General features: G+C 66.5%; 55 protein-coding genes and 7 tRNA genes (1 of these 62 running past the window's edge). 21 read left to right on the top strand and 41 right to left on the bottom strand.

Features of this window, described 5'->3' with window-relative positions:
- The 10 genes from yegQ to cyoA all read right to left on the bottom strand — a co-directional run.
- Window positions 1-594 carry the 5' portion of a tRNA 5-hydroxyuridine modification protein YegQ gene (gene yegQ, locus BV908_RS13690; protein ID WP_047350439.1) on the bottom strand. It extends 783 nt beyond the left edge of the window, so 594 of the gene's 1,377 nt are visible here — the first part of the coding sequence; its start codon is at window positions 592-594; its stop codon lies off the left edge, out of view.
- 326 nt (window positions 595-920) lie between these two features.
- Window positions 921-1,139, bottom strand: coding sequence for a hypothetical protein (locus BV908_RS22780; protein ID WP_246867513.1), 219 nt, complete (start codon window positions 1,137-1,139; stop codon window positions 921-923).
- Window positions 1,136-1,549, bottom strand: a complete 414-nt coding sequence (locus tag BV908_RS13685; RefSeq protein ID WP_246867511.1) for a glutathione S-transferase family protein — start codon at window positions 1,547-1,549, stop codon at window positions 1,136-1,138. The genes BV908_RS22780 and BV908_RS13685 overlap by 4 nt, the downstream gene beginning before the upstream one ends.
- Before the next feature lie 126 nt (window positions 1,550-1,675).
- On the bottom strand, window positions 1,676-2,209 hold the full coding sequence (locus BV908_RS13680) for a response regulator transcription factor (RefSeq protein WP_011805937.1): 534 nt from the start codon (window positions 2,207-2,209) through the stop codon (window positions 1,676-1,678).
- A complete protein-coding gene (locus BV908_RS13675; protein WP_103738441.1) occupies window positions 2,199-3,539 on the bottom strand; it encodes an ATP-binding protein in 1,341 nt (446 codons plus the stop codon). Before BV908_RS13675 ends, BV908_RS13680 begins: the two co-directional genes overlap by 11 nt.
- Complete coding sequence (locus tag BV908_RS13670; protein ID WP_011805935.1) at window positions 3,536-4,345, bottom strand: SURF1 family protein; 810 nt, start codon at window positions 4,343-4,345, stop codon at window positions 3,536-3,538. Before BV908_RS13670 ends, BV908_RS13675 begins: the two co-directional genes overlap by 4 nt.
- 11 nt (window positions 4,346-4,356) lie before the next feature.
- A complete protein-coding gene (gene cyoD, locus BV908_RS13665; protein ID WP_103738440.1) occupies window positions 4,357-4,776 on the bottom strand; it encodes a cytochrome o ubiquinol oxidase subunit IV in 420 nt (139 codons plus the stop codon).
- Window positions 4,777-5,412: a cytochrome o ubiquinol oxidase subunit III gene (cyoC, locus tag BV908_RS13660; protein WP_015913688.1), complete on the bottom strand. Its 636-nt coding sequence runs from the start codon at window positions 5,410-5,412 to the stop codon at window positions 4,777-4,779.
- Window positions 5,405-7,411, bottom strand: a complete 2,007-nt coding sequence (gene cyoB, locus BV908_RS13655) for a cytochrome o ubiquinol oxidase subunit I (RefSeq protein WP_103738439.1) — start codon at window positions 7,409-7,411, stop codon at window positions 5,405-5,407. The genes cyoC and cyoB overlap by 8 nt, the downstream gene beginning before the upstream one ends.
- Before the next feature lie 61 nt (window positions 7,412-7,472).
- On the bottom strand, window positions 7,473-8,522 hold the full coding sequence (cyoA, locus tag BV908_RS13650) for a ubiquinol oxidase subunit II (protein ID WP_103738438.1): 1,050 nt from the start codon (window positions 8,520-8,522) through the stop codon (window positions 7,473-7,475).
- Between the two features lie 311 nt (window positions 8,523-8,833).
- Here cyoA and BV908_RS13645 point away from each other — a divergent pair, with 311 nt between their 5' ends.
- Complete coding sequence (locus BV908_RS13645) at window positions 8,834-10,165, top strand: MFS transporter (protein ID WP_103738437.1); 1,332 nt, start codon at window positions 8,834-8,836, stop codon at window positions 10,163-10,165.
- 122 nt (window positions 10,166-10,287) lie between these two features.
- Here BV908_RS13645 and tolA read toward each other — a convergent pair whose 3' ends face one another.
- The 11 genes from tolA to BV908_RS13590 form a co-directional block, all read right to left on the bottom strand.
- On the bottom strand, window positions 10,288-11,262 hold the full coding sequence (tolA, locus tag BV908_RS13640; protein WP_103738436.1) for a cell envelope integrity protein TolA: 975 nt from the start codon (window positions 11,260-11,262) through the stop codon (window positions 10,288-10,290).
- A 21-nt stretch (window positions 11,263-11,283) separates the two neighbouring features.
- Window positions 11,284-11,709: an ExbD/TolR family protein gene (locus BV908_RS13635; RefSeq protein ID WP_011805928.1), complete on the bottom strand. Its 426-nt coding sequence runs from the start codon at window positions 11,707-11,709 to the stop codon at window positions 11,284-11,286.
- 179 nt (window positions 11,710-11,888) lie between these two features.
- Complete coding sequence (gene tolQ, locus BV908_RS13630) at window positions 11,889-12,590, bottom strand: protein TolQ (RefSeq protein WP_011805927.1); 702 nt, start codon at window positions 12,588-12,590, stop codon at window positions 11,889-11,891.
- On the bottom strand, window positions 12,587-13,012 hold the full coding sequence (locus BV908_RS13625) for a YbgC/FadM family acyl-CoA thioesterase (RefSeq protein ID WP_011805926.1): 426 nt from the start codon (window positions 13,010-13,012) through the stop codon (window positions 12,587-12,589). Before BV908_RS13625 ends, tolQ begins: the two co-directional genes overlap by 4 nt.
- Window positions 13,013-13,031: 19 nt before the next feature.
- Window positions 13,032-14,216 carry a pyridoxal phosphate-dependent aminotransferase gene (locus tag BV908_RS13620; RefSeq protein ID WP_103738435.1) on the bottom strand — a complete coding sequence of 395 codons (1,185 nt, stop codon included), beginning with the start codon at window positions 14,214-14,216 and terminating at the stop codon, window positions 13,032-13,034.
- Window positions 14,217-14,309: 93 nt separating this feature from the next.
- Complete coding sequence (nusB, locus tag BV908_RS13615) at window positions 14,310-14,843, bottom strand: transcription antitermination factor NusB (RefSeq protein ID WP_015913682.1); 534 nt, start codon at window positions 14,841-14,843, stop codon at window positions 14,310-14,312.
- Window positions 14,840-15,304, bottom strand: a complete 465-nt coding sequence (ribH, locus tag BV908_RS13610; protein ID WP_047350450.1) for a 6,7-dimethyl-8-ribityllumazine synthase — start codon at window positions 15,302-15,304, stop codon at window positions 14,840-14,842. Before ribH ends, nusB begins: the two co-directional genes overlap by 4 nt.
- Before the next feature lie 3 nt (window positions 15,305-15,307).
- The gene (gene ribBA / locus BV908_RS13605) at window positions 15,308-16,429 is read right to left on the bottom strand and encodes a bifunctional 3,4-dihydroxy-2-butanone-4-phosphate synthase/GTP cyclohydrolase II (RefSeq protein WP_015913680.1); all 1,122 of its coding nucleotides are present in this window, start codon (window positions 16,427-16,429) and stop codon (window positions 15,308-15,310) included.
- A 258-nt stretch (window positions 16,430-16,687) separates the two neighbouring features.
- Complete coding sequence (locus tag BV908_RS13600; protein WP_011805921.1) at window positions 16,688-16,981, bottom strand: 2Fe-2S iron-sulfur cluster binding domain-containing protein; 294 nt, start codon at window positions 16,979-16,981, stop codon at window positions 16,688-16,690.
- A gap of 81 nt (window positions 16,982-17,062) precedes the next feature.
- On the bottom strand, window positions 17,063-17,977 hold the full coding sequence (locus BV908_RS13595; protein WP_103738434.1) for a stomatin-like protein: 915 nt from the start codon (window positions 17,975-17,977) through the stop codon (window positions 17,063-17,065).
- A 69-nt stretch (window positions 17,978-18,046) separates the two neighbouring features.
- Complete coding sequence (locus tag BV908_RS13590) at window positions 18,047-18,478, bottom strand: NfeD family protein (RefSeq protein WP_103738433.1); 432 nt, start codon at window positions 18,476-18,478, stop codon at window positions 18,047-18,049.
- Window positions 18,479-18,646: 168 nt separating this feature from the next.
- On the opposite strand from BV908_RS13590, the gene BV908_RS13585 reads away from it, so the two are divergent.
- Entirely contained in the window at window positions 18,647-21,016 is a 2,370-nt protein-coding gene (locus BV908_RS13585) for an arginine/lysine/ornithine decarboxylase (RefSeq protein ID WP_103738432.1), read from the top strand.
- Between the two features lie 110 nt (window positions 21,017-21,126).
- Here the strand turns inward: BV908_RS13585 and BV908_RS13580 are convergent, their stop codons facing one another.
- From BV908_RS13580 to BV908_RS13550, 7 genes are all read right to left on the bottom strand, one after another.
- On the bottom strand, window positions 21,127-22,116 hold the full coding sequence (locus BV908_RS13580) for a DNA ligase (RefSeq protein WP_103738431.1): 990 nt from the start codon (window positions 22,114-22,116) through the stop codon (window positions 21,127-21,129).
- Window positions 22,117-22,360: 244 nt separating this feature from the next.
- A tRNA-Thr gene (locus tag BV908_RS13575) sits at window positions 22,361-22,436 on the bottom strand.
- Window positions 22,437-22,447: 11 nt separating this feature from the next.
- Window positions 22,448-23,467: a class 1 fructose-bisphosphatase gene (locus BV908_RS13570; RefSeq protein WP_103738430.1), complete on the bottom strand. Its 1,020-nt coding sequence runs from the start codon at window positions 23,465-23,467 to the stop codon at window positions 22,448-22,450.
- Between the two features lie 11 nt (window positions 23,468-23,478).
- Window positions 23,479-26,187 (bottom strand): aminopeptidase N, encoded by a 2,709-nt coding sequence (gene pepN, locus BV908_RS13565; protein ID WP_103738452.1) that lies wholly within the window; start codon window positions 26,185-26,187, stop codon window positions 23,479-23,481.
- A 48-nt stretch (window positions 26,188-26,235) separates the two neighbouring features.
- Window positions 26,236-27,340, bottom strand: a protein-coding gene (prfB, locus tag BV908_RS13560; protein WP_103738429.1) for a peptide chain release factor 2 whose coding sequence is annotated in 2 segments (ribosomal slippage) — window positions 26,236-27,258 and window positions 27,260-27,340 — 1,104 coding nt in all. Because the reading frame shifts where the segments join, the coding sequence is not laid out codon by codon here.
- A gap of 187 nt (window positions 27,341-27,527) precedes the next feature.
- Window positions 27,528-28,535 (bottom strand): diaminopimelate dehydrogenase, encoded by a 1,008-nt coding sequence (locus BV908_RS13555; RefSeq protein WP_011805913.1) that lies wholly within the window; start codon window positions 28,533-28,535, stop codon window positions 27,528-27,530.
- Window positions 28,536-28,743: 208 nt separating this feature from the next.
- A complete protein-coding gene (locus tag BV908_RS13550; protein ID WP_103738428.1) occupies window positions 28,744-29,679 on the bottom strand; it encodes an alpha/beta hydrolase in 936 nt (311 codons plus the stop codon).
- Window positions 29,680-29,807: 128 nt separating this feature from the next.
- On the opposite strand from BV908_RS13550, the gene BV908_RS13545 reads away from it, so the two are divergent.
- The 3 genes from BV908_RS13545 (at window position 29,808) to plsY (ending at window position 32,116) form a co-directional block, all read left to right on the top strand.
- A complete protein-coding gene (locus BV908_RS13545; RefSeq protein WP_103738427.1) occupies window positions 29,808-30,869 on the top strand; it encodes an aldo/keto reductase in 1,062 nt (353 codons plus the stop codon).
- 65 nt (window positions 30,870-30,934) lie between these two features.
- Window positions 30,935-31,435 carry a Cys-tRNA(Pro) deacylase gene (gene ybaK / locus BV908_RS13540; RefSeq protein WP_047350456.1) on the top strand — a complete coding sequence of 167 codons (501 nt, stop codon included), beginning with the start codon at window positions 30,935-30,937 and terminating at the stop codon, window positions 31,433-31,435.
- Window positions 31,436-31,480: 45 nt separating this feature from the next.
- Window positions 31,481-32,116: a glycerol-3-phosphate 1-O-acyltransferase PlsY gene (gene plsY, locus BV908_RS13535; RefSeq protein WP_103738426.1), complete on the top strand. Its 636-nt coding sequence runs from the start codon at window positions 31,481-31,483 to the stop codon at window positions 32,114-32,116.
- Window positions 32,117-32,194: 78 nt separating this feature from the next.
- On the opposite strand, the gene BV908_RS13530 is transcribed toward plsY, so the two are convergent.
- Genes BV908_RS13530 through BV908_RS13520 form a run of 3 tightly spaced genes read right to left on the bottom strand, consistent with a single transcriptional unit; the run spans window position 32,195 to window position 34,365 of the window.
- Window positions 32,195-33,196, bottom strand: coding sequence for an HD domain-containing phosphohydrolase (locus BV908_RS13530; RefSeq protein WP_011805908.1), 1,002 nt, complete (start codon window positions 33,194-33,196; stop codon window positions 32,195-32,197).
- 22 nt (window positions 33,197-33,218) lie between these two features.
- Window positions 33,219-33,863, bottom strand: coding sequence for a TIGR02281 family clan AA aspartic protease (locus BV908_RS13525; protein WP_011805907.1), 645 nt, complete (start codon window positions 33,861-33,863; stop codon window positions 33,219-33,221).
- A 16-nt stretch (window positions 33,864-33,879) separates the two neighbouring features.
- Window positions 33,880-34,365, bottom strand: coding sequence for a YajQ family cyclic di-GMP-binding protein (locus BV908_RS13520; RefSeq protein ID WP_047350459.1), 486 nt, complete (start codon window positions 34,363-34,365; stop codon window positions 33,880-33,882).
- A gap of 67 nt (window positions 34,366-34,432) precedes the next feature.
- On the opposite strand from BV908_RS13520, the gene murB reads away from it, so the two are divergent.
- Complete coding sequence (murB, locus tag BV908_RS13515; RefSeq protein WP_015913668.1) at window positions 34,433-35,509, top strand: UDP-N-acetylmuramate dehydrogenase; 1,077 nt, start codon at window positions 34,433-34,435, stop codon at window positions 35,507-35,509.
- A 105-nt stretch (window positions 35,510-35,614) separates the two neighbouring features.
- Here murB and BV908_RS13510 read toward each other — a convergent pair whose 3' ends face one another.
- The 3 genes from BV908_RS13510 to BV908_RS13500 form a co-directional block, all read right to left on the bottom strand.
- Entirely contained in the window at window positions 35,615-37,030 is a 1,416-nt protein-coding gene (locus tag BV908_RS13510) for a DASS family sodium-coupled anion symporter (protein ID WP_246867510.1), read from the bottom strand.
- Between the two features lie 310 nt (window positions 37,031-37,340).
- The gene (locus BV908_RS13505) at window positions 37,341-37,796 is read right to left on the bottom strand and encodes a carboxymuconolactone decarboxylase family protein (protein ID WP_103738424.1); all 456 of its coding nucleotides are present in this window, start codon (window positions 37,794-37,796) and stop codon (window positions 37,341-37,343) included.
- A gap of 75 nt (window positions 37,797-37,871) precedes the next feature.
- Complete coding sequence (locus BV908_RS13500; RefSeq protein ID WP_210434028.1) at window positions 37,872-38,684, bottom strand: sigma factor-like helix-turn-helix DNA-binding protein; 813 nt, start codon at window positions 38,682-38,684, stop codon at window positions 37,872-37,874.
- Between the two features lie 346 nt (window positions 38,685-39,030).
- On the opposite strand from BV908_RS13500, the gene BV908_RS13495 reads away from it, so the two are divergent.
- Together BV908_RS13495 and queC are read left to right on the top strand one after the other, a co-directional pair.
- Window positions 39,031-39,699: a 7-cyano-7-deazaguanine/7-aminomethyl-7-deazaguanine transporter gene (locus BV908_RS13495; RefSeq protein ID WP_015913664.1), complete on the top strand. Its 669-nt coding sequence runs from the start codon at window positions 39,031-39,033 to the stop codon at window positions 39,697-39,699.
- On the top strand, window positions 39,696-40,415 hold the full coding sequence (gene queC, locus BV908_RS13490) for a 7-cyano-7-deazaguanine synthase QueC (RefSeq protein WP_088886460.1): 720 nt from the start codon (window positions 39,696-39,698) through the stop codon (window positions 40,413-40,415). The genes BV908_RS13495 and queC overlap by 4 nt, the downstream gene beginning before the upstream one ends.
- 89 nt (window positions 40,416-40,504) lie before the next feature.
- Here the strand turns inward: queC and argG are convergent, their stop codons facing one another.
- The 4 genes from argG to BV908_RS13470 all read right to left on the bottom strand — a co-directional run bounded on the left by argG (window position 40,505) and on the right by BV908_RS13470 (window position 43,597).
- Complete coding sequence (gene argG, locus BV908_RS13485; protein ID WP_103738422.1) at window positions 40,505-41,851, bottom strand: argininosuccinate synthase; 1,347 nt, start codon at window positions 41,849-41,851, stop codon at window positions 40,505-40,507.
- Window positions 41,852-41,918: 67 nt separating this feature from the next.
- The gene (locus BV908_RS13480; RefSeq protein WP_011805898.1) at window positions 41,919-42,236 is read right to left on the bottom strand and encodes a pyrimidine/purine nucleoside phosphorylase; all 318 of its coding nucleotides are present in this window, start codon (window positions 42,234-42,236) and stop codon (window positions 41,919-41,921) included.
- Window positions 42,237-42,405: 169 nt separating this feature from the next.
- The gene (locus BV908_RS13475; RefSeq protein ID WP_103738421.1) at window positions 42,406-43,098 is read right to left on the bottom strand and encodes a glycine zipper 2TM domain-containing protein; all 693 of its coding nucleotides are present in this window, start codon (window positions 43,096-43,098) and stop codon (window positions 42,406-42,408) included.
- A 112-nt stretch (window positions 43,099-43,210) separates the two neighbouring features.
- The gene (locus tag BV908_RS13470) at window positions 43,211-43,597 is read right to left on the bottom strand and encodes an ArsC family reductase (protein WP_103738420.1); all 387 of its coding nucleotides are present in this window, start codon (window positions 43,595-43,597) and stop codon (window positions 43,211-43,213) included.
- A 47-nt stretch (window positions 43,598-43,644) separates the two neighbouring features.
- Between BV908_RS13470 and folC the strand changes: the two genes are divergently transcribed.
- The 13 genes from folC (at window position 43,645) to BV908_RS13405 (ending at window position 52,338) form a co-directional block, all read left to right on the top strand.
- Window positions 43,645-44,970 carry a bifunctional tetrahydrofolate synthase/dihydrofolate synthase gene (gene folC, locus BV908_RS13465; RefSeq protein ID WP_011805895.1) on the top strand — a complete coding sequence of 442 codons (1,326 nt, stop codon included), beginning with the start codon at window positions 43,645-43,647 and terminating at the stop codon, window positions 44,968-44,970.
- A gap of 14 nt (window positions 44,971-44,984) precedes the next feature.
- Entirely contained in the window at window positions 44,985-45,827 is an 843-nt protein-coding gene (locus tag BV908_RS13460; RefSeq protein ID WP_103738419.1) for an SPOR domain-containing protein, read from the top strand.
- A gap of 40 nt (window positions 45,828-45,867) precedes the next feature.
- Window positions 45,868-46,356, top strand: coding sequence for a CvpA family protein (locus tag BV908_RS13455; RefSeq protein ID WP_011805893.1), 489 nt, complete (start codon window positions 45,868-45,870; stop codon window positions 46,354-46,356).
- 77 nt (window positions 46,357-46,433) lie between these two features.
- Window positions 46,434-47,942 carry an amidophosphoribosyltransferase gene (gene purF, locus BV908_RS13450; protein WP_011805892.1) on the top strand — a complete coding sequence of 503 codons (1,509 nt, stop codon included), beginning with the start codon at window positions 46,434-46,436 and terminating at the stop codon, window positions 47,940-47,942.
- A gap of 130 nt (window positions 47,943-48,072) precedes the next feature.
- Window positions 48,073-49,287: an O-succinylhomoserine sulfhydrylase gene (locus BV908_RS13445; RefSeq protein WP_047350468.1), complete on the top strand. Its 1,215-nt coding sequence runs from the start codon at window positions 48,073-48,075 to the stop codon at window positions 49,285-49,287.
- Window positions 49,284-50,693, top strand: a complete 1,410-nt coding sequence (gene gltX / locus BV908_RS13440; RefSeq protein ID WP_047350469.1) for a glutamate--tRNA ligase — start codon at window positions 49,284-49,286, stop codon at window positions 50,691-50,693. The genes BV908_RS13445 and gltX overlap by 4 nt, the downstream gene beginning before the upstream one ends.
- 65 nt (window positions 50,694-50,758) lie before the next feature.
- Window positions 50,759-50,834: transfer RNA gene (locus BV908_RS13435), tRNA-Ala, on the top strand.
- Window positions 50,835-50,866: 32 nt separating this feature from the next.
- Window positions 50,867-50,942 (top strand) — tRNA-Glu (locus tag BV908_RS13430).
- Between the two features lie 46 nt (window positions 50,943-50,988).
- Window positions 50,989-51,065, top strand: a tRNA-Asp gene (locus tag BV908_RS13425).
- A 52-nt stretch (window positions 51,066-51,117) separates the two neighbouring features.
- Window positions 51,118-51,193 (top strand) — tRNA-Ala (locus tag BV908_RS13420).
- 32 nt (window positions 51,194-51,225) lie between these two features.
- Window positions 51,226-51,301, top strand: a tRNA-Glu gene (locus BV908_RS13415).
- A gap of 57 nt (window positions 51,302-51,358) precedes the next feature.
- Window positions 51,359-51,435, top strand: a tRNA-Asp gene (locus BV908_RS13410).
- A gap of 384 nt (window positions 51,436-51,819) precedes the next feature.
- Window positions 51,820-52,338, top strand: coding sequence for a hypothetical protein (locus BV908_RS13405; RefSeq protein WP_146052259.1), 519 nt, complete (start codon window positions 51,820-51,822; stop codon window positions 52,336-52,338).
- A 63-nt stretch (window positions 52,339-52,401) separates the two neighbouring features.
- On the opposite strand, the gene BV908_RS13400 is transcribed toward BV908_RS13405, so the two are convergent.
- From BV908_RS13400 to BV908_RS13390, 3 genes are all read right to left on the bottom strand, one after another.
- The gene (locus BV908_RS13400; protein ID WP_015913892.1) at window positions 52,402-53,955 is read right to left on the bottom strand and encodes an IS66 family transposase; all 1,554 of its coding nucleotides are present in this window, start codon (window positions 53,953-53,955) and stop codon (window positions 52,402-52,404) included.
- An 80-nt stretch (window positions 53,956-54,035) separates the two neighbouring features.
- Window positions 54,036-54,368 carry an IS66 family insertion sequence element accessory protein TnpB gene (gene tnpB, locus BV908_RS13395; protein ID WP_015912732.1) on the bottom strand — a complete coding sequence of 111 codons (333 nt, stop codon included), beginning with the start codon at window positions 54,366-54,368 and terminating at the stop codon, window positions 54,036-54,038.
- Entirely contained in the window at window positions 54,365-54,703 is a 339-nt protein-coding gene (locus BV908_RS13390; protein ID WP_015912731.1) for a transposase, read from the bottom strand. Before BV908_RS13390 ends, tnpB begins: the two co-directional genes overlap by 4 nt.
- Window positions 54,704-54,785 lie beyond the last annotated feature (82 nt).

Genomic DNA, 54,785 nt, shown 5'->3' with positions numbered 1-54,785 from the left:
GGCGTTGGTGCAGGTGCCCTGGTTGGGGTCGCGCCGGTTGAAGTAGCCGCTGAGCAGGCAGCGGCCCGAGTAGGCAATGCACAGCGCGCCGTGCACGAAGACCTCGATCTCCATGTCAGGGCATTCCTGGCGGATCTTCTCGATCTCGTCCAGGCTCAGCTCGCGCGAGAGGATGATGCGCGACACGCCGGCTTTCTGCCAGAACTTCACCGTGGCGTAGTTGGTGGTGTTGGCCTGCACCGAGAGGTGGATCTCGGTCTCGGGCCACTTTTCCTTGACCATCATGATCAGGCCGGGGTCGGCCATGATGAAGGCGTCGGGCTTGCACTCGATGACGGGCTCGATGTCGCGCAGGTAGGTGCGCACCTTGTCGTTGTGCGCGATCAGGTTGCTGGTGACGAAGAACTTCTTGCCCCGCGCGTGCGCCTCCTGGATGCCCTGGGCGATCTGCTCCAGGCGGAACTCGTTGTTGCGCGCACGCAGGCTGTAGCGCGGCTGGCCGGCGTAGATGGCGTCGGCGCCGAAGTCGTACGCCGCACGCATCTTGTCGAGCGAGCCGGCGGGCAGCAGCAGTTCGGGGGCTTTGAGGGTCATAGCCTGCAATTTTCGCTGATGTGCGGGGTGAGGGTGGGGCGCGTGGGTAATGACCGGGTTGGGGTCTTTGGGGCGGTTGCTTTGCGTTGTCGGCGGTGGCAGCTGGGAGGATTAGGAGGGGTGTGTGACGTAGGGTCGAGAGGCTGGAGCGAGAGCGGACTGCTCGCCGGTGGCGGAGTTGGGCCCCCAGCGGCTTGTGCCGGACGCGAATCCGACGCGACGAACCTTTGCTCAACGCCGCGTGCGCCCGGCTTTCCCTTGGATATTGGAGCCATGAACAGGTATATCCAAGACGAGGGCCTGTTCACATTCCGTGCCAACAGGCCCTAGCTTCGTGGCATCGCCTCGAGATCGCTCGGGGCGGCGGCACGGAAGGCGGGCAGCGCTTCACAGTGTTCGGCCAGTGAGATCAGCGCGGCGTGGGCGGACGGTGACAGCACTTCATCCATCCGGTTCCGCATGTACCAGATCAGCGTGGTGATCATCGCATCGGCATGGGTGAGTGCCGCCCCGCAGGCATACGGTGTGGCAAGGCGTTTGGTCAGTTCGTCGAGACCAGCGCGTGCCTGGCCAAGGCAGCGATCCAGCCAGACGGCGCTGCGGTGTTCGGGGGGTGAAAGTGCCTCTCGTACACCACAGCCGCGACCTTTTCGAGGGTGCCTTGCGCCAGTGCCGTCATCTGGAGAACGCGCCGGCGTTGGGGGCCGGAGCGGGGGATCAGCGCCGCGTCGCCTGCCTGCTCATCGAGATGATCCAGGATGGATGCGCTGTCGATCAGCACTTCGCCATCGTCGAGGACGAGGGCCGGGATGCGGGTCAGCGGGCTGATCCTACCGATTGCTGCCGCATCGCCAAAGATGGATCGCGTATCGCGGGTGAAGGGGATGCCGTAGTGATGCAGCGCGATGGCGACACGGCGCGTGACGGGGCTGTCATATTGGCCGACGAGGATCATGGGCAGGTCTTCCATCTCAAACAACGCGGTTAGAGGATCCTGAATGTATACGGCGACAGCCTCCCCATCAGCCGCCCTTCGTAAAGGCAGGCTCAGGCCGATGACAGCCCATGCGCGCCCAAGGCGCTAAACCCGCCGCTTGTCCAGCTTGCGCGTGAGCGTGCGGCGGTGCATTCCTAGCCGCCGTGCGGCTTCGGAGATGTTGAAGCCCGTCTCGGCCAGCACTTCGTGGATGCGCTCCCACTCCAGCGTCTTGATGGAGCTGGCGCGGTTGGTCAGTTCCACGTCGGCATTGCCTTCGGTAAGGCCGAAGGCGGCCTCGATATCGTCAGTGTTCGATGGCTTGGCCAGGTAGTGGCAGGCACCCAGCTTCACGGCCTCGACGGCGGTGGCAATGCTGGCGTAGCCCGTGAGCACGACGATGAGCATGTCCGGGTTGGCCGCGTGCAGCGCCCGTACGCAGGCCAGGCCTGTGGCCTCGCCCTTGAGCTTGAGGTCCACGACGGCATAGTCGGGCGTGTGCCCGGCCAGCAGTGCTTCGGCCTGTGCCAGGCTGTCGGCGTGCAGCACGCGGTAGCCGCGCCGCTCGAACGAACGGGCCAGCGTGCGCGCGAAGGCCTCGTCGTCTTCCACAATGAGCAGCAAGCGTTCAGCGTCCATGGTGCGTGGGTGTCTCCTGCAACGCAATCGCGGCCAGCGGCAGCGTGATCGTGACCTGGGCGCCGCCGCCCGGAAGGTTGCGTGCCTGCACGGTGCCCCCCAGGGTGCGCGCCACGTTCATTGCCAGGAACAGGCCCAACCCGCCGCCGGGGCGGCCCTTGCTGGACTGGTAGGGCTTGCCGAACTGCGACAGCATGGCCGGCGCGAAGCCGGGGCCATTGTCTGTGACGGTAATGCGCAGTAGGTCTTGATCACGCTCGGCCACCAGGCCGACCCGGTGGGGCGATGCGTCGCGGGCATTGTCCAACACATTGAAAACCATTTGCTGCAGCGTGACATCGGACACCATGGGGGTGTCCTGGCCGAAGCGGTTGTCATAGGTGAATTCGTCAACCGAGCGCGTGGCCTGCCACTCGCTGGCGAGCGTGTCCAGGAACTGGCACACGGTGGTCTGCGCCGATGCCTCGCCGCGCGTCTCGCCGGCGGACATCAGGATGCCGCTGACGATGGTCTTACAGCGCTGCACCTGTGCCTGCATCTCGGCCACGTCTTCCTGCAGCGCGGGGTTGGCGGCCAATGCAGGATCACGCTTCCAGTCCCCCAGGATCACCGCCATGGTGGCCAGCGGCGTGCCCAGCTCATGGGCAGCGCCTGAAGCCAGCAGACCCATGCGCACCACGTGCTCTTCCTCGGCGGCGCGTTGGCGTATGGCGGCCAGACGCGCGTCCCGCTGGCGCAGGTTCTGGCCGATGCGGCTGATGAAGATCACCACCAGCGCCGCGTTGAGCATGAAGCACACCAGCAGGCCCAGCACGTAGGGACTGCCCAGCCCGCGCGCGAAGTCGGGCGCCAGTTGCAATGGCACGCTGTAATGCGCCAGCAGCGCAAAGCAGGCCGCGGTGACGAGCACCATGGTCCAGATGTAGGCGCTGCGCAGCAGCGCCGCGCCCAGCGCCACTTGCAGCAGGTACAAGAAGACGAATGGGTTGCGGATGCCCCCGCTCAGATACAGCTGCACGGTGAGCACGGCCACGTCCACCAGCAGCGCCAGAAACAGCTCCACATTGCGCACGCCGCGGCCGGTGCGCCAGCGCACGAAGCTCACCGCGTTGTAGAGCACCAGGCAACCCACGACCATGAGCATCTCGCGCAGGGGCAGGGGAAGCTGCAGCACGTAGTGCGCCACCTCGATGGTGAACACCTGGCCCACCACGGCGATCCAGCGCAACTGGATGAGCTGGTGCAGGTTTTTCAGCCCGGCCGCGGCATCGGCCGAGCGCGCCTTCAGGGCGGGCGGGGAAGAGGGGGCGGAGTTTGCGGATGCGGTCATCGGGAGCGCAAGGTGGCACGCAGGCGAAGCTCGTAGCGTGCCACATACGCAGCCGCTGCCGCCACCATGGCGGCCAGCCCGAACCAGGTGATGGCATACACCAGGTGGCTGTTGTGGAAGCGAACCACCGTCAGTCCCGGGCGGGGCCAGGGACCGGCGGTGGTGGAAGTCTCGGCATCCATCGGCGCTGGGGCGTTCGCGTCGGGAATGCCCGCGTCGATGAAAAACGGGGCCGCGGCGTCCAGGCCCTGGGCCTGGGCGATGGCCGCCACGTCGCGCGAATGCCAGCGCTGCGCCCCGGGGTCGTTGCGGCGCAGGAAGCCGCCTCCGGGCTCGCTCATGCGCAACAGGCCCTGCAGCTGTACGGTTTCGCCTTCCTGCATGCCGGGGCCGCCAGCGGCCCACTGGGCGCGCTGCGCCTGGGGGATGAAGCCGCGGTTGACGAGCACCTGGCCGCCGCCGTCCAGCTGCAGCGGGGTCATGACCCAGAAACCCGCGCCGAGCGCCGTGGTGGCCTGGGTCAATACGGTTTTGCTGGCCAGCCAGCGACCCTCAGCCTGCACAGGCTGGTATTCAAAGCCAGCCGCATCCACGCCAGGCCACTGCGCGCGCGCGGGCAGCGGCACGGGCGCGGCATGCAGACGCTGCTCTACGCGTTCCATCAGGGCCAGCTTCCAGGTGCGCCGCTCCACCTGCCACCAGCCGAGGGCACAGAACACAACGAACAAGGCGATGCCCGCCAGAGCGAGCACCGCCATCGTCAGGTTGGAGTGCGCGCGGGTGCGCTGCGGCTCCGGGGCGTGCATGGTCGGAGCGGTCAAGGCGCCTTCGGCTGGTGTGCCTCGCTGCCCTGGTGCTGTGCGGCCATGGGGTTGGCGTGCGCGGGCATCATGTTGGCGTTCATGTGGAACATGACCCACAACGTGCCGATGATGGTCACTGCCAGGAACACGATGGTGAAGATGGTGGACAGCATCGTCCAGCCGCCCTGGATCTTGCCGTTCATGTGCAGGAAGTACACCATGTGCACCACCACCTGGACCATGGCGAAGATGCCCAGCACCAGCACGGCGGTGGTGCGGCTCTGGATCACGTCGGCCATGACCAACCAGAATGGGATCACGGTGAGGATCACGGCGAGGATGAAGCCCTTGACGTAGTCCCCCTTGGTGACGTGCAGGTCGTCATGGTCGTGGCCATGGTCGTCGTGGCCGGCGTGAATTTCGTGTGCGCTCATTTACAGCACCCCCATCAGGTACACAAAGGTGAAGACGCCGATCCAGACCACGTCCAGGAAGTGCCAGAACATGGACAGGCAGTTCAGGCGGCGCTTGTTTTCATGGATCAGGCCGTGCTTGCTGATCTGAATCATCAATGTCACCAGCCAGATCAGGCCGAAGGTCACGTGCAGTCCGTGCGTGCCCACCAGCGTGAAGAAGGCCGACAGGAACGCGCTGCGCTGGGGTGTCGCGCCCTGGTGGATCAGGTGTGCGAACTCGTACAGCTCCACGCCCAGGAAGGCCAGGCCCAGCAGGCCGGTGACGGCCAGCCAAGCCAGCGTGCCGCGTGCGTTGCCCGCCTGCTTTTGCAGCATGGCAAAGCCGAAGGTGATGGACGACGTCAGCAGGAAGGCCGTGTTGATGGCCACCAGCGACAAGTCGAACAGCTGCGCGCCCGTGGGGCCCGCGGCGTAGCTGCGGCCCAGCACGCCGTACGTGGCGAACAGCGCTGCGAAGATGAGACAGTCGCTCATCAGGTAGAGCCAGAAGCCCAGGGACGTGCCGTTCTCGGGGTGGGGTTCATGCGCGAGGTGGTACTCGCGCGGTGCCAGGGCGGCGGTGCCGCCCGCTTGGAGGGTGTGCGTATTAGACATGGGCTGCGGCAAGCTGCTTGGTGCGTGCGTCTTCCGTGGCGGCCACTTCGGCTGCCGGAATGTAGTAGTCACGCTTGTAGTTGAAGGTGTGGATGATCGAGGCCACCACGGTCGCGGCGAACGAGGCGATCGCCAGCGGCCACATGTGCCAGATCATGGCGAAACCGAACACGGTGGACAGCGCGGCGATCACCACGCCGGCGCCAGTGTTGGCGGGCATGTGGACGGGCTGGAAGCCGGTCAGCGGGCGCTTGTAGCCGTGCTTCTTCATGTCCCACCAGGCGTCGATCTCGTGCGCCACGGGCGTGAAGGCGAAGTTGTACTGCGGCGGGGGCGAGGAGGTGGCCCATTCCAGCGTGCGGCCGTCCCAGGGGTCGCCGGTCACGTCGCGCAGCTGGTCGCGCTTGATGTAGCTCACGAACAATTGGATGAAGAAGCAGGCGATGCCCGCCGCGATCAGGCATACGCCCACCGCGGAGATGATGAACCAGATGTGCAGCGAAGCGTCTTCCACATGGTTGACGCGACGCGTGATGCCCATCAGGCCCAGGATGTACAGCGGCGTGAACGTGACCCAGAAGCCAGTCAACCAGAACCAGAACGATGCCTTGCCCCAGGACTCGATCAGGCGGAAACCGAAGGCCTTGGGGAACCAGAAGTTGATGGCAGCGAACACGGCGAACACCACGCCGCCGATGATCACGTTGTGGAAGTGCGCGATCAGGAACAGGCTGTTGTGCAGCACGAAGTCGGCCGGGGGCACGGCCAGCAGCACGCCCGTCATGCCGCCAATGGCGAAGGTGCACATGAAGCCCACCGTCCACAGCATGGGCACGGTGAAGCGGATGCGCCCCTTGTACATGGTGAACAGCCAGTTGAAGATCTTGGCGCCCGTCGGGATCGAGATGATCATCGTCGTGATGCCAAAGAAGGTGTTGACACTGGCGCCCGAACCCATGGTGAAGAAGTGGTGCAGCCACACCAGGTACGACAAGATGGTGATACACACCGTGGCATACACCATCGAGGTGTAGCCAAACAGGCGCTTGCGGCTGAAGGTGGCCACGATCTCTGAGAACACGCCAAAGCACGGCAGGATCAGGATGTACACCTCGGGGTGGCCCCAGATCCAGATCAGGTTCACGTACAGCATGGGGTTGCCGCCCAGGTCGTTCGTGAAGAAGTTGGTGCCGATATAGCGGTCCAGGCTCATCAGCACCAGCGCGGCCGTCAGCACGGGGAAGGACGCCACGATCAGCGCGTTGGTGCACAGGGCGGTCCAGGTAAAGACGGGCATTTTCATCAGGTTCATGCCCGGCGCACGCATCTTGATGATGGTGACGATCAGGTTGATACCCGACAAGGTGGTGCCCACCCCCGCAATCTGCAGGCCCCAGATGTAATAGTCGAGACCCACGCCAGGGTCCTGCGCCCCGAGGTTGGACAGCGCCAGCCAGCCGGAGGTGGAGAACTCGCCCAGGAACAGCGAGATCATCACCAGCACGGCGCCGCCGGTGGTCATCCAGAAGCTGAAGTTGTTCAGGAAGGGAAACGACACGTCGCGCGCGCCGATCTGCAGCGGCACGAGGTAGTTCATCAGGCCCGTGACGAAGGGCATGGCCACGAAGAAGATCATGATCACGCCGTGGGCCGTGAAGATCTGGTCGTAGTGGTGCGGCGGCAGGTAGCCCATGCTCTCGCCCACGGCCATGGCCTGCTGCAGGCGCATCATCACCGCGTCGGCGAAGCCGCGCAGGAACATGACCAGGCCCAGGATCATGTACATGATGCCGATCTTCTTGTGGTCGATGGAGCAGATCCAGTCGCGCCACAGCGGGCCCCACAGACGGAACTTGGTGAGGCCGGCCAGCATCACGATGCCACCCAGGACCACCGCGATGAAGGTCCACAGCACGATGGGCTCGTGCGCCATCGGGATCGAGTCCCAGGTGATGCGGCCCAACAGCCAGTGGGCTGGGGTAGTTTGTTCAGACAACATATCGAATCTCTTGGCTAATGGGCCCGGCGCCGGCTTGGCGCCCGCGTCGGGTCCGTCAAATTCACTGTTGGGTGGTGGCCTCGGGGAGGGCGGCTGCGGGCTGCAGCGCGGCCAGGATCTGTGGCGCGTTGCCTGCGGTGCATACGTCCTGTGGCAGCGTCAGACCGTTGGCTTTGACGAAGGCTTCGCCGCCGAGCGCGTCGATAGCCATCATGTCGTGCATGCACATCTGCCCGTCTTCCACGCAGCGGTTGAGCACCTTGCCGTACAAGCCCGTTTCCACGGTAGAAAAGCGCTGCACGGGGTCGCGCTGGCTGGGCTTGGCCAGTTGCAGGTAGGTGGTCTTGTCCAGGGGCTTGCCTTCGGTCTTGGCCTTGTCCACCCACTGGGCGAACTCGGCATCGCTCAGGCCGTGGAACTTGAAGGTCATGCCGGAGAAGCCGGGGCCGCTGTAGTGCGAGGCGAGGCCATGGAACACGCCGGGCTTGTTGATGATGGCGTTCAGCTCGGTCTGCATGCCAGGCATGGCGTAGATCATGCCGGCCAGGTCGGGCACGTAGAACGCGTTCATGGTGGACGTGGCGGTGAGCTTGAACAGGATCGGGCGGTCCACAGGCGCGGCCACCTCGTTCACCGTGGCAATGCCCTGCTCGGGGTAGAAGAACAGCCACTTCCAGTCCATGGCCACCACCTGCACTTCCAGCGGTTTGACGTCGGCGGCCAGCGCGCGCTGGGCGTCGATGCGGTCCAGGGGGCGGTAGGGGTCCAGCTTGTGGGTAGCGATCCAGGTCAGCGCGCCCAGGGCAATGATGATCATCAGCGGCACGCTCCAGATCACCAACTCCAGCGAGGTGGAGTGGTGCCAGTCGGGGTCGTACTCGGCGTCGGTGTTGCCCTGGCGGTACTTCCAGGCGAACAGCAGCGTCAGCAGGATCACCGGCACGATGACGATCAGCATCAGCACCGTGGCAGTCACCACCAGGTTGCCCTGCTGGGCAGCGATATCACCCGCCGGGTTCAATACGACGGCCTTGCTGCAACCAGCCAGGCTGGCTGCGGCCAAAGCCGCGGCGAGCCAGGTGGGCCCGCGGAGTTTCTTCAGTTGGAGCATTGCTAGGCGTGTCAAAAAGCGTGCACGGCCTTGCGTCGCGCGGGCGGGCGCGGCGCTAGGTGTAAACGCGAATTACTGGACGGAGACGAATGTAATACGCCTAGCGCATTTGTCGATTGGACATTTTGTCCAGGGTCAAACTTATGGCGTGATGGCAGGCCGTATGCGGCCTGCGGGCGCGACCATGGCGGCGCGGATGGCCGACTGGGCGTGAGGGTTTTCCCGCGCGGGACGTCAGTGTAAGCGTACTTGTTGACCGCGGGGCTTGCGTGTAGAACGGAGCTGTGTCTGCAAAGCCAAGGAGTACGGTCATGAGTAGCGGTTCCGTCGCATACCCCGTTTACGGCCCCGAGAGCGCGGCATCGCTGTCGCGCGCGCACACCGACGAAGACGTCACCCCGGGCGAGATCGCCGTGGGCGTGATCATCGGGCGCGCGTCGGAGTATTTCGACTTCTTCGTATTCGGGATCGCTTGCGTGCTGGTCTTCCCGTCGCTGTTGTTCCCCTTCATGTCGCGGCTGGACGGCACGCTCATGGCCTTTGCCATCTTTGCCATCGCCTTCATCGCCCGGCCGCTGGGCACCGCCATCTCCATGGCCGTGCAGCGGCGCTGGGGGCGCGGCACCAAGCTGACGCTGGCGCTGTTCCTGCTGGGCGGCTGTACGGTGAGCATGGCTTTCCTGCCCAGCTACCAGGTGGCGGGGCTGGCAGCCGCTGGGGCGCTGGCGGTGCTGCGCTTCGGCCAGGGGCTGGCGCTGGGCGGCTCCTGGGACGGGCTGCCGTCGCTGCTGGCGATGGCCGCACCGCCGGAGCGCCGGGGCTGGTATTCCATGGTGGGGCAACTGGGCGCGCCCGTGGGGTTTGCATTGGCCGCCGGGTTGTTCGCCTACCTGTACGGCAGCCTCTCCAGCGAAGAATTCCTGGCCTGGGGCTGGCGCTACCCGTTCTGCGTGGCCTTTGCGATCAACGTGGTGGCGCTGTTTGCGCGGCTGCGCCTGGTGGTGGGGCAGTCCTATGCCGAATTGCTGCAAGAGAAGGAACTGGAGCCCGTGGGCGTGGCCCGCGTGATGCGCGAAGAGGGGAGCAATGTGGTGCTGGGCGCCTTTGCGGCACTCGCTAGCTTCGCACTCTTTCACGTGGTGACGGTGTTCCCGCTGTCGTGGTTCGCCCTGTTCTCCGACCGCTCCATGGCCGAGGTGCTGTGCGTGCAGATCGCCGGCGCATTCCTGGCCATCGGCGCGGTGGTGGTGTCGGGGCGGTTGGCCGACCGCATGGGCCGGCGCAACCTGCTGGGCTCCATGGCCGTGCTGATTGGCCTGTTCAGCCTGGCCACGCCCTGGCTGCTGGGCGGTGGCGCGGTGGGCGGCACGGTGTTCCTGCTGCTGGGCTTCGTGCTGCTGGGCCTGTCGTACGGCCAGGCATCGGGCACGGTGACGACCAACTTCTCCACCCAGCACCGCTACACCGGGGCGGCACTGTCGTCCGACCTGGCCTGGCTGATCGGCGCGGCCTTCGCGCCGTTGGTGGCCTTGGGGCTGTCGGCACGTTTCGGGCTGGGGGCGGTGACGCTGTATCTGCTGTCGGGAGTGGTCTGCACACTCGGCGCGTTGCGTATCAATCGCCTCATCGAGCAGCGCAGCTGAGTTCGACTGGCTGTCGGCTGTTATCGAAAATAATAGCTGCCGGCGCTTGCCTCAAATAGGTTTCACAGTGTTTTCAATGTGAAACCCTTGAGGGGCGAGCGCAGGCAGCTCTCTTTTTTGCTTCAGTCGCGCGGGCGGAAGCCGATCACCAGGGACGACGGCACGCGGCCGTCCACGTCGCGTGGCAGGGTTTCCGTGCGGTGCAGTGCACGAATCACCGCGTCGTCCCACGCCTTGTTGCCGCTGGACTGGGTGATGCGCGCGCCGACGATGGTGCCGTCCGGAGCGGCGCGCACCTCGACCTCGGCGCGCGGGTTGCCCGAGATGGTGTCGGGATAGACGATGTTGGGGCGTACCTTGGCGGCCACCTTGCCACCGTAGCTGCCTGAGGGGCCGGAGCTGCGCTGCGCGGTGCCCGTGGCGGTCTCGCCGCCCGTGGCGCCTGGCAGCCCCTGCATCATGCGGCGCAGGTTCTCCTGGCGGAGCGCCTCGGCCTCCTTGGCTTCACGGGCTTCCTCGGCCTTGCGGCGCTTGTCCTCGGCCAGCTTCTTCTGTTTGTCCTGCTCGGCCTTGGCGGCCTTCTCCTTCTCGGCCTTTTCGCGTTCGGCTTTCTCGCGCTCGGCCTTTTGCTGCGCCAGCAGGCGTTCCTTCTTCTCCTGCTCCAGCCGCTCGCGGCGCTCTTCTTCCTTGCGCTCGCGTTCGCGCTTCTCGCGCTCCAGTTGCTGTTCGCGCTTTTTCTTTTCTTCTTCCAGGCGCTTCTTCTGCTGCTGCAGGGCGATGTCGGCCTCGCGCGTGTCGGCTTGCTCCGGACGCGGTGGTGGCGGTGGAGGCGGCGGTGCGGGCGCGGGCTCTGGTGCGGGGGTAGGGGCCGGAGCAGGGGGTGGGGGCGGCTCCACGGCGCGCGGCGCCGCTTGCTGGGGGACCGCGGACCAGAGTTCGGCCTCTACCGCCGGTTGGTCGGAACTGCTCTTCCAGTTCACGCCCCAGGTCAGCGCGCCGATCAGCGCGGCATGGGCGAGTACCGCCAGGGCGATGGCCCGCATGCGTCCGGGCGGGCGGGGCGGGGCAAACTGGTCGCGGTCGTTCGTGGCGTGCATTAGATCGTGTGAAAGTTCTCGTCAGCCGCCGCTCTTCACCGCCAGGGCGACGCGTGCCACGCCCGCCTGTTGCAGCGCAGACATGGCCTTCATCACCGCGTCGTACGACACGTTCTTGTCGGCGCTGATGAGCACGGGTGTGTCCTCTGGCTGGTCCTTGAGCCAGTTCTTGGCGGTGGCGCCCAGGTTTTGCAGCGGCACGGTGCGTTCGTTGCCGTCGGCCTTGAAGCGGATGCTGCCGTCCTTGTCGACGATGACGTCCGCGCGCGTCTTGGGCACCTTGGCGCCTTTGCCCACGGAAGGCACGTTCACCGAACTGGGCGTGAGCATGGGCGCGGTCACCATGAAGATGATGAGCAGCACCAGCATCACGTCGATGAACGGCACCATGTTGATTTCGTTCATGGAGCGGCGGCGGGTGCCGCTGCGTGAGGCCATGGCAGGCATTTCAGTTCTCCATTGCGCTGAGCAGTGCGCGCTGTGGATAAAACGGACGTGTCCGATGCCAGCAGACGCCGCGCAAGGGCCGTCCCGCCGCGCTGAGCAATCGATCCCCTTTCCCGCAGTGGGTAGCGCTGCGAGAGAAGGGGGAAGCCGCGCAGCGGCTCAGGGGGATGTCCTTCATCTCAATGCCCCGAGGGGGACGCGGGGTGTGCGCCCAGGTTGCGCTGCAGGATGTTGGAGAACTCCTCGATGAAGGTCTCCTGGTGCGTCGCCACGCGGTCGATGTCGCGTGCGAAGCGGTTGTACGCAATCACGGCGGGAATGGCGGCGAACAGGCCGATGGCGGTGGCCACCAGCGCTTCGGCGATGCCGGGCGCCACCGTGGCGAGCGTTACCTGCTCCATGCCGGCGAAGCCGGTGAAGGCGTGCATGATCCCCCAGACGGTGCCGAACAGGCCCACATAGGGCGACACCGAGGCCACCGAGCCAAGGAACGAGAGGCTGGACTCGATCACGTCCATCTCGCGCTGGAAGCTCGCGCGCATGGCGCGGCGCGCGCCGTCCAGCAGTGTGCCGGGGTCGCTGATGCGGCGTTCCCGCAGCTTTTGGTATTCGCGCATGCCGCTGGCGAAGATGCGCTCCATCGGGCCCGCGCTCTTGGCGTTGTGCGTGGCGCTGGCGTACAGGTCATTCAGGCTGGTGCCCGACCAGAAGTCGCGCTCGAAGTCTTCGTTCAGGGCCTTCACGCGCTTGAGTGCGAACAGCTTGCGGAAGATGGCGGCCCAGCTGGCCACGGAAACCGCGAGCAGCAGCAGCATCACCAGCTGCACCACCCAGCTGGCATTGAGCACCAGGCTCAAGATGGACATGTCTTGGGAATTCATGATGAGGAGAGTCGTTCCAAAAGGGACCCCGGAATGCGTGCAGGGCGCATGGTGGCGGCATCCACCCAGCCGATGCGGATGGTGCCTTCGCACAGCAGTGCGGGGGGAGAGTCGGGGATCATCTGCTCTGGTTTCAAGAGCGCCTGCTGCTCGATTGTGAGCGAAGCGCGGCCCCCTTCGCGCAGGCTGGCGGTAACAATCAGTTCATCGTCCAGGCGGGCGGGGCGCAGGTAGCGCAGGCGTGCGTCGGTTACGACAAACATGCCGCCCGTGAGTTCCCGCAATCGTTGCTGGCCCAGGTCCCGCGAGCGCAGCCACTCGGTGCGCGCGCGCTCGAAGAACTTGAGATAGTTGGCATAGAACACGATGCCGCCGGCATCGGTGTCTTCCCAGTAAATGCGAACGGGCCACTCGAAAGCCATGCTGGCACGCCTGGAGGGGTCAGCCGATCAGGCGCTTCAGGCGCGCCACCGCTTCCTGCAACTGCGCCATGGAGTTGGCCGTGGAAAAGCGCACGAAGCGTTGGGTGTCGGCCGTGCCGAAGTCGCGCCCCGGCGTGATGGCCAGGTGGGCACGGCGCATCAGCTCGTAGGCGAAGTCCCAGCTGCCGGCGACGCCCAGGCGCTCGGCGGCCTGCGTGCAGTCGGCCCAGGCGTAGAAGGCGCCATCGGGCTGCACCGGCACCGTGAGGCCCAGGGCATCGAGTGCGGGGATGAAGTAGTCTCGCCGCGCCTTGAACTCTGCGCGGCGGCGTTCGTACTCGGCGATGCTGTCCGGCTCGAAGCAGGCCAGCGCCGCATGCTGCGACACCGTGCTGGCGCAGATGAACAGGTTCTGCGCCAGACGCTCCACCACGGGCACCATGGCCTCGGGCACCACCATCCAGCCCAGGCGCCAGCCGGTCATGTTGAAGTACTTGCTGAAGCTGTTGATGCTGATGATGTCCTCGCCCAGCGCCAGCGCCGTCTGGCCGAAGGCGTCGTCATAGGACAGGCCGAGGTAGATCTCGTCGATGATCGTGAGCCCACCCTTGCCGCGCACCACATCGTGGATGCGGCGCAGTTCGTCCGGCGCAATCGAGGTGCCCGTGGGGTTGGAGGGCGATGCCAGCAGCACGCCGCGTGTCTTGGTACCCCATGCGGCCTCGACCTTGGCGGCGCTGAGCTGGAAGCGCTCCTCGGCCGTGGTGGGGATCAGCACCGCTTTGCCTTCCGCCGCGCTCACGAAGTGGCGGTTGCAGGGGTAGCTGGGGTCGGGCATCAGGACCTCGTCGCCCGCGTCGATCAGCGCCAGGCAGGCCAGCTGCAGCGCGGCCGATGCGCCGGCCGTGACCACGATGCGCCGCGCGGGTACATCCACGCCAAAGCGCTCGGCATACCAGCCGCTGATGCGCTCGCGCAGCGCCTCCAGGCCCAGGGCGTTGGTGTACTGCGTGGCCCCACTGCGCACCGCGCGGTCGGCCGCCTCCACCACCAGCGGGGGCGCGGTGAAGTCGGGCTCGCCGATGTTCAGGAAGATCATCGGCTCGCGGGTGCCGGCGACCTCGCGCGCCAGGGCCTGGGCGGCCTTGGCCACTTCCATCACGTAAAAGGGTTCGATGCGCTCGGCGCGGGTGGAAAACTTCATGGCGGTGCAGCATGCAGGCACCCGCCGGCTGAGGCCAGCGGCGGGTGCGCTGAGGGAACGAACAATGCGAAGCGGCGCAAGAGGGCGGGGCCTTCAGCCGCGGGCGGCGGCCTTGTCGGCCGCGACCTCGGTGGCGCGCAATTGCGGCGCCAGGCCGTTGAGCACGCCGTTGACGTACTTGTGGCCGTCGGTGCCGCCGAACTCCTTGGCCAGCTCGATGCACTCGTTGATGACCACGCGCCAGGGCACGTCCTGGCAATGTTGGAATTCGTACACGCCGATCCACATCACCGCATGCTCGATGGGCGAGATCTCGCTCATCTTGCGGTCCAGCTGCGGTGCGATCAGCTCGTCCATGTACTGGGCGGTGGTGATGCAGCCGTGCAGGAGCGCGTCGTAGTGCGCCGCGTCGGCCTTGTGAAAGCCCGACAGGTCGCGCGTGAACACGTCGATGGCGGTGGCGTCGTTGCCTCCCACCAGGTGCTGGTAGAGCGCCTGCAGGGCGAATTCGCGCGCGCGGCTGCGGCCCGACTTGGAGCCGGCCTTGCGCGCGCCGGTGCCGGTGGTGCCGGTGCGCGGCTGGCGCGGCGGCCGCGCGGATGGCGTGGGGTTGGCGGAATCGGTCACGACAGCTCCTCCAGCAAGTTGGCCATTTCCACGGCCACGCGGGCCGCGTCCACGCCCTTTTCGGTCTGGCGGGCGAGGGCCTGTTCCAGGTTTTCGGTGGTGATGATGGCGTTGGCGATCGGTACCTGGTAGTCCAGGGCCAGGCGGGTCACGCCCGCGCCAGATTCGTTGGCCACCAGCTCGAAGTGGTAGGTCTCGCCGCGGATGATGCAGCCCAGCGCGATCAGCGCGTCGTACTCGTCGCGCTCGGCCAGGGCCTGCAGCGCCACGGGCACTTCCAGCGCGCCGGGCACCAGCACGTGGCGGATGTGCTTTTCCTGCACGCCCAGGCGCAGCAGCTCTGCACGGCAGGCCGCGGCGAGGGTGTTGGTGATGTTCTCGTTGAAGCGGGCCTGCACGATGCCGATGTGCAGCTTCTTGCCATCGAGCTTATCCGCGGTTCCTTTGTCTGCGCCAAACATGTCTTATTCCTTGGGGATGTAGCCGGTGATTTCGAGTCCATAGCCCACCATGCTGGGCATGCGGCGCGGCTGGCCCATGAGCTGCATCTTGGCCACGCCCACTTCGCGCAGGATCTGCGCGCCCACGCCGTAGGTGCGCAGGTCCATGCGACCGCGCTCGGGCGCCTGGGCGGCGCGGGCCGTGCCTTCAAACTGCTCCAGCAGCTGCTCGGCACTCTCGCCGCAGTTCAGCAGCACGGCCACGCCCTGGCCGTGGTGGTGGATGTATTGCAGGCTGGCGTCCAGGCTCCACGAGTGCATGCCGCGGCCCACTTCCAGCAGGTCCAGTACCGACAAGGGCTCGTGCACGCGCACGGGCACGCTCTCTGCGGCGTCCCACTGGCCCTTGACCAGGGCCAGGTGCACGGCCTGGCTCGGCTCGTCGCGGAAGGCGTGCATGGTGAACTCGCCGAACGCCGTGGTGATCTGGCGCGAAGCCACCTTGTGCACCAGCGACTCGGTGCGGCTGCGGTATTCGATCAGGTCGGCGATCGTGCCGATCTTGATGCCGTGCTCGGCCGCGAACAGCTGCAGGTCCGGCAGGCGGGCCATGGTGCCGTCGTCCTTCATCACCTCGCAGATCACGGAGGAGGGGCTGCAGCCGGCCATGGCGGCCAGGTCGCAGCCGGCCTCGGTGTGGCCGGCGCGCATGAGCACGCCGCCATCCACCGCCTGCAGCGGGAAGATGTGGCCGGGCTGCACCAGGTCGGCAGCCTGGGCGTTGGCGGCCACGGCGGCCTGCACGGTGCGCGCGCGGTCGGCGGCACTGATGCCGGTGGTCACGCCCTCGGCCGCCTCGATGGAGACGGTGAAGGCGGTGCCCATCTTGGTGCCGTTGCGCGCCACCATGGGCGGCAGGCGCAGGCGCTCGCAGCGTTCGCGCGTGAGGGTCAGGCAGATCAGGCCGCGGCCGAAGCGCGCCATGAAGTTGATGGCCTCGGGCGTGACATGGTCCGCGGCGATCACGAGGTCGCCTTCGTTCTCGCGGTCTTCCTCATCGACGAGGATCACGATGCGGCCGGCGCGCAACTCGGCCACGATGTCCTGGACGGGCGAGATGGGCGCGGGCGTGAGGGGGGTGGTCATGCAGGGCTTTCGGATGGGCCATGCGGGCCGGGGCGGTGTGCGTTCCCCGGCGGGCGGGCAACGGGCGTGCCCCCAAAGAACGGCGATGCGGCCCCTGCCGCACGGAGGAGGGACGCGCGGTCCCGAAGCGGCCAATTCTAGTCGCGCCGCCGGGCCGTTGTCCGCGCGCCGCCGCGGTAAGTCTGCCGCAGGTGGGGGCAAGCGGGCCGCAGGTTGCGCTGCCTCAACCGTACCGGTGCGCGGAGCGCGGCACAGGGCTCAGATGGCGGGGGCCTCCAGCTTCACGTCGCTCACGGGATAGGCCACGCAGGGCAGCACGCAGCCCTCGGCCTTTTCTTCTGCCGTCAGGCCCGGCCAGTCGATGGCATAGCGCACCTCGCCCTCCGCCAGCACGCCGATGCAGGTGCGGCAGGTGCCGTTGCGGCAGGAGCTGGGCCAGTCGATACCGCCTTGCTCCAGCGACAGCAGCAGCGGCTGCTCGGGCCAGGCATCGCACTGGGTGCCGTCGTCGCCCACGCGGGCCGTGAAGAAGGGGGCTACGGGGGAATTCATGCGCAGTTCTAAGCAAAAAGTGGCTCCAGCGCTTGTGGGGTGAGCGCTGGTAGCTATAAAAAAAAGAGCGAAAGCGTTGGGTCAGCTGCGCTGCTGCGTCTGGATCATCTTCATGGCCGAACTGACGAGTGCGGATACCTCGGTCATGTTGCTGGGCACGATGAGCGTGGTGGTGGCGTCCGCGGCCACCTTGCCATACGCCTCCACGGCCTTTTCGGCGACCTTGAGCTGCACGGCCTGCTCGCCGCCCGGCTGGCGGATGGCGGCGGCAATGCGCTCGATGGCCTGGGCGGTGGCGTCGGCCACGGCGGTGATGGCGGCGGCCTCGCCCTGGGCGTTGTTGATGGCGGCTTGCTTTTCACCCTCGGAGCGGGCGATGAAGGCCTCACGCTCGCCGGTGGCGATGTTGATCTGTTCCTGGCGGCGGCCTTCCGAAGCGGCAATCAATGCGCGCTTTTCACGCTCGGCGGTGATCTGGGCCTGCATGGCACGCAGGATCTCTGCGGGCGGCGTCAGGTCTTTGATCTCGTAGCGCAGCACCTTCACGCCCCAGTTCAGCGCCGCCTCGTCGATGGCCTGCACCACCTGGGCGTTGATCATGTCGCGCTCTTCGAACGTCTTGTCCAGCTCCAGCTTGCCGATCACGCTGCGCAGCGTGGTCTGGGCCAGCTGCGAGATGGCGGTGATGTAGTTGGACGAACCGTAGCTGGCGCGCATGGGGTCGGTCACCTGAAAGTACAGGATGCCGTCCACCTGCAGCTGGGTGTTGTCCTTGGTGATGCAGATCTGGCTGGGCACGTCCAGCGGGATCTCCTTGAGGCTGTGCTTGTAGGCGATGCGGTCGACGAAGGGGATGATGAACTTGGGGCCGGGCGAGAGCGTGCCCGCGTACTTGCCCAGGCGCTCCTTCACCCAGGCGTGCTGCTGGGGCACGATCTTGACGGCGCGCGCGATGAAGATCACGGCGATGACGAAGAGGACGATGGCGACTTCCATGGGTTCTTGGCTTTCTGCGCCGGCAAGGGCGGCTGCGGTGAAGGGAGAGGGCGGGATGGCGTGCGCGCGCTACAGCGGATCGACCAGCAGGCGGTTGCCCACCAGCTCGGCCACGCGGTGCGGGCCGGTAGCGGGCGTGATGCCGGGGCGGTGGATGGCGGTCCAGCTCGCGCCGCGGTACTTCACGACGGCCGTGCCGTCGGGCTGCCAGGCGTCGATGAACACCGTCTCGCCCACGTCCAGGTTCACGCTGCGGTCGGCCCGCGCGGATGGCTCGCCCGGCCGGCTGCGGCGCCTGACGTAGGCCCCCAGCACGGTGCCGGCCCCGACCAGTGCGCTCACCAGGATCTGCGCCGTGTTGCCCAGGCCCGCGTGGGCCGCGAGTGCGCCGGCCGCCAGGCCCACGGCCAGCATCAGCAGGTAAAAGGTGCCGGTGAGCAGCTCGGCCACCACGGCCACCCCGGCCATGAGCCACCAGAGCGTGGATGCGTCCAGATTCATGTGTTTTCTCCTTCCCTCTCTGTCGGGTGCGCGCCGGCGGGCGGCGCGGTGTTGTTTCCAGGTCGATGGATTCTGGGCGAAATGCTGCGGTGTTCATAGGGATAGCACGCATATTCCTTACACTGCGCGCCTCTTTCGTTTTTTTGGCCCGGTCATCGGAGGCAGCGCATGAAATTTCGCTTTCCCATCGTCATCATCGACGAGGACTATCGTTCAGAGAACACCTCCGGCCTGGGGATCCGGGCGCTGGCGCAGGCCATCGAGGCGGAAGGGTTCGAGGTCCTGGGCGTGACCAGCTACGGCGACCTGTCGCAGTTCGCCCAGCAGCAAAGCCGCGCCAGCGCGTTCATCCTGTCGATCGACGACGAGGAATTCACGCTGGGCACGGGCCAGGATCCCATCGTGCACAGCCTGCGCGCCTTCATCGAAGAGGTACGCCGCAAGAACGCCGACGTGCCGATCTACGTGCACGGCGAGACCAAGACCGCGCGCCACCTGCCCAACGACATCCTGCGCGAGCTGCACGGCTTCATCCACATGTTCGAGGACACGCCCGAGTTCGTGGCCAAGCACATCATCCGCGAGGCCAAGAGCTACCTGGAGGGCGTGCAGCCGCCATTCTTCAAGGCGCTGCTGGATTACGCGGAAGACGGCTCCTACAGCTGGCACTGCCCGGGCCACTCGGGCGGCGTGGCGTTCCTCAAGAGCCCCGTGGGCCAGATGTACCACCAGTTCTATGGTGAGAACATGCTGCGCGCCGACGTGTGCAACGCCGTGGAGGAACTGGGCCAGCTGCTGGACCACAACGGCGCCATCGGCGAGAGCGAGCGCAACGCCGCGCGCATCTTCAACGCCGACCACTGCTTCTTCGTGACCAACGGCACGTCCACCTCCAACAAGATGGTGTGGCACCACACCGTGGCACCGGGCGACGTGGTGGTGGTGGACCGCAACTGCCACAAGTCCATCCTGCACAGCATCATCATGACCGGGGCGATCCCCGTGTTCCTGAAACCCACGCGCAACCACTTCGGCATCATCGGGCCCATTCCGCAAAGCGAATTCGAGCCCGCGACCATCCAGGCGAAGATCAAGGCCAACCCGCTGCTCAAGGGCGTGGACGCCAAGAAGGTCAAGCCGCGCGTGCTGACCCTCACGCAGTCGACCTACGACGGCGTGCTCTACAACACCGAGACCATCAAGGGCATGCTCGACGGCTACGTCGAGAACCTGCACTTTGACGAGGCCTGGTTGCCGCATGCGGCCTTCCACCCGTTCTACGGCAGCTACCACGCCATGGGCAAGAAGCGCGCGCGGCCCAAGCAATCGGTGGTGTACGCCACGCAGTCCATCCACAAGCTGCTGGCCGGCATCAGCCAGGCCAGCCATGTGCTGGTGCAGGACAGCCAGACCACCAAGCTGGACCGCCACCTGTTCAACGAGGCGTACCTGATGCACACCTCGACCAGCCCGCAGTACAGCATCATCGCCAGCTGCGACGTGGCTGCGGCCATGATGGAGCCGCCCGGCGGCACCGCCCTGGTGGAGGAAAGCCTGGTCGAAGCGCTGGACTTTCGCCGCGCCATGCGCAAGGTGGAGGACGAGTTCGGCAAGGACGACTGGTGGTTCAAGGTCTGGGGCCCCGACAAGCTCGCCGACGAGGGTGTGGGCCGCGCAGACGACTGGATCATCCGCGGCGACGCCAAGGGCAAGAAGAACGGCGCGAGCAAGTGGCATGGCTTCGGCGCGCTGGCCGACGGCTTCAACATGCTGGACCCGATCAAGTCCACCATCGTCACGCCCGGCCTGAACCTGGACGGTAAGTTCGACAAGACCGGCATTCCGGCCAGCATCGTCACCAAATACCTGTCCGAGCACGGCGTGGTGGTGGAGAAGACGGGCCTGTACTCGTTTTTCATCATGTTCACCATCGGCATCACCAAGGGCCGCTGGAATACGCTGCTGGCCGCGCTGCAGCAGTTCAAGGACGACTACGAGAAGAACCAGCCCATGTGGCGCATCCTTCCCGAGTTCTGCCAGCAGCACAAGCGCTACGAGCGCATGGGCCTGAAGGATCTCTGCCAGCATGTGCACCAGCTGTACGCCAAGTACGACATCGCCCGCCTGACGACCGAGATGTACCTCTCGGACCTCACGCCGGCCATGAAGCCCAGCGACGCCTATGCCCACATCGCGCAGCGCAAGACCGAGCGCGTGGAGATCGACCAGCTGGAAGGCCGCATCACCACCAGCCTGATCACGCCGTACCCGCCGGGTATTCCGCTGCTGATTCCCGGCGAGGTGTTCAACAAGAAGATCGTGGACTACCTCAAGTTCTCGCGCGAGTTCTCCAAGCTCTGCCCGGGGTTTGAGACCGACATCCACGGCCTTGTGGAGATTGAGGACGACAACGGCAACGTGCGTTATTACGCCGACTGCGTGGCGCAGGGCACGGGCGGCAGCCGCAAGCCCCGCGCCAACGACCCTGAGTCGCTGGTGCAGGTGGGCAGCGACGGCCCGTTTGGCCGCACCATCTGAAGTGCCGGCAGCGCCTCTCGCAGGAGGGGCGGGCTGAAGAGGGGCGGGCGACCGCCCCTTTTGCTTTTGTTTTGATAGCTGGCAGCGCTTGCTGGGTATGCGCTAGGACCTCATTTGCCTCTGTTTCTTGCTGGGCCGGGCTCCAGATTGGCCTGCCCGCCAGCAGCGGCTGCGTTGGCCGCGGAGGGCGCGGAGGGCGCGTCGGCGCGCACTCGCCAGAAGCGCGCAAACCGCGGCAAGCCGCTTGCGTGGGTGCCGTTGAAGCGGTAGGTCACCACGGTGCCCACCGGCGGTGGATTGCGCCGCACCGCATCCGGCAGGCCGCTGCCCAAGCGCAGGCGCCGGCCGTCGGGCAGCGCCACCAGCAGCGCGCCGGTCTGGCCCGCGTATTTGCCGCGTCCGGGCTCTTGCCCTACCACCACGGCCTCCGCATCCTCGAAGGTCTTGAGCTTGAGCAGATCATCGCTGCGCCCGCCACGGTAGGGCGCGTCGTCCCGGCGCAGCATCAGTCCCTCGGCGCCGGCCTTCTCCAGCCGGTGCAACTGCCCCATCAGTTCCGTGTGGCTGGACACCCTCCATTGCGCTGCAGGCTGGACCCACGGCTGGCCCAGATGGGCCACGGTGCGGCGCAGCAGGGGCAGGCGCTCGCCGAAACCGCCCGGCGCGCGCGGCAGGTCGAACACCATGTACCGCAGCGCGCGCCACCGGGCATCGTCGGGCGTGGCCTGCGCCACGGCCGCCTGCGCGGCGGCAAACTGGCCGCGGCCGGCCCACAGTTCGCCATCCATCGGTACCGGCGGCCAGCCGGCGGTGAACCACGCTGGCGCCCGGATGGGCAGGCCCTGCCGGCTGATCAGTTGCTGACCGGTCCAGAGGGCGCGCACACCGTCGTATTTTTCGCTCACCCAATAGTCCGCGACCACCACGCCCGGGTGGTAATGCTGCGCCAGCGTGGGCGAGGGCGCCGCCGGGTCCGCGGAGGAGGGCGACTCCAGGGCAGCAGCCGGCTGCGCGTTTGCTGCTCCTACACAAGCAGCTATGGCCAGCACCCAGGCCCGGCGCCGGAGGGCCAACAGTGCGAAGTGCGTTGCAGGGAGCATGGCAGGGTCCGGGTTTAGGGACTCTGGATTGTCGGTGCTGGAAGCAATATGCAAAAAAGATAGCGGCCAGCGCTTGCTGGATGGTCGCTAGAGGTCGAAGGGGTCTTTACGTCGGCTTTGCGGTGCGGCGGGTGGATGGCAGAGAAGCCGCAACGCATGGTTCAAAGCTCCCGAGAGCGGCGGACTTCCCATGCATTCCGCCAAAGCAAAAGCCCCTGACTCTTGCGAATCAGGGGCTTTCATTTGGTGCCGGAGACATGAATCGAACACGCGACCTTCTCATTACGAATGAGCTGCTCTACCGACTGAGCTACTCCGGCGAAGACTCACATTATATACCGGAGTGGTAACTTGTTACGCGATCGACCTCATTCTTTGAGCCCAGGATCACGCTCACGCGTTCGTGCAACTGGGCGGGCTGGATGTCCAGGATGCGTTGGCGGCCGTTGGTGGCGGCGCCGCCGGCCTGCTCGACCAGCCAGCCCATGGGGTTGGCCTCATACATCAGGCGCAGCTTGCCGGGCTTGTTTGGCTCGCGCTTGTCCCAGGGGTACATGAAGATGCCGCCGCGCATCAGGATGCGGTGCACGTCGGCGACCATGCTGGCGATCCAGCGCATGTTGAAGTCCTTGCCGCGCGGGCCTTCCTTGCCCTGCAGGCATTCGTCGATGTAGCGGCGCACGGGTGCATCCCAGTGGCGCATATTGCTCATGTTGATCGCGAATTCCTTGGTGTCCTCAGGAATGCGGATGTTCTCGCGCGTGAGCACGAAGGAGCCCTGTTCGCGGTCCAGCGTGAACATGGCCACGCCGTCGCCCACGGTCAGCACCAACGTGGTCTGCGGACCATAGATGCAGTAGCCCGCGGCGACCTGCTGGTGGCCGGGCTGCAAGAAGTCGGCTTCGGTGACGGGTTCGTCAGTGGTGGGATCGTCATGGTGCTTGTGCAGCACCGAGAAAATGGTGCCAATGCTCACGTTGACGTCGATGTTGGACGAACCGTCCAGGGGGTCGAACATCAGCAGGTACTCGCCCTGGGGAAAGCGGTTGGGCACCACATAGATCCCATCCATTTCCTCAGACGCCATCGCAGCCAGATGCCCGCCCCATTCGTTGGCTTCGATCAACACCTCGTTGGCAATGATGTCCAGCTTCTTTTGAACCTCACCCTGAACGTTCTCGGTTCCGGCGGAGCCCATCACGTCGCCAAGATCGCCCTTGTTCACGGCGAAGCTGATGCGCTTGCAGGCGCGCGCAACCACCTCCACCAGCAGGCGCAGCTGCGGGGGGATGCGGCCATGGACGCGCTGCTGCTCGACAAGGTAGCGGGTGAGGCTGATACGTTCGGTCATGGAGGCCTTTCTTAATCGGCAAGGGCGCGGGTGACGACTTCGCGCACGTCGTTGGAGAGGTCGGTCTTGGCGGCCACGCGGGAGATGGCTTCGTGGGCGGCCGTGCGGTAAGGCTCGGCGAGCTTCTTCCAGCGGTCCAGCGCGCGCGCCAGGCGGGCGGCCACCTGGGGGTTGAGACTGTCCAGCTCCAGCACGCGGTCGGCCCAGAAGACGTAGCCGGCGGCGTCGGTGCGGTGAAAGCCCCCGGGGTTGCCGTTGCAGTAACTGAAGATCACGCTGCGCGCGCGGTTGGGGTTCTTGATGTGGAAGTCCGGGTGCTTCATGAGCTGGCGCACGGCCGGCAGCACCTGGCCGCCGCGGTCGGGCGCGCCCGCCTGCAGCGCGAACCACTTGTCCAGCACCAAGGCGTCGTCCTTGAACAGCGCATGAAAGCGCGCCAGCGCGGGCGCCGCCAACTCGTGGCCGCTGCCGACCAGCGCCGCCAGCGCGTTGAAGCGGTCGGTCATATTGCCCGCGTCCTTGAAGCGCTGGTAGGTCTTGCCGGGCCACACGATGTCGCCGCTGGAACGCGCGGCCAGGCACAGCATGCCCAGGGCCAGGCCGGCCAGGGCGCGGCGGCCCGCCGACACGGCATCCGGGCGGTAGCCGCCCGTGGCGTGGTGCTCCTCCCAGGCCCAGACCCAGTCGTCACGCAGCGCCAGGGCCAGCTGCTCGCGCAGCGCCTCGCGCACGGCATGCACGCGCTGCGGGTCCACCGTGTCCAGCTGCTCGGCGATGTAGCCCTCGGACGGCAGGGTCAGTACCAGTTCCTTGAAGGCCGCGTCCAGCGTGGGGTGGCGCAGTACGTCGCGCATGGCCTGCACCAGCGGCTGGGGCAGGAGGTTCTGGCCGATCTGGCCGTTTACGCCCGCCAGTAAAGCGCCATCAGCTATCGCATTGATAGCGATGCGCAGCATCAGGCGCTGGCCGGCTTCCCAGCGGTTGAAGGCATCGCTGTCGTGCGCCAGCAGGGTGAGCAGCTCGGCGTCGCTGTATTCGCAGTCCAGGACCACCGGTGCGCTGAAGGAGCGCAGCAGCGAGGGCACGGGCGGCACGTCCACCCCTGTGAAGGTGAGCGTCATCTCGCCCTCGGTCAGCACCACGGTGCGCTCCGGAGCGCCCGCCGCGGCTTCGCCGTCCAGCTGCAGTGCCAGCGCGCGGCCGTCGGTGCCCACCAGGCCCAGCGTCACGGGGATCACAAAGGGCAGCTTGTCGGGCTGGCCCGGCGTGGCGGGGCAGCTTTGGGACAGCGTGAGCGTGTAGCGGCGTGCGTCGGCGTCGTACTGGCCAACGGCCTTCACGCGCGGCGTGCCTGCCTGGGAGTACCAGCGCTTGAATTGCTCCAGGTGCTGGGCCAGCGGGCTGCCGGGGTTGGCGTCGGCCATGGCCTGGGCGAAGTCGTCGCAGGTCACGGCCTGGCCGTCGTGGCGCTCGAAGTACAGCTTCAGCCCCTTGGCAAAGCCGTCGCGCCCGACCAGGTTGTGCTGCATGCGCACCACCTCGGCGCCCTTCTCATAGATTGTGACGGTGTAGAAGTTGTTGATCTCGACATAGCTGTCGGGCCGCACGGGGTGGGCCATGGGGCCCGCATCCTCGGGGAACTGCACGGTGCGCAGCACGCGCACGTCCTCGATGCGCTTGACGGCGCGCGCGGACGGGCTGCCCGCCATGTCCATGCTGAATTCCTGGTCGCGAAAGACGGTGAGGCCTTCCTTGAGCGACAGCTGGAACCAGTCGCGGCAGGTGACGCGGTTGCCTGTCCAGTTGTGGAAGTACTCGTGGCCCACCACGGACTCGATGTTGGCGAAGTCCACGTCCGTCGCCGTGGCCTGGCTGGCCAGAACGTACTTCGTGTTGAAGATGTTCAGGCCCTTGTTTTCCATGGCGCCCATGTTGAAGTCGCTGGTGGCGACGATCATGAAGCGGTCCAGGTCCAGGCTCAGGCCGAAGCGCGCCTCGTCCCACGCGATGCTGGCCATGAGGGAGTTCATGGCGTGCTCGGTCTTCTCCAGGTCGCCCGGGCGCACGTACACCTGCAGCAGATGCTCGCGCCCCGCGCGGCTCTTGATCTTCTGCTCGCGCGCGACCAGCTTGCCGGCCACCAGGGCGAACAGGTAGCTGGGCTTCTTGTGCGGGTCCACCCACTTGGCGAAGTGGCGGCCGTCTTCCAGCTCGCCGCTTTCCACCAGGTTGCCGTTGGACAGCAGCACGGGGTAGTCGGCCTTGCTGGCGCGCAGCAGCACGCTGTAGCTGGCCATGACGTCGGGGCGGTCCAGGAAGTAGGTGATGCGCCGAAAGCCCTCAGCCTCGCACTGCGTGAAGAAGGTGCCCTGGCTCACGTACAGGCCCGACAGCTGGGTGTTCTTGGCGGGCGCGCAGGTGGTGAAAATCTCCAGCTCGAAGGGCTCGGTGCCCTCGGGCAGGTTTTCCAGCACCAGCTGGCCGCCGTCCAGCTTGAACGAGGTGCCGGCGCCGTTGACCATCACGCGCGCCAGGTTCAGCTCGTCGCCATCCAGGCGCAACGGCTGCGCGGGTACGTCGGCATTGCGGCGCACGCGCAGGCGGCTCAGCACGCGGGTCTTGGCCGGGTCCAGGTCAAAGGTGAGATCCACCGTGTCGATCCAGTACGCGGGGGCCGCGTAGTCGGCACGGTGGATGGCGATGGCTTGTCCTTCTCTCATCATGGCGATGGGCTTTCCAATCTGTGCGGGCGCGTTTGCACGCCCTGTTTAGACACCCTGCTTGAGCGAGGCTTCGATGAACACGTCCAGGTCGCCGTCCAGCACCTTCTGCGTGGCGGAGACTTCGACGTTGGTGCGCAGGTCCTTGATGCGGCTGTTGTCCAGCACGTAGCTGCGGATCTGGTGGCCCCAGCCCACGTCGGTCTTGGTGTCTTCCAGCTTCTGCTGCTCTTCCATGCGCTTGCGCATTTCGAAGTCATACAGGCGCGAGCGCAGGCGCTGCCAGGCCACGTCGCGGTTGCTGTGCTGGCTGCGGCCATCCTGGCACTGCACCACGATCCCCGTGGGAATGTGTGTCAGACGGACGGCCGAATCGGTCTTGTTGATGTGCTGGCCGCCCGCGCCCGAGGCACGGTAGGTGTCGGTGCGCACGTCGGACGGATTGATGTTGATCTCGATGGAGTCATCGATCTCGGGGTAGACGAACAGCGAGGCGAACGATGTGTGGCGCCCGCCCGACGAGTCGAACGGCGACTTGCGCACCAGGCGGTGCACGCCGGTCTCGGTGCGCAGCAGGCCGTAGGCGTACTCGCCCTCGATCTTGATCGTGGCGCTCTTGATGCCGGCCACGTCGCCCGGGGTTTCTTCTTCCACCGTGGCCTTGAAGCCCTTGCGCTCGGCGTACTTCAGGTACTGGCGCAGCAGCATGCTGGCCCAGTCGCAGGCCTCGGTGCCGCCGGCGCCGGCCTGGATGTCCACGAAGCAGTTCAGCGGGTCGGCCTCATTGCTGAACATGCGGCGGAATTCCAGCTCCTCGATGAGCGGGCGCAGCTTCTCGGCCTCGGCCTCGATGGTCGTCAGGCCCGCCTCGTCGCCTTCTTCCTTGCTCATTTCGTAGAGCTCGACGTTGTCGGCCAGCTCGGTGGTGAGCTTTTGCAGCGTCAGCACCACGGCGTCGAGCGACTTCTTTTCCTTGCCGAGCTCCTGGGCCTTCTTAGGGTCGTTCCAGACAGCCGGGTCTTCTAGCGATGCGTTGACCGTGCGCAGGCGTTCGAACTTGGCATCGTAGTCAAAGATACCTCCGTAGCTCTTGGGTCCGCTCGGTCAGGTCTTCGAGGGTGGTGCCGATGAGGTTGATGCGTTCTGCTTCCATGGTGCGGGTGTCCTGGTGGTGTCTTGTGAATAACGCGCGATTTTCTCATGGCGGGCTGATGCCCCCGCTAACGCACGCTGCAGCGCCGGGAACAGGCCAAGGTTATATGTGGTTGCTATGTTTACTATAGCACCCTGCGCTTGATGGGTGGGCGCTAGAGGCTGTTTTGGCCTGATGCCCGCGGGGCTTACAGGAACTGCTCGCGCAGTTCCGCCGCGCTCTTGGCCGACAGCAGGGCGGGCGCCACGTCCAGCACGGTCTTGCAACCGAACTGACCCGCCGCGTGCATGCGGTGCACCGCGCGTGCATAGGCCACCAGCACGCTGGCGGTGAACTCGGGGTTGCTGTCCAGCTGCAGTCGGTATTCGATGACCTGCTTGCTGGGCGCCGAGGTGTTGCCGCTGCGGATCACGAACCCGCCGTGCGGCATGGCGCCATGGTCGCGCGCCAGTTCCTCGGCGCTGATGAACTGCACCGTGGTGTCGTACTGGTCAAAGTAGTGCGGCATGCCGACGATGGCCTGGCGCACCGCGTCAGCGTCGGCACCGTCCTGCAGCACCACGAAGCACTCGCGCCGGTGCTTCTCGCGCGTGGACAGCTCGGGACGCACGCCGCTGCGCACCTTGTCCACTGCCTCGGGCACGGGGATGGTGTACTGCACGCCACCCGCCACGCCGGGCACGCGGCGCACCGCGTCGGAGTGGCCCTGGCTCAGGCCCTTGCCCCAAAAAGTGTAGGTGGCCCCGTCGGGCAGCAGGGCCTCGCCCACCACGCGGTTGATGGAGAACAGGCCCGGGTCCCAGCCGGCCGAGATCAGTGCGGTGGTCTGGCCGGCCTGGGCCGCGGCGTCCACGGCGGCGAAATGCCCGGGGATGCGCGCATGGGTGTCGAAGCTGTCCACCAGATTGAAATGCGCGGCCAGCTCGGGGCTTTGCCGGGGCAGGTCGTCCTTGGAACCACCGCACAGCACCAGCACGTCGATAGCGCCCTTGTGGCGCAACAGGCTGTCCATGCCGTGCACCGGAACGCTTGCGCCCAGCGGCTGGAGCTGCGCGGGGTCGCGGCGCGTGAAGATGCCGGCAATCGCCATGTCGGGGTTCTTGGCGATTGCGGCCTCGACGCCGCGCCCCAGATTGCCGTAGCCGACGATGCCGATGCGGGTGGCGGGAGGGTGGGCGTCGCGGTTCTGGTCCATGCGGTGGGGCTACCTTTCGAGGGTTGACAACAAAGCGGCAAAGCGCGGTTGCCCGATTGTCGGCCACGGGCGGCAGCGCCTGCCACGACACCGCGCTGCGCGGCGGGGATATCTGCAGTGGGGCCGCCGCGTGGGCAGCGGCCGCGCCCGTTGCACGACGCTCAGGCGAGCGTGGGCAGCGCGAGCGCCGCGTGCGCAAGGCGTCGGCTCAGGCTGCGGGCGCCGGCCCGGCCACGAACGCCTCGATCAGCGCCGCCACGGCCTGCGGCTGGTCGTGGTGCAGCATGTGGCCTGCGTCCTCGACGACGGCATGCCGCACGTCGCGCACCTGGGTCAGGCGCTGGTGGTATTCCTGCAGCGTGTAGCGGCCCTTCCACCACTGGCCCAGGCTGTCGTCGCTGGCATGCACCGAGAGCACCGGCGCGGTGATGGCCTGGTACAGCGCCAGCACCTCGTCCACCCGGTACAGCTGCGGGTTCACGATCTTGTGCGCCGCGTCGCCCTGGATGTGCCAGCGGCCCTGGGCATCTTGCGCCGCCCAATGGTGGGCTAGCCATGCGGCCTTGTCCGAGGGCAGGCGCGGGTTGGTCTTCATCAGCCGCAGGGCCACGCCATCGGCGCTGTCGTAGTGCTTCAGGGCCAGGTCGCCGCGCTCGAACTGGCGGAGCTCGTCCATCCACTGCGCCAGCCGTTGGGGGGCCTGCGCCGGCTGGGTGGCGGGCAGGCCGAAGCCCTCCAGGTTCACCAGGCGGCGGATGCGCGAGGGCCGCGCGCCGGCATACAGCATGGCCACGTTGCCGCCCATGCTGTGGCCCACCAGGTCCACCGGCTGCTCGCCGGCATAGTGGTCCAGCAGCTGGTCCAGGTCGGCCAGGTAGTCCACGAAGTGGTAGCTGTCGCTCGGTGCGGGCGTGCGCGTGTGGCCGAAGCCGCGCCAGTCCGGCGCGATGATCTGGCGGCCCGCGGCAAAGGCCGCGCTGAAGGCGTCCACCACGAACTGGTAGGACGCGCCCACGTCCATCCAGCCATGCAGCAGCACGAGGGGCGGCGCATCGGCGGGGCGCTCGCCCCAGACCCGCACGTGGTAGTGCAGCGTGCGAACGGGAACGGTCTCGGTGCGGCAAGGGCGTTGGGCTTGGTACATGGGTGGGATTATTTCGCGGTGAACCGTCCGCGGCGCGTCGTGGCCGCGACAACGCGGCGGAGTGGGTGCGGCCTGCGCGATGTGACGCGAATCCGTAAACTCGGGCGCAACTGTCTTTCGGAGCCTGCATGCATACCCTTCCCCTTGGCCACAGCGACCTGCACGTCACGCCGATCTGCCTGGGCACCATGACCTTTGGCGAACAAGTGGCGGAGCCGGCGGCGCACGCCATCCTCGACCGCGCGCTGGAGCGCGGCGTGAACTTCATCGACACGGCCGAGATGTATGCCGTGCCCGCGCGCGAGGCCACCTGTGGTGCCACCGAATCCATCATCGGCCGCTGGTTTGCCAGCCGCCCGGGTATGCGGGGCAAGGTGGTGCTGGCCACCAAGGTGGCGGGCCCGTCGCGCGGCATGCCGTGGATCCGCAAGGGCCAGGGCATGACGGCGGCGGACATCGTCGCCTCGTGTGAGGGCAGCCTGCGTCGGCTGCAGACCGACGTGATCGACCTGTACCAGATCCACTGGCCCGAGCGGCACGTGCCCGCGTTCGGCACGCTGTACTACGACCCGTCCAAGGAAGCCAGCACCACGCCCATCCACGACCAGTTGGAGGCACTGGCCGGCTTGGTGCGTGCGGGCAAGGTGCGCTATGTCGGCCTGTCCAATGAGACGCCCTACGGCGTGCACGAGTTCGTGCGCCTGGCGGAGCAGCACGGGCTGCCGCGCGTGGTGTCGGTCCAGAACCCGTACTGCCTGCTCAACCGCAGCTGGGAAAACGCCATGGATGAGACGTGCCACCGCCTGGGCGTGTCGCTGCTTGCGTATTCGCCGCTGGCGTTCGGCCTGCTCACCGGCAAGTTCGACCAGTACGCGCCCACCGACGCGGGTGCGCCGCAACAGGCGCGCATCGCGCGCTATGAGTCGGTGCGCAAGCAGCGCTGGGGCCGTCCCGAGGCGCTGGCTGCGGCGCGCCGCTACAACCAACTGGCGCGTGACCACGGCCTGTCGCCCACGCAGATGGCGCTGGCCTTCTGCTACCACCAATGGCGCGTGAGCAGCACCATCATCGGCGTGACATCCCTTGTGCAACTGGACGAGGACCTGGATGCATGGGACACGCGCTTGTCGCCCGAACTGCTGGCTGCCATCGATGCGGTGCGCTGGGAGATGCGCGATCCGGCGCAGTGAGTTTTAAACCGAATCGGCCTGTAACGCTTGATTGGTAAGCGCGGGCAGCTATTGTTTTTGAGTTTATGGCCAAGAAGGACAAGACCGCCCACGTGAGCGAAACCCCTGCCACGCAACTGCTGCGCGCGCACAAGGTCGCTTTCACGGAGCACCCGTACGACTACGTGGAGCATGGCGGCACCGAGGAGTCGGCGCGCCAGCTGGGATTGGACGAACACGTGGTGGTCAAGACGCTGGTGATGCAGGACCAGGACGCCAAGCCGTTGATCGTGCTCATGCACGGCGACTGCAAGGTGTCCACCAAGAACCTTGCGCGCCAGATCGGCGCCAAGAGCGTGGAGCCCTGCAAGCCCGAGGTGGCCAACCGCCACAGCGGCTACCTGGTGGGCGGCACTTCGCCGTTCGGCACGCGCAAGCAGATGCCGGTGTTCATCGAGGAGAGCATCCTGCAGCTGCCGCGCATCGCCATCAACGGCGGGCGCCGCGGCTTCCTGGTGCAGCTGGACCCGCAGGTCTGCGTGCAGCTGCTGGGTGCGCGGCCGGTGCAGTGCGCGCTGGCAGAATAGGGCGGTTTTGCTTTTGTCATTCACCTTCCCTGAGCGCCCCTTGTCGTGAGCACTGTCCTTCTGCCCCTTGCCGCTGCCGTGGCCGCCTACCTGCTGGGCTCCCTGTCGTTTGCCGTCATCGTCAGCCGCGTGATGGGGCTGTCCGACCCGCGCACCTACGGCAGCAAGAACCCCGGCGCCACCAACGTGCTGCGCTCGGGCTCCAAGGCGGCGGCGGCCGTCACGCTGCTGTTCGATGCGCTCAAGGGCTGGCTGCCCGTGGTGCTGGTGCGCTGGTTCGGCGCGCCCTACGGTCTGGAGGAGGGCACCATGGCGCTGGTCGGCCTGGCGGCGTTCCTCGGCCACCTGTGGCCGGTGTTCTTCCGCTTTGAAGGCGGCAAGGGCGTGGCCACGGCGCTGGGAGTGCTCATGGGCATCAGCGGCTGGCTGGGGCTGGCGACGCTGCTCACCTGGGTGATCATTGCGTTCTTCTTCCGCTACTCGTCGCTGGCCTCGCTGGTGGCCGCGGTGTTCGCGCCGTTCTTCTACGTGCTGGGCGGTGGCGTGGCCTGGTACACCGATGCGCGCGTGGGCATGGCCATCGCCGTGATGTCGGGCCTGCTGGCCTGGCGCCACAAGGAAAACATCCAGCGCCTGCTGCAGGGCAAGGAATCGCGCCTGGGCTCCAAGAAGAAAGCCTAAAAGCCGGATACGCGCCTGGCCGTACCCGGCAGGCGGCGCGCAGTGCCGTGTGTTTCCTGATGCGGCAGGCCCGGTTTTTCAGCGGGACAGGGTCTGTGTGCGCTGGGCCGCATAAAGCCCCAGGCGCACCATGGTGCGGTTGTGCAGTTCCACCGTCACCGCCGACCGCGCCAGCGCCGACTGGATGCGCGGCTGTCCGCGCACCGTGTGGTAGAGCGCGGGCGAGGCCAGCGGCTCGCCCTTGGCATCCAGCACGCTGGCCACCAGCGGGAAGTTCGCCCGCTCGCTGCGGCGCAGCACGACGGCCGTCTCGCCATTGTCCAGGCGCACGAACGTGCCCGGCGGGCACAGGCCCACGGTGCGCACCAGCATGAGGCTGGCTTCGTCGCGCGCGTCGCTGTCTTGACCCACGATGGCGCGTACCGAGTCGGTGGCGCTGCGGCCGGCGCGGGACTTGCGCGGGCTGATCAGGGCCGCGTAGCGGTCGATGGTGCTCAGGATGCGCGTGAGCCGCTCCCGAACGGGCAGGCTCGCCAGGGGCACGGCCGCGTCGGACGAGGGCGCATGGTGCGTCGCCACGATCTCCAGCCACAGGTCGTTGGTGACCTGCAGATCTTCCAGCATGTCCAGTCCAAGCCGAGGGTGGCTGGCCACGACCTGCTGCTGCTCGGCCGTGAGCGGCTCGCGCTGCACCGCCAGCGCATCCTGCAGCGCCGTCATGCCGATGTTCATGGTGAACGCCGCGCGCACCAGGCTGTCGCGCTCCTGCGGCGGCAACTGCAACTCCTGCGCCAAGATGTGGCACAGCGTGCCGCACACCAGCGCATGCGATGCGCTGTAGCCCACGGTGGAGGTGGCGGCGAGCTGGAACATGAGGTACAGCGCGGCGTCGATGTCGTGCGCCACCAGGTCCTGAAGCCAGCGGTCGCACTGGCGCACCTTGGCCACGAAGTCGCGCGCCTGCCGTGGCCGCGCGAGCAGCGCCGACAGGGCGGACTCCAGGTCGGACCACTGGCCCAGCAGGTCTTCGTAGTCGCTGCCCGACGGATCGGTGCCACTGGGTTGGGGCTGTGCGGACATGGGGGCCTGAGGGCGACGCGCGTCAGCGGCGGCGTTGCAGCACCATCTCGTCGCCGCTGCGGTTCATGTGGAATTCGCGCAGGAAGCTGTTGCCCAGCAGCACATAGGGCATGGCCTCCGCGGTGACGATGGCGTCCACGCTGCGCAGTTCCACATCGCCCACCCGCACGGACTCCAGCCGCATGCGCCAGCCCTGCGCCGTGCCGTTGGCGGTGTTCATCATCACGGGCTGGCCCTGTTCGAACTTCAGGCCCATGCGCTGCGCGTCGGGCCGGCCGATGGCCACGGTGGTGGCGCCCGTGTCCACCATGTACTGCATCACGCGACCGTTGATGAAGCCGCTGTTGATGAAATGCCCGCGCGCGTCGGCCTTGAGCACGATACGCTGGCCGGCCGCGCTGCCGCCAATGCTCACGGGCGACTCGCCCAGCTGAATCGCGCGCTGCGCGCCCGCGACCTCCAGCACCACGCCGTCGCGGCCCACCGAGACCACGCGCACGCCCATGTGCGAGCCGCCCGGTGCCACGCTGCGCGGCGCGCTGCCGTCCACCACCAGCAGGGCCTTGCCGCCCAGGATGCCGGCCAGCGCCACGCTTTGCGCGTAGGCGGCGGGCAGGCCGGTGGCTGCCAGCAGGGCAGCGGCCAGGCGCAGGGTCAGGCGGTGCATGGGCGGCGGGCGGTCATCAGTCGCGGAAGTTGTCGAACGTGAGCGGCAGGTCGGCGATGTCCTTGCGGATCAGCGCCATGGCGGCCTGCAGGTCGTCGCGCTTGGCGCCGGTGACGCGCACCTTGTCTTCCTGGATGGCCGCCTGCAGTTTGAGCTTGCTGTCCTTGATCAGGCGCTGGATCTTCTTGGCCTGCTCGCTGTCAATGCCGTTCTTGACCTTCACCACCTGCTTGAGCTTGTCGCCGCCGATCTTCTGGGGCTTTTGCACGTCCAGGAAGCGCACGTCCACGTTGCGCTTGGTGAGCTTGTTGCGCAGGATGTCCTCGACCTGTTGCAGCTGGAAGTCGGCGTCGCCGTACAGCGTGATTTCCTTGTCTTTCAGCTCGACGGCGGCAGAGGTGCCCTTGAAGTCAAAGCGCGTGCCGATCTCCTTGGCGGTGTTCTCCACGGCGTTTTTCACTTCGACGAAGTTGGCTTCACAGACGGTATCAAAAGAAGGCATGGCATCACTCGCGGCTAACTCGGTACAAACCCGCGCCCGCCTGGGGGCGGGTGCGACAATCCGGTCGATGTTAGTCGAGAAAAATGTTCCCCTGCAGACTTACAACACCTTCGGCATCGCCGCACGTGCGCACACCCTGGTGCGCGTGCGCTCGGCCAAGGACGTGCACGACCTGCTGGGCGACCACCGCTTGGAGCGCCAGCCGGTGTTCGTGCTGGGGGGCGGCAGCAACATCGTGCTGACCGGCGACGTCAAGCCCCTCGTGCTGAAGATGGAGATCAAGGGCCTGCGCCTGCTGGAAGAGACCGACAAGGCCTGGATCGTGGAGGCCGGCGCGGGCGAGGTCTGGCACGAGGCCGTGGCCTGGACGCTGGCCCAGGGCTACCCCGGCCTGGAGAACCTGGCGCTGATTCCCGGCACCGTGGGCGCAGCGCCCGTGCAGAACATCGGCGCCTACGGCGTGGAACTGCAGGACCGCTTTCATTCCCTGGTGGCCATCGACCTGGCCACGGGCCGTCCCTTCACGCTGGACGCAGCCCAGTGCGCCTTCGGCTACCGCGACTCGGTGTTCAAGCATGCCGCGCCCCAGGCGCCCCACGAGGGTGGGGGGCTGCACCGCGGCATGGGGCTGGCCGGGCGCGCGGTCATCACCCATGTGCGCTTTCTGCTGCGCAAGGACTGGGCGCCTGAGCTGGGCTACCTGGACCTGGAGCGCAAGCGCCAGGAGGCGGGCGTGGAGCGGCCCACGGCGCAGCAGATCTTTGACTGGGTGTGCGAGATCCGCCGTGCCAAGCTGCCCGACCCGGCCGTGATCGGCAACGCCGGCAGCTTCTTCAAGAACCCCACGGTCACGCCCGAGCAGTGCCAGGACATCATCGCGCGCGACCCGAAGATCGTGCACTACCCCATGCCCGACGGCACCATCAAGCTGGCGGCGGGCTGGCTCATCGACGCCTGCGGTTGGAAGGGCAAGACGGTGGGCAAGGCCGGCGTGTACGACAAGCAGGCGCTGGTGCTGGTCAACCGCGGCACGCCCGACGACAGCGTGACCGGCGGCGAGGTGATGACGCTGGCGCGCGCCATCCAGACCAGCGTGTACGAGCGCTTCGGCATCCGGCTGGAGCCGGAGCCGGTGGTGGTCTAGCAGCCGGTAGCTGCTAACCTTTTGATAGCTGCTACCGCTTATCAGTAAAGGGCTACAGGCCAAAAATGCCTGTAATCGCATGGGCCACAGGCCGGCGATGGGGCCTCAGCGCGCCGGCAGGGTCATGTAGCCCATCCAGGGCCAGTAGGTCAGCGCAAACACCACCAGCAGCGCGATGGCCACGGCGGTGAGCACCAGGCCCGTGCGCACATAGTCCTTGATGTCGAAGGTGTCGGTGCCGTAGGCCAGCATGCCCTGGGGCGAGTTCACCGGCAGGATGAAGCCGATGCTGACCACGAACTGCAGCAGCATGGTCATGCCGATGGGGTTGATGCCCGGCGTCTGCACCGCCTGCAGCACGCTGATGATGATCGGGATCATGGTGGAGGCCAGGCCTGTGGCGCTGGCAAAACCCAGGTGGATCACGATCAGGAACAGGGCCAGCAGCATGAAGATGGCGAATGCCGTGGCGTTGGCCAGGCCCAGGTTGTCCACGATCAGGCGGGCCAGCCAGGGCGCGGCCTCGGTCTTGAGCAGGGCCGCACCCATGGCGATGCCCACGGCGAACAGCAACACCGTGCCCCAGGGGAAGCCCCTTTGCGACTCCTTCCAGCCCATCACGCCCAGGCGCGGCAGCAGCATCAGTGCGATGGCTACGATGGTGGAGGTGGTGGTGTCCACGTCGTGCAGCACGCCCTCGGTCGCCCAGAAGCCCAGCAGCACCAGCGTGATGCCCAGCAGCTTCCATTGGTTGGCGGTCATGGGGCCCAGCTCGGCCAGTTGGCGACGGATGGCCTCGCGCCCGCCGGCGATGTGGTCCATCTCGGGCTTGAGCATGCGCGTCATGATGAAGTACAGCGCAAAGGTCAGCACGATGGAATACGGCGCGCCAGCCACGAACCACTCGCCCCAGGTGATGGTCTGGCCGAACTGCTTCTCGATGAAGCCGATGGCCACCATGTTCTGTGCGGCGGCCGTCTTGATGCCGATGTTCCATACGCTGGCGGTTTGCGCGGCGGTGATCACCACCAGGGCTGCGAACTTACTGCGCCGCTGCGCCCCGAAGGCCGACAGGAAGCCCAGCATGATCGGCATGAGGCAGGCCACGCGCGCCGTGGCGCTGGGAACGATGAACGACAGCAGAAAGCCCACCAGGATCGCGCCCATCGCCACGTGGTTGGCGCGCGCGGGTACGTACGACAGCACCTGCAGCGCGATGCGTTTGTCCAGCTGCGTCGCCGTCATGGCCGCGGCGATGAAGCACGCCGCCGCCACCAGCACCACGGCGCTGTTGCTGAAGCCGCCTAGCGCGTAGGGCAGCGCGGCGCGCGTGCCCATCATGGCGCCTGCCGCCTCCTTGCCTGGCACGGGGCTGATGGCCAGCAGGACGATCATCAGCGCGCCGATAACGACGGCGCTCACCGCATAGTCGAGAGCTTCCGTCATCCACAGGATCACCGCGAAAGCGAGGATGGCCAGCATCATCTGCCCGGCCTGCGGCAGGCCCGGCAGGGCGGGCATGAACGCGATGGCCAGCAGCACCGCGATGGCGGCCCATAGACCTATGCGCTGCGTGAACGTGAAGCCCCCAGCAGCGGGTGCAGGAGCGGGGGGGATGAGGCCGGGGACGATGGCATGGCAGCTTCCTTTCTCTTTGTTAGGCCCCGGCCGGGCCGAGGCTCGCGGTCATTGTGCGCCGCTGTTGCCAGGCTGCTGATGACAGTTCGCGGGTCTGTGGCGGAAGCATGACATGCGTCAAGATTTTCGGGTCCTTAGGCGGCGGCGCCCCCATGCTTGCCCTGGCGCGTTGTCAGGGTTTCCGCTCGCATGCTCAGGCTGGCGTGTGGATCCCGGGCGGGGTGCGAAAGGCGACGCTGAGCCGGTTCCACCCGTTGATCGCGACGATGGCCATCGACAGCTCCACGATCTCCGCTTCGCTGAACTGCGCGCGCACCTCGTCGTACACGGCGTCGGGCACCTGCGACTGCTCCAGGCGCGTGAGGGCCTCGGTCCAGGCCAGTGCGGCACATTCGCGCGCATCGAACACGCCGCTCTCGCGCCAGGCGCTGAGCAGGTGCAGCCGCCGGTCGCTTTCGCCATGCTCGCGCGCCTCGCGGGCGTGCATGTCGATGCAGAACGCGCAGCCATTGATTTGCGAGGCGCGCATCTTTACCAGCTCGTGCAACTGGACGGGTAGTTGCCCCGCATCGACGTGCTTTTGCAGGCCGTACATGGCGGCATAGCTTGCGGCGTGGCGAGGGAGGTTGATGCGGGGGGCTGAGGACATGGAAGGCTCCTTGCAGGGGGGAAAGGGGTGAACGCGGCGCCGCCGCGCAGACGGTGCCGGGCGAAGCGCGCAGGCCTACAGGCCGCGCAGCTTGTCGGGGTTGAGGACGGAATACACCGCGTGGATGTGTACGCCGTCGGTCTCGAAGGCCATGACGGCGCGCACGCCGCCCGCGTCGCGCAGCAGCAGCCCGGGGCCGCCGTTGACGTCCACCGCCTCCATGGTCTGGTGGCTCAGGTAGAGGCGCCACACCGACGCGGCCAGGCGTGCGATCGCACGCGGCCCGTGCAGCAGCTTGGCGGCCGCGCGCACCTTGCCGCCGCCGTCGGCGGTCCACTGCGCATCCTCGGCGAACAGCGCCAGCAGCGCCGCATGGTCCTGCGTGCGCATGGCCTGCACGAAGCGCTCCACCAGCGCACGCGAAGCCTCGGGTGTGGCCGTGAAGCGCGCCCTGCGCTGGCGCACCTGGGTGCGCGCGCGGTGCACCAGCTGGCGGCAGGCGGCCTCGCTCTTGCTGAGTACGCTCGCCACCTCGGGGTAGTCGCTGTCGAACACGTCGTGCAGCAGGAAGGCGGCGCGCTCGTCGGGCGTGAGGCGCTCCAGCACCACGAGCAGCGCCACGGACAGGTCGCTGGCCAGTTCGGCGCGTGCATCGGCGGCCGGGGCGCTGTCGCCGGCGATCCACGGTTCCGGCAGCCAGGGGCCGTCATAGGCCGTGCGTTCGATGCGCGCGGCGCGCAGCCGGTCCACGCACAGCCGGGTGACGGTGGTGATCACCCAGGCATCCTGCAGCACGTCCTCGGCATCGGTGCGGCTGCCCAGCATGCGATAGGCCACGCCCGCCAGGCGTGGGCGGTGCTGCTGAAAGGCGGCGAGGTGCTGGTCCATGGCGAGTGAGGTTGTCGCGTTCATGCCCCTAAGACGTGCGGCGCATGCATTGTGTGACGGGTGCCTTGAAAAAAATACGCGGCGCAACCCTGTGCGCGGGTGAGATGCGCAAATGTGCCTACAATCGCGCCCCGGCTCTGTTGCCACCATGGGTTCCCTCGCCCCCATCCAGGAACCTCCGCAACACCTGTAGCGCCGCACGCATCTGTGGGCTCGGTGGCCTGCGTCGATGCAAATCCTTGGGGTGGCCCTGCCACCGCTGTGGTTTGCGCTTCGCGTCCCATCCCGATTCGCCGTGTGCTGATCCCTACAGGTATTGCAGAGGTTCCATCCAAAAAGGACTGCCATGACCTCGCTGAAGGCACCATCGCGCGTGCCGTTGTACCTCTCCCTCTTGGTGGCGTTCCATATCGCCATCGTCATCGCCAGCAACTACCTGGTGCAACTGCCCATCAATTTGCTGGGCTTTCACAGCACCTGGGGGGCGTTCAGCTTCCCGTTCATCTTTCTGGCCACCGACCTGACGGTGCGGCTCATCGGCAAGGCCGAGGCGCGCCGCGTCATCACCCGCGCCATGCTGCCGGCGCTGGTGGCGTCGTATGTGGTGGGCGTGCTGTTCCACGAAGGCCGCTTCAACGGCTGGGCGGCGCTGGGTGACTTCAACACCTTCGTGTTCCGCATCGCCTTTGCCAGCTTTGCCGCCTACGTGCTGGGGCAACTGCTGGACATCCAGGTATTCGACCGTATCCGCCAGAGCAGCCGCTCGTGGTGGCTGGCGCCTGCAGCGGCGTCGGTGTTCGGCCAGGCGCTGGATACGGCGGCGTTCTTCTCCATCGCCTTCTGGCGCAGCCCTGACGCGTTCATGGCCGCCCACTGGGGCGAAATCGCCGTGGTGGACTATGTCATCAAGCTGGCCGTGAGCCTGCTGTTCTTCGTGCCGGCCTACGGCGTGGCGCTGGCCGCCATCGTGCGCAGCATGCGCGAGGGCGCGGCCCCGCTCGCGACCGCGCCATGAGCCGCCTGCCGCAGCGGCGCGCGCTGGTGCTGCTGTCGGGCGGGCAGGACTCCGCGACCTGCCTGGCCTGGGCGCTGGCGCGCTATGGGCATGTGGAAACCCTGGGCTTTGACTACGGGCAGCGCCACCGCGTCGAGCTGGACTGCCGGCAGCGGCTGATCGACGGTGTGCGCGCCCTGCCGTGGCCGGGACAGTTGGGGCCGGACCACATGCTGACGGTGGACGTGCTCGCGCAGCTGGGCGGCAGCGCCATGACCGAAGACGTGGCCATCGCCATGCAGGCGGACGGTTTGCCCAACACCTTCGTGCCCGGGCGCAACCTGCTGTTCTTCACCCTGGCGGCGGCGCTGGCCTATCGGCGCGGGCTGGATGTGCTGGTGGGCGGCATGTCCGAGACCGACTATTCCGGCTACCCCGACTGCCGCGACAGCACGCTGAAGGCGCTGCAGGTGGCGCTGAGTCTGGGCGTGGACCGCCCGCTGACGCTGGAAACTCCGCTGATGTGGCGCAGCAAGGCCGACACCTGGGCCCTGGCGCAGCGGCTGGGCGGCGACGCCCTGGTCGAACTGATCCGGTGTGAGTCACACACCTGCTACCTGGGCCAGCGCGGCGACCTGCACGCCTGGGGCCACGGCTGCGGCGGCTGCCCCGCTTGCGAACTGCGCGCACAGGGGTGGGAGCAGTGGACCGCGCAGCGCTCTTTGAACGGCGCATAAAAAAACACCCGGCATGCCTGCCGGGTGGTTGCTTCTGTTTTTATAGCTGCTAGCGCCCGTCCATAAAGCGCTAGAGGCCTGTTTGATACTTATTTTTTCTTCGCGCTGCCGTCTTCCAGCTGCGCCAGCGCGGCATTGCCGCCCAGCGACAGCAGGCCGGCGCGTGCATACACGCCCAGCTTGCCGCGCGTGTCGGAGATGTCCAGGTTGCGCATGGTCAACTGGCCGATGCGGTCCAGTGGGCTGAACGGCGCGTCTTCCACCTTTTCCATCGACAGGCGCTCGGGTGCGTAGGTCAGGTTGGGCGACTCGGTGTTCAGGATGGAGTAGTCGTTGCCGCGGCGCAGCTCGAGCGTCACGGTGCCGGTCACGGCGCGCGCCACCCAGCGCTGGGCGGTCTCGCGCAGCATGATGGCCTGCGGGTCGAACCAGCGGCCCTGGTACAGCAGGCGGCCGAGCTTCAGGCCGTTCAGGCGGTACTGCTCGATGGTGTCTTCGTTGTGGATGCCGGTGACCAGGCGCTCGTAGGCGATGTGCAGCAGCGCCATGCCGGGGGCTTCGTAGATGCCGCGGCTCTTGGCTTCGATGATGCGGTTCTCGATCTGGTCGCTCATCCCTAAGCCGTGGCGGCCGCCGATGCGGTTCAATTCCAGGAACAGCTCCACAGGGTCGGCGATCTCCTTGCCGTTCACGGCCACGGGTTGCCCCTCGTCGAAGGTGACCGACACTTCTTCGGCCGGCACGTCGACTTCGGGCTTCCAGAACGCCACGCCCATGATGGGGTTGACGATGCGGATGCCGCTGCTGAGGAACTCCAGGTCCTTCGCCTCGTGCGTGGCGCCCAGCATGTTGCTGTCGGTGCTGTAGGCCTTCTCGGCGCTCATCTTGTAGCCGAAGCCTTCCTTGGTCATGAAGGCCGACATCTCGGCGCGCCCGCCCAGCTCGTCGATGAACTTCTGGTCCAGCCAGGGCTTGTAGATCTTCAGCGCGGGGTTGGTGAGCAGGCCGTAGCGGTAGAAGCGCTCGATGTCGTTGCCCTTGAAGGTGGAGCCGTCGCCCCAGATGTGGACGTCGTCCTCCTTCATCGCGGCCACCAGCATGGTGCCCGTCACGGCGCGGCCCAGCGGCGTGGTGTTGAAGTAGGTGATGCCACCGGTGCTGATGTGGAACGCTCCGGCCTGGATGGCGGCAATGCCCTCGTGCGCCAGCTGCGTGCGGCAGTCGATCAGGCGGGCCTTCTCGGCGCCGTATTCCATGGCCTTGCGGGGAATCTCATCGTAGTCGGCTTCGTCAGGCTGGCCCAGGTTGGCGGTGTAGGCGTAGGGCAGGGCGCCCTTGTTCTTCATCCAGCGCAGCGCGGCGCTGGTGTCGAGGCCGCCCGAGAAGGCGATGCCGACCTTCTGGCCGACGGGGAGGTGTTGCAGGATGGTTGCCATGGGATTCTCTTGAAAAATTGATAGCTGCCCGCGCTTGCCTAGTAAGCGCTAGAGGCCTAAAACATGCTCAGCCGTAGTGGCAGATGTAGTGGAAGGCCTCGGTCACGCGGATGTTGAATTTGGAATTGCCCGGCACGCTGAACTTCTCGCCCGCGCCCACCTTGACCCAGGCGTCGGTGCCGTCCAGCTGGTATTCGCAGGATCCGCCCACGCATTCCATGATCTCGGGTGCGCCCGTGCCGAAGGTCAACGTGGCCGGCAGCACCACACCCACCGACTTCTTCGTGCCATCGGGGTACGTGAGGTTGTGGCTCACGCACTTGCCGTCAAAGTACACATTGGCCTGGGTGGTGACGGAAACACCGTCGATTTTTTCGGTGGTCATGGATGGGGACGCAGAGGATGGGACAAACCATCAATTCTAGAGCCTGCGCGTGCCGGCGCGGCCCGTGCGGGCGCGGGGCGGCGTTTGCCCCGCAGCAACGAAAAAGGGCTCCGAAGAGCCCTCTGGCATGTGCCGTCTGCGTGCTGGCCGCCAGGCCGTGGCGCTCTGCTCAGCGCCAGTAACGGTCGTGGTAGCGGGGCGGACGGTAGGGATGGCCATAGTTGTCGCGGTATTCGATCACGGTGACGGGCGGCTCCACGATGTAGGCCGGCGGGCCCGGCTGGGTGGACACCACCACGCCCGGCTGCGCATAGCCGCCGGAATAGGTGGGAGAGTAGGTGGGGGCGTAGGAGGGGGCGTAGGTGGGCGGGTATCCGGCGGGAGCGCGCGACACTCCCGGCACCGCCGGCTGCACGGTGAGTGGAATCCACGCGCCCGGGTCCGTCTGCGTGCGCGTGTTGTAGTGCCGGCCGGCGTATTCGTAGACCACGTCGTAGCCGACGATCTGGTTGTCGTAGTAGGTTTCGGTCGTGCAGCGCTGCACGTTCTGGTAGCCAGGGCGGCCACCCTCGATCTGGTTGCCCAGCACCGCGCCACCAATCACGCCCAGGGCCGTGGCCGCGGCGCGGCCGCTGCCGCCGCCGATGGCGTTGCCCGCGGCGCCGCCGGCAATCGCGCCCAGCACCGCGCCCGCGCCGGAGGTGGGGCGGGCGCCGCTGTAGATGGTCTCGTTGCCGCAGACCTGCTGCGGAATCGCGATCTGCTCGGTGATGGGCGTGGCCGACAGCACGCGGCCCTGTTCCTGCGCCTGGGCGGCCAGCGCGGCCGTGGCCAGGGCCGCGAGGACAAAAATCTTGTTCATGGGCAAAAGCTCCTTTCGGTCGGCCTACAACGCGCCGAACCTGCGGGAAGTTTCAGCCCGGCGCGTCAACACACCCGCGCCGACCCGTAAATCTGCGTAAAGATGTGTTGCCTCATGCCTTGGAGTGGCTGGCCGCGCGTGCGTTCCATGCCTCGGGGCTGAAGCCCACCGTCACGTCACGCGCGGGGCCGCCCTGCCACTCGACCACGGGCCGCTTGATGACCGAGGGCTGCTCGCACATCAGCGCGGCCGCGCTGCGGGTGTCCGTCACGCCGGCCTGCACGGCCGCGTCCAGCTTGCGCCAGGTCGTGCCCTGGCGGTTGAGCAGCTTCTCCCAGCCCACGGCGGCCATCCACGCGGGCAGGCGCTCGGCGGGAACGCCTTGCTTCTTGAAGTCGTGGAACTGGTAGGCCAAGCCTCGCTCCTGCAGCCAGGCGCGGGCCTTCTTGACGGTGTCGCAGTTGGGAATGCCGTAGACGATGATCGTGGGGGTACTCATGGCCCGGGATCATCGTGCAAGCCCGGCTCGGCGACAATTCATGGGCTATGCACATTCCTCCGCAGACACTGGAAGGCTGGCTTCGCCACTGCGAGCAGCTGCACCCCAAGAACATCGACATGGGCCTGGAGCGCGTGGGCGAGGTGGCGCGCCGCCTGGGGCTGCGCTTCAACTGCCCCGTGATCACCGTGGCGGGCACCAACGGCAAGGGCTCGACCTGCGCCATGCTGGAGGCCGTGGCCCTGCAGGCTGGTTACCGTACGGGGGTCTATACATCGCCCCATCTGGTGCATTTTGAGGAGCGTTGCCGCATCCGTGGCGAGATCGTCGATGCCGCGTCATTGGTGGCCAGCTTCGAGGCGGTGGAGCGGGCGCGCACGCAGAACGGCAACGAGGTCACGCTGACCTACTTCGAATTCACCACGCTCGCCATCCTGCGGCACATGAGCCTGTCGCTGCTGGACGTGGCCATCCTGGAGGTGGGGCTGGGCGGGCGGCTGGATGCCACCAACATCATCGACGCCGACTGCGCGGTGATCACCAGCGTGGACATCGACCATGTGGAGTTCCTCGGGCCTGACCGCGAAACCATCGGCCGCGAGAAGGCCGGCATCATGCGCACCGGGCGCCCCGTGGTGGTGAGCGACCCCATGCCGCCGCAGAGCGTGATCGACCATGCGCGCGAGATCGGCGCCGACCTGTGGCGCTTCGGGCAGGACTTCAATTTCTCGGGGGACAAGCAGCAGTGGGCCTGGGCCGGGCGCGGGCGCCGCTATGCCGGCCTGGCGTATCCGGCGCTGCGGGGCGCCAACCAACTGGTCAATGCCTCGGGCGCACTCGCTGCGCTGGAGGCAGTGCGCGAACGCCTGCCCATCACCGCGCAGGCGGTGCGCGCCGGCCTGGCGCTGGTGGAACTGCCTGGGCGCTTCCAGATCGTGCCGGGCCAGCCCACGCTGGTGCTGGACGTGGCGCACAACCCGCACTCGGTGGCGGCGCTCACGGCCAATCTGGACGCCATGGGCTACTTCCCGACCACGCACGCGGTGTTTGGCGCCATGGCCGACAAGGATCTGGCGCCCATGCTGGCCAAGGTGGGGCCGGTGATCGACCGCTGGTATTTCACCGACCTGCCCACGCCGCGCGCCGAGACGGCCGCCAGCCTGCAGCAGAAATGGAATGCGCTGCAGATGGTGGCCGGAGGGCGCCGTGAGGTCGCCACCAGCCTGCACGCCAACCCCGAGGAGGCGCTGCGCGCGGCCGTGGAGGCCGCGGACCCCGCTGATAGAATTGTGGTCTTTGGCTCGTTCTACACGGTGGGTGGCGTGCTCCAGCATGGGGTGCCGCGCCTGCAGGCCAAGCATCTGGGCGCATAACGAGTCCGCACTCCATGGCATTTTTCAAGTTTCGTTGGCCTGGCCGGCAGGAGCCGTCGGGCGACACCAACAAACCCGCCAAGCGCTCACGCACTCCGCAGGCCGAGAGCATCGAGGAAATGCGCCGACGCGCGCGCCACCGCCTGCTGGGCGCGGCAGTGCTGGTGCTGGTGGGCGTGGTGGGCTTCCCCCTGCTGTTCGACACCCAGCCGCGGCCGGTCCCGGTGAATGTGGCGATGGACATTCCCGATCGCCACAAGGTGGCTCCGCTGGTGGTGCCGCAGCAAGAGGCCAACACACCCCGGGCCGCGGAGCCGGCGACTTCGGGCTTGGATGCGGGCGAGGAAGTGGTGGCGTCCCGCCCACGCAGTGCGCCAGCGGCCTCGCAGCCCGCTGCGCGCGTGGAACCCAAAATGCCGGCTAAGGCGGAAACCCCGGCGGAATCCAAGCCCGAGCCCAAACCGGAACCCAAGCCCGCGCCCAAGGCAGAGGCCAAAACGGAATCCAAACCAGAACCCCGGCCCGATCCCAAGCCTGCGCGCCAGGACGATGCCGCGCGCGCCCGCGCACTGCTCGAAGGCCGCAACCCGCAGCCCAGCGCCGCGCCGGCCGCTGCGCGCGAGGAGCAGGGCCGCTTCATCGTGCAGGTAGGCGCCTTCGCGGACGCCGACAAGGCGCGCGAGGTGCGCGATCGGTTGGAGCGCTCCGGCCTCAAGACCTATACCCAGGTGGTGGACACCAAGGATGGCAAGCGCACGCGCGTGCGAGTGGGTCCGTTCACCAGCCGTGCGGACGCCGACAAGGCGGCCGGCCGCGTCAAGGGCGCGGGGCTGTCCGCGTCGGTGTTGGCGCTGTAGGCCGGCTGGCGGCCCGGGGCGGCGGTTTCAAAGGTTGCGCATGGCGGCGCTGGACTGGATCTTCCTGGTGGTGCTGTGCGCGTCGCTGCTGATCGGTGCGTGGCGCGGGCTGGTGTTCGAGTTGCTGTCGCTGGCCGGCTGGGTGGTGGCGTTCTTTGCCGCGCAATGGTTCGCGGACGATATGGGCGCGCTGCTGCCCATGGGGCAGGCGGATGCCACCTGGCGCCATGTGGCGGGCTTCGCGGTGGTGTTCGTCGGTGCGGTGTTTGCGTGTGGGCTGGTGGCGTGGCTGCTCAAGAAACTGGTCGAGGCGGTGGGCCTGCGGCCCGCGGACCGGGCGCTAGGGGCACTGTTTGGCGTGCTGCGCGGCCTGGTGCTGCTGCTGGCCGTGGTGCTGGTGGCCGGCTGGACGCCGATGCAGGATGCGCCGTGGTGGAAGGAATCGCAGGCCGCCCCCCTGCTGCAGGGGGCGCTCAAGGGGTTGAGGCCCGCGCTGCCGGATGAACTGGGCCGCCATCTGCCTTCCTAGCGGGCTTGGCGGCGCGGCCGCGGTGAGTGATGTGTGTGATCGGCGGGAAACCCCGCCGCCAAAACTGGAACGAAACTATGTGTGGAATTGTCGGCGTGGTCAGCACGGCCCCCGTGAATCAGCTGATCTATGACGCCTTGCTGCTGCTGCAGCACCGGGGACAGGACGCCGCGGGCATCGTCACGCAGGAAGGGCGCAAGTTCTTCATGCACAAGGCCAAGGGCATGGTGCGCGACGTGTTTCGCACGCGCAACATGCGCGCACTGCCCGGCACCATCGGCCTGGGGCAGGTGCGCTATCCCACGGCGGGCAATGCCTCCAGCGAGGAGGAGGCCCAGCCGTTCTACGTGAACGCGCCGTTCGGCATCGTGATGGTGCACAACGGCAACCTCACCAACGCCAAGCAGCTGCGCGGCGAGCTGGCCGACACCGACCACCGCCACACCAACACCGAGAGCGACTCCGAAGTGCTGCTCAATGTGCTGGCGCATGAGCTGGCGCGCGCCACCAGCGGCGCGCCGCTGCAGTCCGAGGACGTGTTCAAGGCCGTGCGCGCGGTGCACAAGCGCGTCAAGGGCTCCTATGCCGTGATCGCGCTGATCGCGGGCTATGGCCTGCTGGCATTCCGCGACCCGTTCGGCATCCGCCCGCTGTGCATGGGCCGCGGCGCGGACGGCACCGTGATGCTGGCGAGCGAATCCGTGGCGCTGGAGGGCACGACCCAGGTGCTGGACCGTGACGTCGCGCCCGGCGAGGCCGTGTTCGTGCACGCCGACGGCCGCGTGGAAACCCAGCAGTGCGCCGAGAACCCGCACCTCAACCCCTGCGTGTTCGAGTACGTGTATTTGGCGCGTCCCGACTCGGTGATGGACGGCATCTCGGTCTACCAGGCGCGGCTGAACATGGGCGAGACGCTGGCCAAGCGCGTGATCTCCACCGTGCCTCCCAGCGAGATCGACGCCATCATCCCCATCCCCGAATCCAGCCGCCCCAGCGCCATGCAGCTCGCGCAGCTGCTGGGCATTCCGTACCGCGAGGGCTTCGTCAAGAACCGCTACGTGGGCCGCACCTTCATCATGCCGGGGCAGGGCGTGCGCAAGAAGTCGGTGCGCCAGAAGCTCAACGCTATCGGCAGCGAGTTCAAGGGCCGCAAGGTGCTGCTGGTAGACGACTCCATCGTGCGCGGCACCACCTCCAAGGAGATCGTGCAGATGGCGCGCGACGCCGGCGCGGTGAAGGTCTACCTGGCTTCTGCCGCGCCGCCGGTGCGCCACCCCAATGTCTATGGCATCGACATGCCCACGCGCTCCGAGCTGGTCGCGCACGGCCGCACGGTGGAGGAGATCCGCCAGCTGATCGGCGCCGATGCACTGATTTACCAAGACGTCGAGGCCATGAAGCAGGCCGTGGGCAAGATCAACCGCAAGGTGGAGGGGTTCGAGGCCTCGTGCTTCGACGGCGTGTACATCACCGGCGACATCTCCGACGAGGAAGTGACGGCGCTCAACGAGGGCCGCAACCGGGGTGGTGAAGAGGAGCAGGAAGACACCTCCCGGCTGTCCCTGCCCAACGCCCAGGAGGCGTGAGTACACTCGCGCTCATCAAAAAGATGAGCGCCTTGCGCTTGTTGGTACTGGGTTTCAGGGTAAAAAATGCCTGAAGTCCAGGTACAGCAAGCGCTATCAGCTCCTATTTTTTAGAACAAGGACCGCCACCGTGACCGATCAACCCCTGCCCGAGGGGCTGCGCCCTGAGACCCTCGCCGTTCGCGAGGCCGTCGCGCGCAGCCAGTGGGGCGAGCACAGCGAGGCGCTGTACATGACCAGCAGCTTCGTGCAGAGCGACTGCGAAAGCGCCGCACGCCGCTTCGCCAACGAAGAGCCGGGCTACACCTACACCCGCACCGCCAACCCCACGGTCAGCAGCTTCGAGCGCCGCCTGGCGGCCATGGAGGGCACGGAATGCGCGGTGGCCACCAGCACCGGCATGTCGGCCATCCTGCTGATGGCGCTCACCGTGCTCAAGAGCGGCGACCACGTGGTGGCCTCGCAGTCCATGTTCGGCTCCACGCTCAAGCTGCTCGGGTCGGAGATGGCGCGCTTCGGCGTGGAGACGACCTTTGTCTCGCAGACCGACCTGCAGTCGTGGGAGGCGGCCATCCGCCAGAATACCCGCTTGCTGTTTGCCGAGACACCGACCAACCCGCTGGGCGATCTGTGCGACATCGCCGCACTGGCGCAGATCGCGCATGCGCGCGGCCTGCTGTTGGCGGTGGACAACAGCTTCTGCTCGCCCGCGCTGCAGCGCCCGGCGCAATTGGGCGCTGACCTGGTGGTCTACTCGGGCACCAAACTGCTGGACGGCCAGGGCCGCGTGATGGCGGGCGCCGTGTGCGGCACCACCGCGCTGGTGGACAAGGTCATGGGCACCTTCATGCGCAGCGCGGGGCTGAACCTGTCGCCGTTCAATGCATGGGTGGTGCTCAAGGGGCTGGAGACGCTGTCGCTGCGCGTGCGCGCGCAAAGCGCTGCGGCTTTGGAACTGGCGACCTGGCTGGCCACACATCCCAAGGTGGCGCGCGTGCACTATTCGGGCCTGGCTAGTCATCCGCAGCATGCATTGGCCATGCGCCAGCAGGGCGGCATGGGCGGGCCGGTGCTGGCGTTCGACGTGGTGGGGCAAGGCGCGGCGCAGCTGCGCGCGAATGCCTTCCACGTCATCGACAGCACGCGCGTGTGCTCCATCACCGCCAACCTGGGCGACGTGAAGACCACCATCACCCATCCGGCCAGCACCTCGCACGGGCGCCTCACGGAAGAGCAGCGCCAGGCGGCCGGCATCGGCCAGGGGCTGATCCGCGTCTCCGTAGGCCTGGAACATATCGACGACCTGAAGACCGACCTCTGCCGAGGCCTGGACACCCTGCCATGACACAACAACAAGTACGCACCCGTTTCGCCCCGTCGCCCACGGGCTTCATCCACCTGGGCAACATCCGTTCCGCGCTCTATCCCTGGGCCTTCGCACGTGCCAACGACGGCGTGTTCATCCTGCGCATTGAGGACACTGATCTGGAGCGCTCCACCCAGGCCTCGGTCGACGTCATCCTGGAGGGCATGTCCTGGCTGCAGCTCGACCATGACGAGGGCCCGTACTACCAGATGCAGCGCATGGAGCGCTACAAGGAAGTCCTGGCCCAACTGCAGGCTGCAGGCCATGTCTATCCCTGCTACATGAGCGTGGAAGAGCTCGATGCCTTGCGTGAGCGCCAGATGGCCGCGAAGGAAAAGCCCCGCTATGACGGCACTTGGCGCCCCGAGCCCGGCAAGGTGCTGCCGCCCGTGCCGGAAGGCGTGAAGCCTGTGCTGCGCTTCAAGACGCCCCAGGGCGGTGTGGTTGGCTGGGACGACAAGTGCAAGGGTCGCATCGAGTTCCAGAACAGCGAGCTGGACGACCTGGTCATCGCGCGCCCGGACGGCACGCCCACCTACAACTTCTGCGTTTGCGTGGACGACATGGACATGCGCATCACCCACGTGATTCGCGGAGACGACCATGTGAACAACACACCGCGCCAGATCCACATCTTCGAGGCCCTGGGCGCCACGGTGCCCGTGTTCGCTCATCTGCCCACCGTGCTCAACGAGCAGGGTGAGAAGATGAGCAAGCGCAACGGTGCCAAGGCCGTGACGCAGTACCGCGACGAGGGCTACCTGCCCGACGCCATGGTCAACTACCTGGCGCGCCTGGGCTGGAGCCATGGCGATGACGAGATCTTCAGCCGCGCGCAATTCCTGGAATGGTTCAACCTGGATCACCTGGGCCGCAGCGCCGGCCAGTTCGACGAGGCCAAGTTGCGCTGGGTGAACGCACAGCATCTCAAGGCCATGGAAGATGCACAGTTGGCAGCACTCGTCCGGCCCTTCGTCGTGCAGGCGGGTGTTCCAGAGGCGCAGTTGGATGCTGATGACCGCTTGCCGCGCATCTGTGCGCTGTTCAAAGACCGCTGCGAAACGCTGGTGGACCTGGCACGCTGGGCGCGCGTGTTCTATGTGGACGCCATCGAGCCCGATGCAGACGACTTCGCGAAGCACGTGACTGAAACCGCCACACCGGCGCTCGACGCGTTTGCCGCCGCCATGGAGACCGTGGCGTGGAACAAGGACGCGATCAACGCTGCGATCAAGGATGTCCTCAAGCAGCTGGGTTTGAAGATGCCGCAACTCGCCATGCCCGTGCGGGTGCTGACCATGGGTACCGCGCATACGCCGTCGGTGGATGCCGTGCTGGAACTGCTGGGTCGCGAAAAAATCCTCGCGCGATTGAAAAGTCGTTAAAAACCTGTCTATAATTCAAGGCTCAGGTGATGACGACAGTTAAGAAATTAAATGTCGAAGTCAAAGGGGGTATAGCTCAGCTGGGAGAGCGCTTGCATGGCATGCAAGAGGTCAGCGGTTCGATCCCGCTTACCTCCACCACCTGATGATTTGAACGGAAGTTCTTAGGTTTTGACCCTATCGTCTAGAGGCCTAGGACATCACCCTTTCACGGTGAGTACCGGGGTTCGAATCCCCGTAGGGTCGCCAAGTTTGGCTGCACTTGATTCGCAAGAATGCAAGCAGCTACCGACGCGGAGTGGTAGTTCAGTCGGTTAGAATACCGGCCTGTCACGCCGGGGGTCGCGGGTTCGAGTCCCGTCCACTCCGCCATNTCAAGGCTCAGGTGATGACGACAGTTAAGAAATTAAATGTCGAAGTCAAAGGGGGTATAGCTCAGCTGGGAGAGCGCTTGCATGGCATGCAAGAGGTCAGCGGTTCGATCCCGCTTACCTCCACCACCTGATGATTTGAACGGAAGTTCTTAGGTTTTGACCCTATCGTCTAGAGGCCTAGGACATCACCCTTTCACGGTGAGTACCGGGGTTCGAATCCCCGTAGGGTCGCCAAGTTTTGTGGCACTTGGCTCGGTTGCATTAGCAGCAGGGCAAAAGTCACACCGACGCGGAGTGGTAGTTCAGTCGGTTAGAATACCGGCCTGTCACGCCGGGGGTCGCGGGTTCGAGTCCCGTCCACTCCGCCATAGACTTCTGTAAGTCGTTGATTTGAAAAAGCTTTTTAGCTTACAAGGCAACGGCTCACAAGTCAACTCACAACGCCGCAGCGGTTTCCGTTTGCGGCGTTTGTCGTTGTGCCGTCGCGTGCGCGTGGCAAGCCGCTGTACTGCATGTCCTGCGAGTAGCACGCCGCTTCTGTTGCTGTCTGGCAAAGTTTTTTCGTTGTGCTGGCGCAGCCGCCCCGCACTATGCTGAAAAAAGCCACCGCCACTCCACGAGCTGTTGCGGTCGGCCAGTTGCCACGGCATAGCCCCTCGATCTGATATCCCTTGAAAACTCGTTGTTCTGGTCGTCATCGACCGGAAGGCTTTGCCGTGCGCGTTTGTTTTGTTCAGCTTTCGGAGATCATCATGGCAAGCACTCCCGCCACTAACACCGCAGCACCTGGTGCATCGTTCAAACCCTTCTTTCAACGCATCAGCCAGGGCGATGACCGCCACGCCGATGTGCTGGCCTGTTGTGCCATGCTTTGCAACAAGAGCCTTGCCGACATCTTCAAACAGGCGGAAGCCCTCGGACTGCCCAAGGTTGGCCCCTATTGGCTGTATGCAGATGGTGATTTCATCGCCCGTTTGTTGGCGGCGCATGGACTTGTCGCAACGGTCTGGAAGGAGGCCAAAAGCTACAACGACCTTTCCGAGGTTTCCTTGGCGCTTGTTTCTTACGATGAATCATATGAGGTAGGCCGTGCCGTGATCTATCACCGTAACACCTCAGCCGACGGCAAGACGGCTCAGCCGTATGTGGTTGATCCCTACCCGCACACTGACAGCAAGCTCCATGTGCGTATGGGAACTGCTGCCTTGGCTGAACTGCCGCCGTCTTGGTACATCGGCGTGACCCAGATGAACAAGACTGCCGGGAAGTGAGCCATGCAAGCGGGCTGCTTGGCTGTAAGCGTCCGGCAAACCCAGGCCTACCGAGGCCGGTGATCAGGCGTCGGCGGGTTTCCAGCGGTGTGGCAGGAGCTCGACGATGCGGCTGGCCTTGTGCGTGGGCAGTCGCGTGAGCACGTCCTTGAGGTAGGCATACGGGTCGTGCCCGTTCATACGGGCCGACTGGATCAGGCTCATGACGGCGGCCGCTCGCTGGCCCGCACGCAGGCTGCCGGCAAACAGCCAGTTGTTACGACCGATGGCAATGGGCCGGATCTGGTTCTCGATCCAGTTGTTGTCGACCGGCAGTTGTCCGTCATCCACGAATCGGGTCAGCGCATCCCAGCGCCGCAGGCTGTAGTCCAGCGCCTTGGCGGTTGCTGATCCGTCGGGCACCTGGCGCCGTTGCAGCGTCATCCACTCGTTAAGAGCGTCCAGGATCGGCCGGGTCTGCTGCTGCCGAACGGCTTGCCGTTGCTCGGTGTCCAGCTCTTTGACGTCCCGCTCGATCTCATAGACCCGGGCGAACTGCTGCAGGGCGAACTCGGCGATCTGGCTCTGGTTGGCCGCGTGCAGGTCGAAGAACTTGCGCCGGGCATGGGCCAGACAGCCCACCTCGGTCACGCCGCTGGCGATCAAGGCCTTGTAGCCGCTGAAGTCGTCGCAGGTCAGGCAGCCCTTCCAGGCCTTGTCGGTGCCGTGGCCCAGGAAGCGCCGGGCGTGTTCGCCCGAGCGGGATTCGCAGAAGTCGTAGACCACAGCCTTGATGCTCTCGAAGGCCCCCGGCGCATAGGCCCAGAGGTAGGCGCGGTGCGTCTTGCCATCGCCGGGCTTGAGCATGGCCACCGGCGTCTCATCGGCGTGTAGCACCCGGTGGCTGAGGATCTCGGTCTTCAGGGCATCGACCAGCGGCTGCAGCCGCACCCCGCAGGTGCCCACCCACTGCGCCAGGGTCGAGCGAGGGATGGCCAGGCCAGCGCGGCCGAAGATCGCCTCCTGCCGGTACAGCGGCAGGTGATCGGCGTACTTGCCCACCAGCACCTGGGCCAGCAGGCCGGTGGTGGGGATACCTTTGTCGATGACGTGCGCCTCGACCGGCGCTTGTTGAATGGTCTCGCACCGGGCGCAGGCCCACTTGCCGCGGATGTGGCGCTCGACACTGAAGACGCCGGGCACATAGTCCAGCTTCTCGGCCACGTCCTCGCCCACGCGTTTCATCTGGCAGCCACACGCGCACGTGGTGGACGTGGGTTCGTGGCGGATCTCGCGGCGTGGCAGGTGCGCCGGCAAGGGCATCCGCTTGGCCTGTCTCTTCTCGGGGGTGGCCGGTGCTTGCGTCTGCGCCAGCGCGTCGATCTCGCTGGCCACGGCCGCCAGGTCCGCTTCGATCTCGTCGTCGAGCAGGCTCTTCTGCTCAGGGCTGAAGCGCTCTGATTGGGCGGCGAACTTCATGCGCTTCAAGAGCGCGTTCTCGTGCGTGAGCTTGTCGATGAGGGTCTGCTTGAAGGCAAGCTCCTGGTCCTTGGCAGCAGCGGCTTGCAGCATGGACAGCAGCGCCGAGCGCAATTGCTCGGGACTCAGACTATCCAGGGATTGCGGCTCTACGACCATGGGCATGACTGTGCCAGCGCCGGTAACGCCACGCCATTGGCACATGCACCGATTGGCAGGCCGCATGTCAGCGATCAGATTCAGAGCACGGTGATGAGGCCACCATCGCCCAGGCGCTGCCAAGGCAACCCGAGCACCAGAGCGTCGAACTGCGAGCGGCTGAGCGTGGTGGTCAACGCACCGTCACGCGGCCAGACGAACTTGCCGCTGTTCAGGCGCCGCGCCGCCAGCCACACCCCAATGCCGTCGTGCACCAACACCTTCATGCGGCTGGCTCTCCGGTTGGCAAACAGGTAGGCGTGATGCGGACGCGCAGCACCGAAGACGGCCACCACACGGGCCAGCGCGGTGTCTGTGCCGGCACGCATGTCCAGCGGCTCGGTAGCCAGCCACAGGGCGTCGATGCGGATCACTTGAGCAGGTCCCGCATCCAGGCCGCGCAGTGCTCGGCCGCGCAGACCGGCCAGGTCAGCGAGATGCTGGTAGCGCCACGGCGCAACTCGATGCGGATGTCTGGGGCCGGCGCACAGCTGGGCGCAGGCAGCGTCACCGGCACGAAGGTGGGAACTTGCATATCTGTGCTGGGGGCATGGGCCAGTCGGCGCCATTTGTGCACGACGTTGGCGTTGATGCCGTGCGAGAGCGCCACGCTGGCCACCGATGCACCGGGCTGGGCGCACTCGGCCAGGATCTGCTGCTTGAGCTCGGCGCTGTGGCGCCGACGGGTCTTGTTCTGGGCTTCGGTCATGGTGTCCACCTATCTGGTTTGGTGGACACCATCGTTGCCGCTTACGCCGCCGCCCTCAAGGGTGGGATGACCGTGCGCTTAC

Origin of the sequence: Diaphorobacter sp. LR2014-1 (assembly GCF_002916785.1) — a bacterium.
Lineage (GTDB): Bacteria > Pseudomonadota > Gammaproteobacteria > Burkholderiales > Burkholderiaceae_C > Diaphorobacter > Diaphorobacter nitroreducens.
Note: the sequence above shows the minus strand (reverse complement) of the source record. Positions and strands in the feature narration are given on the sequence as shown.

Excerpts from the sequence above, each read along its gene's own strand:
- BV908_RS13685 (WP_246867511.1), bottom strand. The coding sequence starts at position 1,549 with ATGATCCTCGTCGGCCAATATGACAGCCCCGTCACGCGCCGTGTCGCC.
- BV908_RS13680 (WP_011805937.1), bottom strand. The coding sequence starts at position 2,209 with ATGGACGCTGAACGCTTGCTGCTCATTGTGGAAGACGACGAGGCCTTC.
- BV908_RS13675 (WP_103738441.1), bottom strand. The coding sequence starts at position 3,539 with ATGACCGCATCCGCAAACTCCGCCCCCTCTTCCCCGCCCGCCCTGAAG.
- BV908_RS13670 (WP_011805935.1), bottom strand. The coding sequence starts at position 4,345 with ATGCACGCCCCGGAGCCGCAGCGCACCCGCGCGCACTCCAACCTGACG.
- cyoD (WP_103738440.1), bottom strand. The coding sequence starts at position 4,776 with ATGAGCGCACACGAAATTCACGCCGGCCACGACGACCATGGCCACGAC.
- cyoC (WP_015913688.1), bottom strand. The coding sequence starts at position 5,412 with ATGTCTAATACGCACACCCTCCAAGCGGGCGGCACCGCCGCCCTGGCA.
- cyoB (WP_103738439.1), bottom strand. The coding sequence starts at position 7,411 with ATGTTGTCTGAACAAACTACCCCAGCCCACTGGCTGTTGGGCCGCATC.
- cyoA (WP_103738438.1), bottom strand. The coding sequence starts at position 8,522 with ATGCTCCAACTGAAGAAACTCCGCGGGCCCACCTGGCTCGCCGCGGCT.
- BV908_RS13645 (WP_103738437.1), top strand. The coding sequence starts at position 8,834 with ATGAGTAGCGGTTCCGTCGCATACCCCGTTTACGGCCCCGAGAGCGCG.
- tolA (WP_103738436.1), bottom strand. The coding sequence starts at position 11,262 with ATGCACGCCACGAACGACCGCGACCAGTTTGCCCCGCCCCGCCCGCCC.
- BV908_RS13635 (WP_011805928.1), bottom strand. The coding sequence starts at position 11,709 with ATGCCTGCCATGGCCTCACGCAGCGGCACCCGCCGCCGCTCCATGAAC.
- tolQ (WP_011805927.1), bottom strand. The coding sequence starts at position 12,590 with ATGAATTCCCAAGACATGTCCATCTTGAGCCTGGTGCTCAATGCCAGC.
- BV908_RS13625 (WP_011805926.1), bottom strand. The coding sequence starts at position 13,012 with ATGGCTTTCGAGTGGCCCGTTCGCATTTACTGGGAAGACACCGATGCC.
- BV908_RS13620 (WP_103738435.1), bottom strand. The coding sequence starts at position 14,216 with ATGAAGTTTTCCACCCGCGCCGAGCGCATCGAACCCTTTTACGTGATG.
- ribH (WP_047350450.1), bottom strand. The coding sequence starts at position 15,304 with ATGTTTGGCGCAGACAAAGGAACCGCGGATAAGCTCGATGGCAAGAAG.
- ribBA (WP_015913680.1), bottom strand. The coding sequence starts at position 16,429 with ATGACCACCCCCCTCACGCCCGCGCCCATCTCGCCCGTCCAGGACATC.
- BV908_RS13600 (WP_011805921.1), bottom strand. The coding sequence starts at position 16,981 with ATGAATTCCCCCGTAGCCCCCTTCTTCACGGCCCGCGTGGGCGACGAC.
- BV908_RS13595 (WP_103738434.1), bottom strand. The coding sequence starts at position 17,977 with ATGGAAGTCGCCATCGTCCTCTTCGTCATCGCCGTGATCTTCATCGCG.
- BV908_RS13590 (WP_103738433.1), bottom strand. The coding sequence starts at position 18,478 with ATGAATCTGGACGCATCCACGCTCTGGTGGCTCATGGCCGGGGTGGCC.
- BV908_RS13585 (WP_103738432.1), top strand. The coding sequence starts at position 18,647 with ATGAAATTTCGCTTTCCCATCGTCATCATCGACGAGGACTATCGTTCA.
- BV908_RS13580 (WP_103738431.1), bottom strand. The coding sequence starts at position 22,116 with ATGCTCCCTGCAACGCACTTCGCACTGTTGGCCCTCCGGCGCCGGGCC.
- BV908_RS13570 (WP_103738430.1), bottom strand. The coding sequence starts at position 23,467 with ATGACCGAACGTATCAGCCTCACCCGCTACCTTGTCGAGCAGCAGCGC.
- pepN (WP_103738452.1), bottom strand. The coding sequence starts at position 26,187 with ATGAGAGAAGGACAAGCCATCGCCATCCACCGTGCCGACTACGCGGCC.
- BV908_RS13555 (WP_011805913.1), bottom strand. The coding sequence starts at position 28,535 with ATGGACCAGAACCGCGACGCCCACCCTCCCGCCACCCGCATCGGCATC.
- BV908_RS13550 (WP_103738428.1), bottom strand. The coding sequence starts at position 29,679 with ATGTACCAAGCCCAACGCCCTTGCCGCACCGAGACCGTTCCCGTTCGC.
- BV908_RS13545 (WP_103738427.1), top strand. The coding sequence starts at position 29,808 with ATGCATACCCTTCCCCTTGGCCACAGCGACCTGCACGTCACGCCGATC.
- ybaK (WP_047350456.1), top strand. The coding sequence starts at position 30,935 with ATGGCCAAGAAGGACAAGACCGCCCACGTGAGCGAAACCCCTGCCACG.
- BV908_RS13530 (WP_011805908.1), bottom strand. The coding sequence starts at position 33,196 with ATGTCCGCACAGCCCCAACCCAGTGGCACCGATCCGTCGGGCAGCGAC.
- BV908_RS13525 (WP_011805907.1), bottom strand. The coding sequence starts at position 33,863 with ATGCACCGCCTGACCCTGCGCCTGGCCGCTGCCCTGCTGGCAGCCACC.
- BV908_RS13520 (WP_047350459.1), bottom strand. The coding sequence starts at position 34,365 with ATGCCTTCTTTTGATACCGTCTGTGAAGCCAACTTCGTCGAAGTGAAA.
- murB (WP_015913668.1), top strand. The coding sequence starts at position 34,433 with ATGTTAGTCGAGAAAAATGTTCCCCTGCAGACTTACAACACCTTCGGC.
- BV908_RS13510 (WP_246867510.1), bottom strand. The coding sequence starts at position 37,030 with ATGCCCGCCCTGCCGGGCCTGCCGCAGGCCGGGCAGATGATGCTGGCC.
- BV908_RS13505 (WP_103738424.1), bottom strand. The coding sequence starts at position 37,796 with ATGTCCTCAGCCCCCCGCATCAACCTCCCTCGCCACGCCGCAAGCTAT.
- BV908_RS13500 (WP_210434028.1), bottom strand. The coding sequence starts at position 38,684 with ATGGACCAGCACCTCGCCGCCTTTCAGCAGCACCGCCCACGCCTGGCG.
- BV908_RS13495 (WP_015913664.1), top strand. The coding sequence starts at position 39,031 with ATGACCTCGCTGAAGGCACCATCGCGCGTGCCGTTGTACCTCTCCCTC.
- queC (WP_088886460.1), top strand. The coding sequence starts at position 39,696 with ATGAGCCGCCTGCCGCAGCGGCGCGCGCTGGTGCTGCTGTCGGGCGGG.
- argG (WP_103738422.1), bottom strand. The coding sequence starts at position 41,851 with ATGGCAACCATCCTGCAACACCTCCCCGTCGGCCAGAAGGTCGGCATC.
- BV908_RS13480 (WP_011805898.1), bottom strand. The coding sequence starts at position 42,236 with ATGACCACCGAAAAAATCGACGGTGTTTCCGTCACCACCCAGGCCAAT.
- BV908_RS13475 (WP_103738421.1), bottom strand. The coding sequence starts at position 43,098 with ATGAACAAGATTTTTGTCCTCGCGGCCCTGGCCACGGCCGCGCTGGCC.
- BV908_RS13470 (WP_103738420.1), bottom strand. The coding sequence starts at position 43,597 with ATGAGTACCCCCACGATCATCGTCTACGGCATTCCCAACTGCGACACC.
- folC (WP_011805895.1), top strand. The coding sequence starts at position 43,645 with ATGCACATTCCTCCGCAGACACTGGAAGGCTGGCTTCGCCACTGCGAG.
- BV908_RS13460 (WP_103738419.1), top strand. The coding sequence starts at position 44,985 with ATGGCATTTTTCAAGTTTCGTTGGCCTGGCCGGCAGGAGCCGTCGGGC.
- BV908_RS13455 (WP_011805893.1), top strand. The coding sequence starts at position 45,868 with ATGGCGGCGCTGGACTGGATCTTCCTGGTGGTGCTGTGCGCGTCGCTG.
- purF (WP_011805892.1), top strand. The coding sequence starts at position 46,434 with ATGTGTGGAATTGTCGGCGTGGTCAGCACGGCCCCCGTGAATCAGCTG.
- gltX (WP_047350469.1), top strand. The coding sequence starts at position 49,284 with ATGACACAACAACAAGTACGCACCCGTTTCGCCCCGTCGCCCACGGGC.
- BV908_RS13405 (WP_146052259.1), top strand. The coding sequence starts at position 51,820 with ATGGCAAGCACTCCCGCCACTAACACCGCAGCACCTGGTGCATCGTTC.
- BV908_RS13400 (WP_015913892.1), bottom strand. The coding sequence starts at position 53,955 with ATGGTCGTAGAGCCGCAATCCCTGGATAGTCTGAGTCCCGAGCAATTG.
- BV908_RS13390 (WP_015912731.1), bottom strand. The coding sequence starts at position 54,703 with ATGACCGAAGCCCAGAACAAGACCCGTCGGCGCCACAGCGCCGAGCTC.